Source organism: Geobacter sp. OR-1 (genome assembly GCF_000813145.1).
Lineage (GTDB): Bacteria > Desulfobacterota > Desulfuromonadia > Geobacterales > DSM-12255 > Geoanaerobacter.
In genome coordinates this window covers 57672-115342 of sequence record NZ_BAZF01000002.1, presented here as the reverse complement: position 1 = coordinate 115342, position 57671 = coordinate 57672, and the positions used below count along the sequence as shown (strand labels likewise).

Here is a 57671-nt window from a genome sequence, read left to right as displayed (position 1 = left end):
ATCCTGCGGCGGGTGCCATAACGGCAAAGCAGCCTTCAGTGTGTCGGCAAACTGCGGTCGCTGTCATCCGGTGAAGGATATTGATTTTGTCCTAAGCGCCAGGTTCAGTCACACCTATCATTACGCCCTGTACTCCTGTACCGCCTGTCACAACAAACTGTTCAAGGACGGGGTTGGCAACAAGAGCAGGACCATGCCGGATATGGAGAAAGGCCTTTCCTGCGGTGCCTGCCATCTGAGCGGCAGGGATGCCTTTTCGGTTGCCGGGAGTTGTAACCGGTGCCATCAGGGGGCACCCGAACTGCAGATAAACTCCATGGGGGCAGGGCCTACCCCGTTCAGCCACAAATTCCATACATCGGTTTACAAGTGCGATGATTGTCATAACAAGCTGTTTACCACCGGTGTTGCGGCAAAAAGATATACCATGGCACAGATGGAGGCAGGCAAGTCTTGCGGTGGCTGCCACAACGACAAGGATGCATTTACTGCGGCCGCAAATTGTACCCGCTGTCATCCGGTCAAAGATATTCCTTTCAAGGCTTCGGGCGGGTTGTTCAAACACTCGGCTCATATCACGCTCTATCGCTGCAACCGGTGCCATGACAGCATCTTTATCGCTGGCCCGGGGAGACGTTCCTTCACGATGCCCGACATGGAATCCGGTAAATCGTGCGGGACCTGTCATGATGGCAAAGAAGCCTTTTCCGTCAAGAAGGATTGCAACAAGTGCCATCCGCATACCAAGGCGATCAAGTATGAATTCCCCGACAAAAAGACGAGCAGTGCTTTTTTCAGCCACAAGGCGCATAAGGAAAAGGGATACAAATGCGTCGATTGTCATTACAAGATATTTGCCACCGGTGTGAACCGCAGGTCATATACGATGGCGGAAATGCAGTCCGGTAAATCGTGCGGTGCCTGCCATGCGTATAATATTACCGGAAGCCCTAATTGTGCCAGATGCCATAAAGGCGATAACGAAGTTATGTAATCAATGATTCGGAGGAGAGCGTGGAGGAGAAATACCAGCCAGCGGTTGTCGAAGAAAAATGGCAAAAACATTGGGAAGAGAACAAGAGTTTCAAGGTTTCCCATGATACTGCCAGATCCAAATACTATCTGCTCGAGATGTTTCCGTACCCGTCGGGACGTATCCATATGGGACATGTTAGGAATTATTCCATTGGCGATGTAATCGCCAGGTTTAAGCGGATGAACGGTTTCAATGTTCTCCATCCGATGGGGTGGGATGCCTTCGGGATGCCGGCGGAAAATGCGGCCATCCAGCACAAGAGCCACCCGGCTGTCTGGACGTATGACAATATCGCCTACATGCGCGGCCAGCTGAAAAAGATGGGGCTCTCGTACGATTGGGATCGCGAGCTTGCCACCTGCGATCTTGATTATTACAAGTGGGAGCAGAAGCTGTTCCTGCTGATGTACGACAAGGGGCTTGCTTACAAGCGCAATGCTGCGGTCAACTGGTGCCCGAAGTGTGAGACGGTTCTTGCCAACGAGCAGGTTGAAGATGGCTGTTGCTGGAGATGCGACAGCGAGGTCATGCAGAAGGAACTTGATCAGTGGTTTTTCCGGATTACCGATTATGCCGAAGAACTGCTCGACTGGACAAACAGGCTCCCCGGCTGGCCGGAGCGGGTACTGGTCATGCAGCGCAACTGGATCGGGAAGAGTTTCGGCTGCGAGATCGACTTTGCCATCGAAGGCAGGGACGATGCAATCAGGGTATTTACTACCCGCCAGGACACGCTCTTCGGTGCAACCTTCATGTCTCTGGCTCCCGAGCACCCGCTGGCACTGGACCTGACGACTGCCGACCGCCGCAGTGAGGTAGAGGCGTTCATCGACAGGGTCAGAAAGACCGAGAAGGCCAGGAGGACTGCCGAAGACCTGGAAAAGGAGGGGGTATTCACCGGGTCGTACTGCATCAACCCGGTGACCGGACGGCGGATGCCGGTCTATCTTGCGAATTTTGTCCTTCTCGACTATGGCACTGGAGCGGTTATGGCCGTACCGACTCATGATCAGAGGGATTTCGAATTTGCCCAGAAATACGATCTGCCGCTACAGGTGGTTATCCAGCCGCCCGGGGATCTGCTCGATGCGACAACCATGAAATCCGCCTACACGGAACCCGGCATCATGGCCAATTCGGGTGATTTCAACGGCATGAACAGCAATGACGCCAAGGAAAAGATTGCCGACTACCTCGAGTCAAAAGGGCTCGGTACCAAGACGGTCAATTTCCGGTTGCGCGACTGGTTGATATCGAGACAGCGTTACTGGGGGAATCCGATCCCGGTCATTTACTGCGACTGCTGCGGAGTAGTACCGGTTCCGGAACAGGATCTGCCGGTAATTCTCCCCAAGGATGTGGCATTCACCGGTGAGGGCGGGAATCCTCTTGCCAAGGTCGAATCTTTCGTGAAGGTCCCCTGTCCGAAGTGCGGCAAGCCGGCACGCCGGGAAACCGATACCATGGACACTTTCGTGCAGTCCTCCTGGTACTTCCTGCGCTACTGTTGTCCGAGTTTCGATTCCGGGCCGATTGACAAGGGCGAGACCGAATACTGGATGTCGGTGGACCAGTATATCGGCGGCATCGAGCATGCGGTCCTGCATCTGCTCTACGCCAGATTTTTCACCAAGGTCCTGCGGGATCTCGGTTACGTTGACATAGACGAACCGTTCACCAATCTTCTGACCCAGGGGATGGTAATCAAGGACGGGGCAAAGATGAGCAAGTCCAAAGGAAACGTGGTCGATCCTGATGCGCTCATCCGGAAATACGGGGCAGACACGGCGCGTCTTTTTTCACTCTTTGCCGCGCCACCGGAGAAGGATCTCGACTGGAGCGACAACGGGGTGGACGGAAGTTTCCGGTTTCTCAACCGGGTATGGAAACTTGTCTTTGAGTTGAAGCCTCTGCTTGAAGGAGCCGGGCCGCTTGATCTCGATAAGCTGGGAGACGAGGGAAAGGCGCTACGCCGGGTTCTGCATAAGACCATTCGCAAGGTCACGGAAGATGTCGGAGAGAGGTTTCACTTCAACACCGCGATTTCCGCCATCATGGAGCTAGTCAATGCGGTATTTTCCTTTGAGGCCAGGAATGACTCCGCCAATAGAGCGGTGCTCAAGGAGACAGTAGAAGCCATGGTGCTCTTGCTGGCGCCGTTCGTGCCTCATTTTGCCGAGGAATTATGGCGTGTCCTGGGGCATGAAGGTGGCGTGGAGGTGCAAGGCTGGCCGAGATACGACGCCTCTGCAGCAGTGGATGAGGAACTCCTGGTTGTTCTTCAGGTAAACGGCAAGCTCAGGGGTAAGGTCACGGTTCCTGCGGATGCTACCCAGGAGTCGGTCCAGCAGGCGGCGCTGGCTGATCCGAAAATCCAGATGCATCTTGAGGGGAAGGCGATCCGCAAGGTCATTTACGTACCGGGCAAGTTGTTGAATATTGTGGTCGGCTGATCCCTCCTTTTGGGTGAAGACATTGCGACCCTGCAGGCAACGCTTGCGGGGTCGTCGACTATGGAGGATAGCCGTTGTACGGATTTATCAAAGTGTTAATTCTTATTGCATTTGCCGTCTTGACCGGCTGCGGTTACGGTTTGGTGAAGCGGGATGTTTCCCGCAACCAGACGATTGCCATCCCTTTGTTCGGCAATAAGACGTTCCGGCCAAACCTGGAATCATGCGTCACCGAGAGGCTGGTAGACCTCTTTGCCCGGACCGGCGGTGGAAGGGTAGTGAGCCCTGCCAATGCCGACCTTGAGCTCACAGGGGACATTCTTGACTACAGCGAGTCTGTAAGCGGATATAACGCCAGTGACAAGGTTGCGGTCTACCGGGTGGTGATGACTGTCGAGGCATCATTACGGGAACGCAAGAGCGGCAATGTCCTATGGAAAGGGGTCTTGCGAGCGGGACAGGACTATCCCACCAGCAGCGACCTTGCTTTAAAGCTTAATGCCGAGGATGCGGCGCGACGCGAGCTGTGCCGGAAACTGGCCGAAGATATCGAGAGAGAAAGCGGAAACAGCTTTTAGACGCTGGCGTTTCGTTGTTTGCAATTACAGCTTGAGGGACCGGAAGTGAAACCAGAAGAACTTGACGCAGCAATCGGCAGGGGAGAGATCGCGCCAATTTATTATTTCCATGGCGATGAGCCTTATCTCATGGAACGGGGGATCAACAGGCTTCTGGAACGTCTCGTAGATCCGGCAAGCCGCGACTTTAATCTCAATGTGTACTACGGAGCCGAGTGCAAGGGTGAAGAGGTGGCCGACACCGCCCAGACGATGCCGATGTTTGCCGACTGGCGGGTGGTCCTGGTAAAGCGCGGGGAGGCCCTCTCTTCGGCAGCTTTGGATCAGCTCTCGATCTATCTCCAGAACCCTTCCCCTTCCACCTGCCTGATAATCCAGGGAGAAAAAATCGACCAGCGGAAAAAATTCTTCACAGAACTTAAAAAGCACGGCGTTCTGGTGGAATGCAAAAGGCCTTACGAGAACCAGCTCGGCGGATTCATCAGGGCCGAGGCCGGAGGGTACGGCAAGAAGATCAATCCGGCGGCCGCGGAGATGCTGGTGCATCTTGTCGGGAACAATCTGCAGGAACTGGCTTCCCAGATCGAAAAGGTCGCGACGTACGCAGGTCAACGCCCGACAATAGAGCTGTCGGATGTTCGCAGCATTGTTTCCGATACCAAGGTGGACAATGTTTTTGAACTAACCAATGCCCTTGGGGACAGGAACCTCGCTGCTGCGATGAGGAAGCTTCAGACCATTCTTCGGGACGGCGAGGCGCCTTTGATGCTCCTTGCGATGATCACCCGTCATTTTCGACAGATCTGGCAGGTACGGGAGTTGATTGACCGCAGTGCCGGCGAACAGGAAATCGCCAAGAAGACCGGGATCAATCCGTATTTCCTGAAAGGGATGCTCAAACAGGCGCGAAATTTTACCACGACGGACTGCCGGCTGCTCTTTGAGCTGTTTTTCTCGGCAGATCTGGCGATGAAAAGCGGGGGCAGGTCTACAATCGTAATCGGAGAGCTGGTAGCGAAGATTTGCGGCGGGAACCTTAACTAATGCAAAAGGGCGTGCTGAGCACGCCCTTTGAAATCATGCAATACCGGTGCGCTAGTTAAGCGTATTCACCAGTTTGGTCAGCCTTGATACGCTTCGCGATGCGTTTGAGGGGTGGATAACCCCTTTGGAAGCCGCCTTGTCAATGACCGGAATGGCAGCAGCAAGTGCTTCCCGGGCAGCATCCTGGTTGTTGCCTGCCACCGCCTCACGTACATTCTTCACGAAAGTGCGAAGGGTGGAGCGGACATGACGGTTGCGAAGCCGCTTCTTTTCGTTCTGCTTGATTCTCTTGAGTGCTGATTTGTGATGAGCCAAACTACACCTCCATATATCGATGCAAATGTTTATGATGTCAGAAAGAAAATCTCTTTTAGCATCACGGCCATTCAGGTGTCAAGTAAATTCTTGTAGTTCATGGGTTGGATTAAAATTGATCCTTGCATCAATGGGTTGAATCTGTTACGATTCCGAACTTTCCGGAAAATCTTTTAATCTGATTCGCTACATCAAGGAGCTTACAATAAATGTTGAAGATATTTGATTATCTTTTCGGGATGTTCTCCAACGATCTCGCCATAGACCTTGGAACCGCTAATACCCTTGTCTATCTGAAGGGCAAAGGTATTGTCATGCGTGAACCGTCTGTAGTTGCAGTGCAGAAAATGAATAACGGTCAGCAGAAGGTTCTCGCCGTGGGCATGGAGGCCAAGAAGATGCTGGGCCGCACTCCGGGGAGTATCACGGCGATCAGGCCGATGAAGGACGGGGTCATAGCCGACTTCGACATTACCGAGGAGATGCTCCGGTATTTTATTCATCGCGTGCACAACAGGAAAACCCTGGTTCGGCCCAGAATAGTGATCTGCGTTCCTTCCGGGATTACCCAGGTGGAGAAGCGCGCCGTTAAGGAATCGGCCGAGTCTGCAGGAGCGAGGGAGGTCTATCTCATTGAAGAGCCGATGGCTGCGGCAATAGGGGCCGGGCTTCCGATTACCGAGGCTTCTGGTAACATGATCGTGGATATCGGCGGCGGCACGACCGAGGTGGCGGTAATCTCACTGGCGGGAATCGTTTATACTAAGTCGGTAAGGGTTGGCGGCGACAAGATGGATGAGGCGATCGTCCAGTATATCAAGAGAAAGTACAATCTTCTGATCGGCGACCGGACCGCTGAAATCATCAAGATCGAGATCGGCGAGGCCTATTCTGCCGGAGACCTGCACACTATCGAGGTAAAAGGGCGCGATCTGGTTTCCGGGATTCCCAAGACAGTGGAGATAAACTCCGACGAAATCAGGGAAGCTCTCTCAGAGCCGGTCAATGCCATTGTCGAAGCGGTCAAGATCTGCCTGGAGAGAACTCCGCCGGAACTTGCCGCTGACATAGTCGATAAAGGGATAGTGCTTGCCGGCGGTGGAGCGCTGCTGAGAAACCTGGACCTCCTGCTGCGCGAGGAGACGGGGCTCCCTGTGGTCACGGCCGAAGATCCCCTCTCCTGCGTTGTGCTCGGCTCCGGAAAGGTGCTTGACGAACTGAACCTCCTCAGGAGTGTGGCAATCACTTCTTAGCGTTACCATTTGCAGTTTATGAATGTTTGATCGAAACGCAACGGAGCAAGTGCCCGGAGACCCTCAGTCAACCTGACTCTCTATGCTCGCTTGAGATGTTGCGTTTTTTGTTTCCCGGGCGGTACCGACATAATTCTTCTATGAGCCATGAATCCGTTGACATAATTGTCCCAATCTGGAACCGTCCGGTTGAGACCCGCGCCTGTCTGGTGAGCCTGGTACAAAACACTGCCGATACCCGCTTGATCCTTGTGGACAACAGCAGCGACCGGGAAACCGAGCGGATGCTTGAGGAGTTTGCCGAAGCGCTCGATGTCAGGGTGTTGTTTTTGAAAAACCTTGTCAATGAGGGGTTTGTAAAGGCCGTTAACAGGGGGTTGAGCCGTGCGGAGTCAAAATATGTAGCGATAGTGCGTCAGAATTCCATTGTCCGGCCGGGCTGGTTTGAGCCGTTGTATGATTTCCTGCATCAGACCCCGGATTGCGGCGTTGTTGTCCCGAAATATATAGAAAAAGACGGAAAACGGTCCAGCAGTCGCAATGGGGCACTTTCTCGCGGTATGGAACTTTCTTCGGCAGATTTTGCGGCGCTCCTGATGCGGCGGTCGCTTTATGATACCGCCGGAAATTTCGACGAGCAGATGGATGGGGCGGCATGGTGCCTCAAGGAGTATTCCCGCAGGTGCTGGCGAGAAGGGTATCGAACGTGTATTGTTCCTGATAGCCTGGTAGAGAAGTCTGAAGAGGCAACACTCGGGTCAGCGGCCCGCAGAGTTGAGCATGAGCAGAGAATTCGGGCCATCTTCTCGGAGTCATGGGGGGAGGAGATGGCGTTTTGCCTTCACGTTCCGAAAGGTTCTGAGGTTACGCTGGCCAAGGAACGCTATGCAATTTTAGCCACTGCTGCCCGTCAGGGGCACAGGATAATAATCATTACGCATCCCACTAATACATCGGAGCTGGCCAGTGCCGGGCTCGACCGTTGTCACGAATATATCACGATTCATACCCTCTCGCGATTGCTGCCGGATCGCAGTATCAAAAGAGCGGTTGCGGCCGCATCCGCGTATGGCCTGCCGGTTAGGCATCTGAGTTGGGATGACCGGCCCGGTTTTGAATGTGGTGCTGAGCCGGCCGCATTTTCAGAATTTGCGCAGATTGTCACTAATAATCAGCGCGACCATTATCAGAAAAATATTTCCACCTGGAATCCCGGAGGGGAAAGTGAAAAGTGAGATAACTCGGCAGCTTGAGGAAAACCGGCGGGTGATTTCCGGTATTGCCTCATCCCTGGCAAATGAAATTGAGCGTTTTGTGGAGCTGTTATCCGAAGCGCTTGATGGCGGCAATAAGCTGATCATAATGGGAAACGGCGGTTCGGCTGCCGATGCCCAGCATTTTGCCGCGGAAATAGTCGGCAGGTTCAAGATGGAACGGAGGGCGCTTCCGGCCATAGCCCTTACCACCGATTCCTCGATACTTACCGCAATCGGCAACGATTATGGTTTTGACCGGGTCTTCGCCCGTCAGGTCGAGGCGTTTGCCCGGCCGGGGGATGTTGTGGTCGGCATATCGACCAGCGGTAGCTCCGAAAATGTCGTGATCGCACTGGAAGCAGCTAAGGGGTTCGGTTGCCGGACCGTTGGACTGCTTGGCAGAGACGGCGGATCCATCGCAGCCATGGTAGATCTCGGCCTTGTAGTGCCGAGTGACAATACCCCGCGCATCCAGGAAGGACATATCACCATTATCCATATTGTCTGCGATCTGCTGGAAAAACGGCTCTTTACGTGAGTGTGGACTCTGGGGCCAGTGATCGGCATACAGCAGTCGGTAAACGGCGGGCAGTGTTCATCGACCGTGACGGCACCATCAATGTGGAAAAGGAGTATCTCCATCGTCCGGAGGAGTTCGAGTTCATCCCCGGAGCGGCCGAGGCGATACGGATCCTGGGTGAGGCCGGGTTCATAGTCGTTGTGGTGACCAACCAGTCCGGCGTTGCCAGAGGTTTTTACACGGAAGATGACGTCCGGAGCCTGCATCGCTATATGGATCATCTCCTCGTGCAGGTTGGAGCCAGGGTCGATGCCTATTACTTCTGCCCTCATCACCCTGATAATGGGATCGGGAAGTACCGGATCGCATGCAATTGCCGGAAGCCGCTCCCCGGGATGTTGCAGCAGGCCGCAGGCGAGCTGGGTATCGATCTTCGCAGCTCCTGGATGATCGGGGACAAGCTGGCCGATCTGGAAGCCGGGAACTCGGCCGGTTGCCGGTCTGCTCTGGTGCTCACCGGATACGGGGCAACAGAGCAATTGTCTCTGCCGGCCGCAACTGCTGTTTTCAGCGATTTGCTTGCTGCAGCAGAGGCGATCTTGTCGGAAACCGTCTGATTTATCGTTTGACGCATTTGGCGGCGCTGTGATAATAACAACAGTTCATAATCATTTTTCCGGAGTAATTACATGTCGATAACCAAGGGGATAGTTTTGGCGGGTGGTGCCGGCAGCAGGCTTTACCCTCTTACCCTTGTCGCCAGCAAGCAGCTTCAGCCTGTCTACGACAAGCCGATGATATACTACCCGCTGGCGACCATGATGATGGCCGGCGTCAAAGATATCCTCATCATATCAACACCGCATGATACCCCGAGGTTCCAGACGCTCCTGGGGGACGGTTCCCGTTGGGGCATAAAGCTGACGTACCGGGTGCAACCCGAGCCGAAAGGGATTGCCCAGGCGTTTTTGGTCGGGGAAGAGTTTATTGCCGGTGATCCGGTGATGCTGATCCTCGGGGATAACATCTTCTACGGCAAGATGGGGTTGGATCGCCTGGCGCGTGAGTTCTCCGAAGGATCGCTGGTGTTCGGGTATTATGTCAACGACCCGGAACGTTACGGCGTGGTGGAGTTCGACGCCGGCGGCAAGGCGATCGGCATCGAGGAAAAGCCGGCCAGGCCCAAGACCCATTATGCAGTTCCAGGTTTGTACCTTTACGATGACAAGGTCGTGGAAATAACTAAATCCCTCAAGCCCTCACCCAGGGGAGAACTTGAAATTACCGATGTCAATCTGGAGTATCTGCGCCGCGGAGAACTGAGGGTGGAAAAGCTCGGTCGCGGCATTGCATGGCTTGATACCGGAACCCACCAAAGCCTTCTTGAAGCCAGCCATTTCATCGGCACCCTGGAAGCACGGCAGGGGTTAAAGATTGCTTGCCTGGAAGAAATTGCCCTGAGGATGGGGTTTATTGACTGCCGCAGAATGGCCGAGGTCATTGAAGAGACCCCGAAATCATCCTATCGAGAGTATCTGCAACGGGTTTACAACGAAACCGATCTTTGTGGCGCCGGAGGCGGGAATGTCTGAGCAGTTTCGTAAAGGTAAGATTCATGATGTTGTTGTCCGGCCCTTGACCAAGTTTCTGGATGAACGCGGCTGGCTTGCGGAACTGTTCCGGTCCGACGAACTCGATAGCGGCCTCATGCCGGTAATGGCATACCTTTCCATGACTCAACCGGGAGTTGCGCGGGGACCTCACGAGCATGTGGATCAGACCGACTATTTCTGTTTTATCGGTCCATCCAATTTCAAGGTTTACCTTTGGGACTCAAGGGGCGATTCCCCGACTTTCGGCGTGCGCCAGGTGATTTATGCCGGTCTGGATGCACCGGTAATGCTTATCGTTCCCCCCGGGGTCATTCATGCCTATAAAAACATCGGTCAGGAAAACGGCATTGTCTTTAATGCCCCCAACCGCCTTTATGCCGGAGAAGGGAAGCGTTCGCCGGTTGACGAGATCCGCCATGAAGAGGCCGCTGAGATGCTTTACCTCCTGGACTAACATTGAGCCGTCCATTCCGGACCAGTTGAAAATTGTTTGACTAGAAGGGGGGACTACTGTCTCCCCTTCACCTTTTGGGACTGAATTCATGTGGGAATTGATTAAAAAATACCGGAAAGGTTTCATTATCGGGCTAGTTTTGCTTGCTGCCTTCCTGGTTTTTGCCAGTAATCTCAAGAACAGAGAAGACGCCAATATTTTTGAGCGCGGCCTGCTTACCATGTTTTCTCCTCTGTTCAGCCTCGGCGCCAAGGTTTCTGCCGGAGCTGAAACCTTATGGAACGACTATTCAGCCCTGGTAAACGTTCGCAAACAGAACAGGGAACTACTTGAACAGCTCAGGCTTATGAATGGACGGCTGATCGGCGAGCAGGACGCGCTGCTCGAAAACGAACGGCTGAAAAAGCTTCTGACATTGAAAGGGACAGTGCCCATTCCGGCAGTAGCCGCTTCAATCATCGGAGAAGACGGTGCCCCATGGTTCAAGACGATGCTGATAGATCGCGGTGGGAACGATGGTTTTCAGGAAGGGATGCCGGTGGTTGCTTCCGACGGTGTTGTCGGGCAGTTAATAAAGGTCTCCGGCAACAGCAGCAGGGTTCTGTTGATTACCGACCATTCAAGCGGTATTGCTGCGGTTGTGCAGCGTTCACGCGCGCGCGGGGTGGTGCGGGGCGCGGGTAGCGGCAGGCTTGTACTGGAATTCGCAATCAGGGAAGAGGACGTGAAGGTTGGCGATCAGGTTGTCACCTCAGGGATTGGCGGTATCTTCCCCAAGGGTTTGCCGATAGGCGAGGTTACCATGGTCAAAAAAGGGGAATACGGGATTTTCCAAACCATTGAGGTCCGGCCTTCGGTGATGATCTCAAGGCTGGAAGAGGTGCTTGTCCTCTTGAAGAGACGTAATGACTAATATCGTTCGTACTGCCATAGCATTCTTCGTTGCGTTTGTTTTTCAGATAACCATTTTCCCCGCTGTGCTGGCCGATCCATTCAAACCGAATCTGTTGCTGGTTGCAGTTGTCTGGATCGGGTTGACGGTTTCAAGTCTGTGGGGCGCCGCACTGGTATATCTCTTCGGGTTGATTCAGGATACGGTAAGCGGATTGTACCTCGGCCTGAACGGCATCTCCTATTTGATCACCTTTATCGTCCTGCACAATATCGCCCATCGTCTGTATGCCGACAGCCGTTACCTGATGACGCTCTCGGTTTTTATTACAACCCTGGCCTGTGGCATAACCCAACTGATTCTGCTGGCCCTGTTTTCTTCGGCAGGGGGGATAATCGGAACCCTGCTGTATTCGCTCATCCCTCAAGGACTGGTTAACGCCCTGGCCGCATCCCTCTGTTTTTCTCTTATCGGCAAACAGGATAAGGAGGAGCTGGGGTGAGCGGGCAACAGTATCTCCGCGGCAACCGGGACCGGAGTCAGCGAGTTCTCTGGGGGGCGGCAATTGTCGGATTCTTTTTTCTGATCCTGGCGGCCCGGCTCTGGTATCTGCAGGTCATTGACTCAGACCGGCTCAAAGAACTCTCTGAAATCAACAGATTGCGTTTCGTTCCCGTGGCCGCTTCAAGAGGGAACATCCTCGACCGAAACGGTAAGGTTCTGGTCAGAAACACGCCATCATTCAGCGTTGCCATTGTGCCCCAGGAGGTTAAAGACAAGGATACGTTGTTGTCCGCCCTCTCCCGCTACCTCGGCCTTGACCGGGACGAACTGCTGCAGCGTTGGGAAAAAGGGAAGGGGCGCGCAAAGTATTTTCCGATTGTCATTGCCTCAGGCATCAGCCGGGACCAGCTGGAATTCCTGGAAGAGAACCAGCTCTGGCTTCCGGGGATAGACATCGAGATGAAGCCGATACGAGAGTACCCCTCGGGAATCCTTGCCGCGCATCTTCTTGGCTATCTCGGGGAAATAACCGAGCAGGATCTTGAGAAGGAGGAGTTCAGCGAATACAACCAGGGTGATTATGTCGGCAAAAACGGCTTAGAGCGAAGCTGGGAAAAGTTCCTTCACGGAATCAACGGCGGCAGGCAGATCGAAGTCGACGCCCGCGGCCGATATCTCAGGACATTAAGTGAGACCAGGCCGACAGTGGGGAACAGCCTGGTGCTGACCATAGATCATGCGGTCCAGCAGGCGGCGGAAAAGGCCTTCGGGGATAGGGCCGGCGCAGCGGTCGTCATGGAGGTCGATACCGGAGAAATTCTTGCCTTTGTGAGCAGCCCCGGGTTTGACCCTTCTCTGTTCGCGGGTAAAATGCCTCAAGACGTATGGAAATCCTATCTTGAAGACAAGCGGCACCCGCTGGAAAACAAGGCGCTCAAGGGGCAATACCCTCCGGGCTCCACCTTCAAGATTATTACGGCGCTTGCCGGTCTTGAAAGCGGCATGATCGACGAGCATACCACTGTGACCTGTAAAGGGTCCTATGACGTCGGCAAGGATACCTTCAAATGCTGGGACAAAAAGGGGCATGGCACAGTCGATCTGAAGAGGGCATTGCGCGAGTCGTGCGATGTCTATTTTTATCAGCTTTCGGAAAAGGTCGGGGTTGACCGGATTGCCGAGATGGCAAGGCGGTTCGGGCTTGGCAGCGCTTTAGGGGTGGGATTGGAGAACGAAAAAAGCGGTCTGATTCCCACCACGGAATGGAAAGAGAAGAAGTACGGCAAAAAGTGGTTTCGCGGCGAGACGCTGCCGGTATCGATAGGCCAGGGATATACCCTGATGACGCCGATACAGCTTGCTTCAATGACCGCAGCGCTTGCCAATGAGGGGACGGTATACCGCCCGCATCTCGTTAAACGCGTGGTTGATCCAGATGGCCGCGTCCTGAAGGAGTACAAGCCGGAGGTATTATACCGTCCCGCAGTCAAGCCGCAGAATTTTCGCCTCGTCAAGGAGGGGCTTCTTGCAGTGGTGAACGAGCCGCACGGAACCGGCGGAGCGGCCCGGCTCTATGAGGTAAAGGTTGCCGGCAAGACCGGGACGTCGCAGGTGGTCAAGCAGCGCGACGCAAAAATGCGGGAAGTTGCTTATCAGTATCGGGATCATGCCCTTTTTGTCGCCTTTGCACCGTTTGAAAAACCGGAAGTGGCGGTTTCGGTGGTAATCGAGCATGGCGAGCATGGCGGAGCAGCAGCCGCACCGATTGCTGGCACGATTTTACGGGCGTATTTCGAACAGAAGGGCGTTATCAAGAAACCAGCGGCAAAGGTCGATGAGAGCGACGAAGCAGAAGATGCCGCTGACAGAGATGAGCAGAAAGAGGGAGACCGTTAGTGATTGATCGACGGCTGTTCACAAACTTTGACTGGGTATTCTTCTTCCTGGTGATGCTTCTCATCGGCGCCGGCATCATGAATATCTACAGCGCATCCGCATCATATCGTGCCACAGGCCTGCCGTTCTGTATCAAGCAGCTTTACTGGACCGGTGGCGGACTGCTCCTGATGGTGCTCGTCTGCAGCATTGACTATCATATCTTTGAAGATCTTTCCTACTGGTTTTATGGCGCTGTGCTGGTGCTGCTGGTATTGGTGATGCTGGTCGGAAAAACGACCATGGGCGCAACCCGCTGGCTGAATCTGGGTATAATGAACGTGCAGCCGTCTGAACCGATGAAGATTGTAATAATCATGACCTTTGCCAGATATTTCAGCAAAAACTACGCGGTTGACGGCATCAGCTTCCGCGAGATCGCCTACCCGCTGATGCTCCTGGGTGCGCCTGCCCTGATGATCATGAAGCAGCCCGATCTCGGCACCGCCATACTGGTCATACTCGTTGCATGTTCTATAATGGTCTTTGTCGGTATCCGCTGGAAGCTGCTGGTCTCAGCGCTGTTGGCTCTGGCGCCGGCAATATACCTGGGCTGGCACTTCTATTTGCGGGAATATCAGAAAAACCGGATACTAAACTTCCTCAATCCCGAACGGGACCCGCTCGGAAGCGGCTACCATCTTATCCAGAGCAAGATCGCCGTCGGCTCCGGGGGGATTCTGGGCAAGGGGTATATGAAGGGAACACAATCCCAGCTCCGATTTCTCCCCGAGCAGCATACCGATTTCGCATTTTCCGTCTTTGCCGAAGAGTGGGGGCTGCTGGGGTGTATACTCCTGTTGATGCTTTATCTGTTTCTGGTGCTTTGGGGGCTCCAGATTGCCGGCCGCTGCAATGACCAGTTCGGCCGTCTCCTGGCCGTGGGGGTGACCGCCATGATCTTCTGGCATATAGTCATCAATATCGGGATGGTTGTCGGACTGTTTCCGGTTGTCGGGGTGCCGCTTCCGTTCCTCTCCTATGGCGGGACTTCGCTGATAACCTCCATGATGGGAGTGGCGATTTTGCTCAATATCAGCATGAGGCGTTTCATGTTCTAAAAGGGATGGCTTCATACCTTTAGGGAGGTGGGCATGCAAGAAGCACTTTGCTACGAAAGAGTCGATGACGATGCGGTCCGTTGCCATCTCTGCCGTCATCTCTGCCGCATTGCTGCCGGGAAACGCGGGATCTGCGGAGTCAGGGAGAATCGTGACGGGACTCTCGTTACGCTTGTCTACGGAAAAGTCGTTGCCGAGAGCATCGACCCGGTTGAGAAAAAGCCGTTGTTTCACTTCCAGCCGGGAAGCAGCACCTATTCCATTGCAACAGCCGGGTGCAACTTCAGGTGCCGCCATTGCCAAAATTACACCATATCGCAGGTGCCGCCGGGGACTACGCAGATCCCGGGGGTACTCCGGACTCCCGAGGAGGTTGTAAGCAGCGCAATCGCTTCGGGATGCCGGTCAATATCGTATACCTATACCGAACCGACAATCTTTTTTGAATTTGCCCTGGATACGGCTCGATTGGCCCGCAAGGCCGGGCTGGCCAATGTTTTCGTCACCAACGGGTATATTACCCCTGATGCCCTTGATCTCATTGCGCCTGTTCTTGATGCCGCCAATATCGACCTCAAGGGGTTCAGCGACAGCTTTTACCGCGAGATTGCCGGCGCCGGGCTGGACGGGGTTCTGGACACGATCCGGGATTATTGCCGCCGCGGCATCTGGGTTGAACTGACGACTCTGCTGATCACCGGGCTTAATGATAGCGATGAGGAGCTGGAAGGATTGACCCGTTTCATCGCCGACGAACTCGGAGTGGATGTGCCGTGGCATATCAGCAGATTCTTCCCCACATACCTGATGACCGACCGGCCGCCGACGCCTGTGGCAACCCTGCATCGTGCCGCTGAAATCGGGAAGAAGGCGGGACTTAGGTATATATATCAGGGGAATGCCGTCGAAACGGGGCGCGAAGATACGGTCTGTCCGGGTTGCAAGACCCCCCTGGTCTGCCGGACCGGTTTCCGCGTGACCGGAGTAAGGATAACGGCTGACGTCTGCCCTGCCTGCAGCATGGTAATTGCCGGGCGTTGGGCGCGATATCCCTCCCTTCCGGGGAGCTGAATAGATGAATCGTTAGCAGGAGAATATGCCGGAATTCAAGAAATCACACATTATTCTTATTGCTCTTTGCTGCATTGTCCTGTTCTGGGGAGCCGATGCCTTTATCGACTCAATACTTTTCGACGGCGGGGAACTGGCTCAACAGCTATTCAGTCCGACTACGAAGGAGTTGTGGTACCGGACTTCCTTCGCGCTCTTTCTCTCGCTGTTCACCGCATTTGTCTGCGTCGTAATCCACCAGCGCGACCGGCTCGATCACCAGCTAAAGACGGCCCTGGAAGAGGCTGCCGCAGAGCGTGCCAAGAGCGAAGCGATTGTGGCCGCAATCGGCGACGGTATAAGTATTCAGGATACCGGGCTCAACGTCCTGTATCAGAACGATGTGCATCGGCAGATGTCAGGCGGGAATTTCATCGGGATGCAATGTTACAGCTCATACGGAGGGGGGGATGCCCCATGCCCGGATTGCCCGATAATAGCCGCATTTAACGACGGCGGGATTCACAAGCTGGTCAAGCAGACACCAGCCGGTTCAGCCACGACGCATATCGAGATCATTGCTTCGCCGTTGCGGGATGGAAACGGCAATATCGTTGCCGGCATCGAGGTAGTCAGGGACATCTCTTCCCATATGCAGTCGGAAGCGAGGCTTAAGAGAAAGGCCGCTGCTCTCGAATCCCTTAACCGGGAGCTGGAGTCCTTTGCCCACTCGGTTTCCCACGATCTCAGGAAGCCGCTTACAGTGATCTACACGGCCGCCCACTATCTGAAGGAAAACAGCGATCCCGGCGGAGCAGACCCTTCGGCCTATTTCATCAACACGATCTGCGATGCCAGCCAGAGAATGGAAGAGCTGATCGATTCTCTCCAGATGCTGGCCAACATCTCGCACAGACAGATCAATCTGACTTCTTTGGATCTCTCTGAACTGGCCCTGGTAATCGCTGCCGATCTCGGGCTCATCTACCCGGAGCGCACTGTCTCGTGCCACATTGCTCCGGGGCTCACAGCTTACGGCGATTGCGGGTTGATCCGGATCCTGCTCGAAAACCTTCTGGGCAATGCCTGGAAATACACTGCCGATACCCCTTCGGCATCGATAATATTCGACCGGTGCGACACTGTTAGGGGGAAAGGGTTTTTTATCCGGGACAACGGCGCCGGGTTCGATATGGCGTTTGCCGACAACCTCTTCAAACCGTTTTCCCGGCTTCATGACAGCAAACGGTTTCCCGGCACCGGGATCGGCCTGGCCACGGTAAAAAGGGTTGTGGAGCGCCACGGCGGCCAGGTCTGGGCCGAGGGGCGAGTAGGGGAAGGCGCCACGTTTTATTTCATACTTCCGGAGGGCAATGGATGAAGGTCTCTTTCGCCAGGCGCTTGTGGGTCACTTTTTCCGCGAATGTGATCGGCCTGTATGCGTCGTTTCTGAACGATTTCCGCACCAAGGGAGCGGCTAATATCCCGGAGTCGGGCGGGGTACTGCTTGCCGCCAACCATATTTCGGCTTATGAGACGATCTTCCTGCCTTGGGCGGTTATCCGCAGCTTCCCGCTGAGTATGCTCTGGGCGCCCGCCAAGGAAGAGCTGTTCGCCAAGACCTTTACCCGCTGGCTTTACAGCTCCTGGGGCGCATTCCCGGTCAGGCGCGGCAGGGACGTCCGCGCCGGGAAAACAATTAATGAGCTGCTTGCTGACCAGCGGGTAATGCTCTACCCGGAGGGGACCCGGCACAAGGATGGCCGGCTGGGGAAAGGGAACCGGGGCGTGGGGAAGATTATCTACGATGTGCGGCCGGCCGTGGTTCCGACCGCCCTGATCGGACTGAACCGCTGGAAATTCCCCGGTTTCGGCCAGAAGGGGATGGTTGTATTCGGCAAGCCGATCGATTTCAGCGATCTTTTCGAGCGGGATGATTGCAAGGAAACCCACCAGCTGATCGTGGATCGGGTCATGGATGGGATTGAGAACCTGCTCAGGGAAGAGGGTACCTATGTCGGACGCTGTTGAAATCTTCTGCGACGGTGCCTGCAGCGGCAATCCGGGGCCGGGCGGCTGGGGGACGATCCTCCGGTTCAATGGCACCGAGAAGGAGCTCTCCGGCGGCGAACCTGCCACCACCAACAACCGGATGGAGCTGACTGCGGCAATTGCCGGGCTCTCTGCCCTGAAGCGCCCCTGCAAGGTCGTAATCACAACCGATTCGCAGTATCTGGTCAAGGGGATGACGGAATGGCTTCCCGGCTGGATCCGGAAGGGGTGGATCAACAGCAAGCGGGAGCCGGTAGTTAACCGCGACTTATGGGAACGTTTGGTGGAGCTTACGAAGATCCACAATGTCGAATGGCGCTGGGTGCGCGGTCACGACGGCCATAGCGAGAACGAACGGTGCGACGAACTGGCGCGCAGCGCCATCACAGGGCTCTGACGGTTCGCTCCAGCTGAGAGAGATTAGCGCTGTCATTATTTAATAATGATATCGCTCACCGTTAGATCGCCGTACATCACTGTCAATTGAGGTATGGATGTAAAGTCGGCGCGGTTGGTGAATTCAACATCATACCCACCCTCAAGACTTAATGAGACAGACTGCGTAGTCACAAGACTCTGATAAATAACCCCTCCCCTGGCCTTGATCGTACTGCCACTTGACGCATTGGATAAAGCCGATTGAATATATTGAAAACAACTGGATGAGACCATTGAGCCGCAGCCATAGAAAATAGCCCCGACGCCTTGATCCTGGTTCATGGTAACCATGCAGGCATTATTGGTCCCGGAGCCGCTGCAGGCGCCGGTCCAGCCACCGAAATAGGAAACAGGGCCAGGTGAGGCGGTTAGGGTGGCGTTTGTTCCAAGGTCATACCACTGGGTACAGGTACCGGTGGTGCAGTCAATATCCGGAAGGGGAGATGAATGGACAGTACCCCTGCTGAGAATAATTGAGACTGAGAGCAGCGAACTCGTCTTCGTGAAGATTGCAGTGGCACTTTTTGCTTGGTCCATCGGAACAGTGCACGTATCGGTGCCGCTGCAGTCCCCAGTCCAGCCGCTAAAGACAAAACCGGCTGATGGAACTACCGAGAGTGTCACTGCAGAGCCGACCATGTAGGATACCGTGCAGGTGCCGGATGAGCAGTTGATATCTGGCGATGGGGATGAATGAACCGTACCGCTGCCTGAGACGGTAACGGAGAGTGTGCGGTGATTGGGGTTTATGAACGATGCGGTAACCGCCGTGGCGGCGTCCATGGTAACCGTGCAGTCACCGGTGCCACCGCACGCCCCGGACCAGCCAGTGAACAGATAATCGGTCGATGGCGAGGCAGTTAGCGTCACCACGGAACCGCTCGGGTAGGTTTTACTGCAGGTGCCTGATGAACAGCTGATGTCCGTAGACGGGGATGAATGAACCGTACCGCTGCCTGAAACTGTGACGTTGAGTGGATAGGTAGGAATGAATGTTGCGGTGATGCTTTGGTCCTGGTTCATCGTCACCATGCACGTTTCCATACCACTGCAGTCGCCGGACCAGCCACTGAAGACAAACCCGGGAGCGGGGGTTGCGGTGAGGGTCACCACCGAAACATTAGCGTATGATTGACGGCAAGATGAAGATGAGCAGTTGACGTCCGGCGCCGGAGACGAATGGACCGTGCCACTACCGGACAGTTTTACTTCAAGTAAATACGAAGGTGCAAAAGTGGCTGTGACTATACGAGGTTGGTTCATCGTCAGAGCGCACGGTGCAATTCCGCTGCAAGCGCCGGACCATCCGCTGAAGGCATAGCCGGGACCAGGTGTGGCGGTAAGTACGATATTGGTGCCATCGGAATAGTCCTGGCTGCAGCTAGCGCTGGAGCAGTTCAGTCCAGCCCCTTGCGAGGAATTCACCGTCCCGTCTCCGGCGATTGTTACAGCGAGCGGTTTCAGCGGACTACTCGGATCATATGCCAGAAAAGTGGCAGACTGCATACTGTTCCACGTCTCTTCCTTCCGTCCGCTAAAATCCCTTGCGAGGAAGGATACCGTGTAGACACCTGGCTGTGTCGGCGTCCATTGCAGTGTGCCTGTCCCGTTTCCATTATCGGTGAAGGTTGCACCAGAAGGGAGGGAAGTTGTAGCATCGGGCCAGATCCCTCCCACTGCATCAAGATCTACCTTGTCCTGCTCTGAATCAGCGGCAGTTATCGGTAAAGTGAATGTTGCATTAATGGCAACAGCCTGGTTCCCCACTGATCCCAGAACCGGCACCTCATTGCTGACCATGATCAAGGGGGTCGCTGACCATTGTATGTGCTTCGTGCCAAAACTCGGCCACATGTTGTTTGCTGCGAGTTTCAGATGGTTCGTGGCATAAAACGATTTTGCCCCAGTGGCGATGTTGTAAGAGTAGAGGTTGGTTTTTAGCTCTCCGGACTCCGTACCGAATTTGGTGTAGAGAATGGACTTCCCATCGGTTGCAAATGAGTAGGGATGTGATTCATCCACAAACCTAATCGCCTTGGTAGTTTTGTCAAAGCACCAAAGATGGTCCCCATCAGTTAGAGAAAGCCTTTCGGTCCAAACTACGACACCAGGGCCATTGATCGCCCCCTGCACGCTACTGTCACCGGTAACCGTTCTGACAACCTCATTATACCCAGTTGGCAGGTCGGTCAGATTTACAGTCACGTCATCGTTGATGCCGCCTGGGTACCACATGTTCGTTACCACGCTGTCTCCCAGAACCGACGGCCAGAACTGGGAATAGTCCCCGGGGGGCAAGCGATATTCCGGAGAAAGGGTATTTGTGGTCAGATCAAACAGGTAGACTGTTTGTCCGGTTGGAATCGTATTCTCACCCTGGTTCATCAGAATTTTGTTCTGACCAGCAGAGAACAGTTCATTAGGGAATACGGTTTCGACAATCATATCCCCGGCTGGGTTTAGAGACGCAATGCCGATTTTGCCGTAACTGTAGTTGGTTTCATACCAAATGATCTTGTTCGCGTTGAGGAAAATCTTGTCAACCCACGCCCCCTCCCTCCCTTCCTCAGGGTAGATGGTATACATCCTGTTTGTCACACCATCGTACACCTTGCCGACGTAACGATTCGTACCCTGCGGTTCAGTTTCCCGCCAAGCAAACCTGTCACCTTCCGAACATGGGGTACTATTTACTTCACCGGTTGTCAGAACATTAAAGCGGGGATCTTCCTTGTAAAATTGAATCTCCTTGATATCACTGAACACTTTATCATCAGTCGTTGTTACCTCCAGTTTCAGAAGATAGCTCCAGCCTAGCGGGAACAGGCTGTTGCTTGCCTCTGCCAGAACGCCATCGATCACGCTCTGGGTCGATTCTGACACCAGCGTCTTCCAGGTGCCGACAACAGGAGAGAACTGACCCTGGCTGTCAACACTGTTCACAGGAGCGTATGACAACCGGTATTTGGCAAAATTTGCGCCGTAGGCATCGCCTTTGATCGTAACCGTGCGGGCTCCGTTGGTTATGAATACATAATTCAACGGGGAGGTAATCCTCACTCTAGGCACTGCGGTAATGTTAACCGCACGCTGCGCGTTTACCCTCCCGGCTCCGGAGCTCAGGTCGAATCCCGGTGTATCGATATCGTCCGCCGATGCGCGAAGGGCCTGAGAAACGTCGCCAGGTGTGAACGACGGATGGCTGGCAACAACCAGAGCGGCTACCCCGGACACATGCGGGGCGGCCATGGAGGTTCCCCTGGCCCGGTAGTAACCCACCCCGACGGTGCAGAGGCCGTCAGCATATAAGTCGGTACTGCCGGCCCGCAAAGACAGGATGTTGCGGCCTACCCGGTTGCTGCTGGTCCCATCGTCGCCGCCTCCGGGCGCCGACACGTCGATGGCGCTGCCGAAATTGCTGAAGTCGCTCTTTGTGTCCAACTCAGAGCTGGACGCCACAGTGATGACCTCGTTGGCCTGGTTGCCCGGTGAATACTGGTTAACGTCGCCATTGCTGTTGCCAGCTGCAAAGACCACCACCGCACCCAGTTCGTGGGCATATCTTACTGCATCCTCTGCCACCGGGTTGGATGGACAGGCACTGCTACACCCCCAGCTGTTATTGATGACATCAGCACCGTTATCCGCAGCGTACCTAATGGCCCTGGCCAGACCGTAGGAACTGCCGCTACCCCCATCATCAAGCCCTTTCAACGGCATGATCTTGGCGGCCGGGGCCACGCCGACGATACCTTCGCCGTTGTTACCCACAGCTGCAATGGTGCCTGAGACATGTGTCCCGTGGCCATGCCCGTCATAAGGGTCGTTGTCGTTGGTGACGAAATCCCACCCCCGCACGTCATCGATGAAGCCGTTACCGTCGTCATCAATGCCGTTGCCGGGGATCTCCCCGGTATTGGTCCAGATGTTAGAGGCCAAGTCGATATGGTTATAATCCACGCCGGTGTCCACCACAGCTACCACTACACCTTCGCCCTTGGACACGTCCCAGGCTGCCTCAATCTGCAGTTTTCTGAGCCCCCAAAGGTCGTCATACCCCTGGCCCCAGCTCCCGAAGGAGGCGTAGTAGGGGTCGTTTGGAATCCACTGCGCCTCCATCTTGAAATCTGGCTGGCAGTAGGCAATGTTCGGATCGCTGGTGTAATCGCGACAGGCACCGTCGATGAAGGTCTTTGGGTCCACCTCCAGCCGGTACACCGAGTCCAGATAGGGGGGCGTCTTTTCTCCCGGGATATTCTTCTTCGACAGACCCTTAGTGGCGTGACGCTTCTCGCGGATGCCGGCGACATGCATGAGTTGCTTGTCGCGCTGTTCTTTGTGGCGTTGCGTTGCCGTGACCCGATCAATGGGGCCTGACGGTTCTCCAGCAGGAACCGGAGCAAAAACCCGGTGCATCGCCTTCACTTTGTATTTGGCGTTCAATCTGTCCAGGTGATCGTTGCCGGTTACCTCCCGGAACGATTGACCGGTGCGCACCAGTTCCCCTGCAACGGCGCCAATGATCGCCTCGTCCCTGAATTTGATGATTAGCGCGCCGGGGTGATACTCGGCACGCCGAACTTGAACCGGGTCGCCCGACTGAGTTTGGGCTGCTGGCGGTACTGTCTGAGCCTCCGAAAGAAACGCCAATGTCTTCTCCGGCAGGGTAAGAGTGCTGACAGTGAGAGTCACGGCAAGCAGGATTTTCAACTGGAGACCATCGATATGCCACATAAATCCGACTCCGTAGCGTCAGGTATTTAAATACGGGTTACGTTAAAGGTTTTTATAGGTCACATACGTTAAGGTTAAAAATAATTACTGTCAATGACACTAATGTTAATATCTGTACATTATTGTTGCACATAATCAGCCAGTTTCCTCGGGCCTGAGTTGAGGTGAAAAAAATCTTTGACATTGTCCGACCAATAAGGTAAAGAATAAAACATATCGTTTGCCGGCACGTTTTTGCGGCTGATACCGACAACTAAATAAGTACCACGTTTCTTATCAAGAGCGACCGAGGGACAGGCCCTGTGACGTCGCGGCAACCTCCCGCAAGGGAAGGTGCCAATTCCTGCGGAACCGACAGGTTCCGGGAGATAAGGGAGCGCGGACGATCTTCGTGATAGTCCCCTTCCGCACCCCGGAAGGGGATTTTCATTTTGGAGGTCATATCATGAACATCGCATCGCAGGCAGCACAGATCGGACTCGATTGGGATACCCGCACCGGCGCGGTCACGGTCCCGATTTATCAGACCGCCACATTTCGGCATCCGGGGCTCGGCCAGAGTACCGGCTACGATTACTCCCGCTCCGGAAATCCCACCCGCCAAGCGCTCGAAGACGGAATCGCCCGCCTGGACAACGGCTGTCGCGGGTTTGCCTATTCGTCGGGGATGGCGGCAATTACCAGCCTCCTGTTCCTGTTCAGCCGTGGGGACCATATCATTGTTACCGAGGACCTTTACGGTGGCACCTACCGGCTGTTTGAAAAGATCTTCAACCAGTACGGCCTGGAGTTCAGTTATGTGGATACCAGCGACGTCGATGCCGTCAAAAACGCCATCCTCCCGAACACCAGGGCGCTGTTCGTCGAGTCCCTGACCAATCCGCTGCTGAAGGTGGCCGACATTGCGGCACTCTCCGCGCTCTGCCGCGAACAGGGGTTGCTCTGCATAGTCGACAATACGTTCCTGACCCCGTATCTGCTCCGGCCGCTGGACCTTGGCGCGGACATCACCGTCTACAGCGCTACCAAGTACCTTGCCGGCCATAACGACACGGTCTGCGGACTGGTCGTGGTCAAGGACCCGGAACTGGCGGAAAAGGTGTACTTCCACCAGAACGGCGCCGGTGCAGTGCTCGGTCCGCAGGATTCGTGGCTGACCATCAGGGGGATGAAGACACTCTCCGTAAGGCTCGACCGGCAACAGGAGAATGCCCAGGCGATTGCCGAATGGCTGGAGCAACATCCCCTGGTCAGGAAGGTGCATTATCCGGGACTGCCAGGGCATCCTGGCCATGAGCTGCTGAAGCGCCAGGGGAGAGGGTTCGGGGCGATGATCGCCTTTGAGGTTGTTGACACCTCGCTGGTAGAACCGTTGCTGTTGAGGACGGATCTGATATCATTTGCCGAGAGCCTGGGCGGGGTCGAGACCCTGATCACCTTTCCGGAAGTACAGACCCATGCCGATATCGAGCCGGAAAAGCGGGAGAAGCTGGGGATCAACAAGGTTCTGCTGAGGCTTTCGGTGGGGATCGAGGATGTTCACGACCTGATCGCCGATCTGGACCACGCATTTGCCCTTGAGGAGGCAGCATGAAATTCGAGACCAGGCTCATCCATGGGAGCCATTCAATAGACCCGGCAACCGGAGCCCTGAGCATACCGGTATACCAGACCTCTACCTTTGCCCAGAAGTCGGTCGACCATTTCGGCAAGTACGATTATGCCCGCTCTGGCAACCCGACCCGCGAGGCCCTTGAAGAGGCGATCGCCGCACTTGAGAATGGGACGCACGCCTTTGCCTTCGGCTCCGGGATGGCAGCCATATCATCCACGCTCCTCCTGTTTCAGCCCGGAGATCATCTGGTGGTCTGCGAAGACGTATACGGCGGCGCTTTCCGGGTTCTGACCAAACTGTTCAGCCGCTGGGGGCTGACCGTCACGTTCGTGGATGCCACGAGCCTCGACGCCATTGCAGGGGCCATCAGACCTGAGACCAAGGGTATTTACCTGGAGTCCCCGTCAAATCCGCTGCTAAAGATCACCGACCTGGCCGGCGCCGCAGAGCTGGCCAGGTCAAAAGGGCTCATCACCCTGGTGGACAACACCTTCATGACCCCATATCTGCAGCGCCCACTCGATCTCGGCTGCGACATTGTCATTCACAGCGGCACCAAGTTTCTTAACGGTCACAGCGACGTTGTCTGCGGCTTCAGCGTGACAAAGGACCGGGAACTGGCCAAACGGATCGGGTTCATCCAGAACGGCTTCGGCGCTATCCTCGGCCCCCAGGACTGCTGGCTGACCTTGCGGGGGCTGAAGACCCTTAAAGTGCGGCTGGAGGAGAGCCAGAGTTCCGCCATCCGGATCGCGAACTGGCTTGCGGCGCAACCGCAGGTGAAAAAGGTCCACTATCCCGGGCTGGCCGAGCATCCAGGTTTTGCGGTTCATAATCGCCAGTCGTCCGGGCCGGGCGCGGTCCTGTCGTTCGAGCTGGAATCGTTTGAACTGACCAAGCGGCTTCTGGAAGGGGTTGAGCTGGCGGCATTCGCGGTGAGCCTCGGCGGGGTGGAGAGTATTCTCTCTTATCCGGCAAAGATGTCCCATGCGGCGATGCCTCCGGAGGAGCGGGCTGCAAGGGGGATCAGCGACACATTGGTGAGGTTTTCCGTTGGACTGGAAGCGCCGGAGGACCTGATCAGCGACCTTGGCCGCTTTATTGCGGCTTAAACAGGTCTGCAGCATTCAAATTTACATATATTGACAAGCTGTAGTGCTCACGGTAGAGTTGATCCTTACAAAAACATACAACAGGAGGGACAGCATATGAAAAAATGGCGCTGCATAATCTGTGATTACATTCATGAAGGGCCGGAGCCGCCCGAAGTATGCCCTGAGTGTGGGGCGGGCAAAGAGAGCTTTGAAGAGGTCTAGCATTGTCTGAAATTGATAGCTTGGAGGTGTTGCATGGGGTTTGTCACCCTTGAGGAGATCATAAAATTTGCCGTGCAGCGGGAGGAAGATGCCGTGCAGCTCTACACCAGGGCAGCGGAGATGACTGCCAGCATCGCGGCCCGCAAGATGTTCGAGGAGTTCGTTGCCGAGGAGACAGGGCACAAGAAGGTGTTCAGTCAGATGGATCTGGCAAAGGCCGAGCAGTACAAGGCGAACAAGGTGCCGGATATGGGAATCAGCAAGTATCTCGTCCACCTCGAACTGAAGCCGGACATGAGCTACCCCCAGATCCTGCAGTTTGCCATCAAGACCGAAGAGAACGCCTACCAGCTCTACAAGGCCGCTGCGGAGGCTGTGGACGATCCGCAGCTGAAGAAGACCCTGGAAGTCTTTGCCGATGTCGAGCTCGGCCACAAGAAACGGATCGAGGCGATTTACGACGAAAAGGTTCTGACGGAGAACTGATTGTTTGCCGCACAGACTTGAAAGCCGTTACGGGGTTCCGTAACGGCTTTTTTTGTCCGGAGTCAAATGATCAGCAAGGATTTACGGAGGTGGAGCAGCGGATCAGGCGATGAGGTCACCGGTGGCGATCACTGTCTGGGGTTCACTCTGTTCGATCTCCTCACACTCGAACTCTTCGCTATCTACATATGGAACTGCCCGTCTTCCCAGGGCGGCAACCAACTTGCCGGTGACCAGGCCGGAGCAGGCGGCGATGACAACGGTCACCAGGATGCCGGTCAACTGGGCGCCGAAATTGATGCCGCTGACGACAAAGAGGGCGGCAATGCCGCCGAAGAGCCCGGGAAGGCCGTGGAGATAGAGCACCCCGCAGGTATCCACGGTTTTGGCCGCATCCGTCAACCGGGCCTGGATGATGGCAAAGCCGAAGGTGGAGACCACGCCGGCCAGAATGCCGATGGTAAATGCCGCTGCCGGGAGGGCCAGATCGCAGGTGGAGCCGATCGCCACCCCTCCTGCCAGGGTTGCATTGGCAATATCGGCCGCCGAGATCTTTCCGCGCAGCCGGACTGACGCAAAATAGGTGGCCAGGGTCGATCCGCACAGCGCGAGGATGACGTTGACCGCGGTTTTGGGGACATCTGCCGGGGCTACCAAGGCCGCGCAGAAGCTGGGCCAGAAGACCCAGAGAACCATGCTCCCGAGCAGGGAATAACGGTCGCTGGTTTCATCGCATTCGACCGGGGTGGCATATTCCTGTTCAGTGGTCATGGTGGCAGCAACGGCAATGCCGAAGATGGCGCCGAAGGCATGGATGACGATCGACCCGCCGGTATCGACCACCTTTCCGGTAATGAGCCCCAATCCGCCGTTGAGGACGATCCACTCGTTCAGGGTGTAAAACGGCACGAAGAACAGCCCCAGCAGCAGGTACTGGTGCATTTTCAGGCGCCCCAGCACGGCTCCGGCGCAGATCAGCAGGCTGGCAGCGGCAAATTCGGCCAGGATCAGCTTGTCGATGACCCCTGCCGAGCTGCCGGCGCCATGGTAGCTTTCCTTCAGAAAATAGAGGGGGAGCGCAACACTGACCAGCAGGTAGGTCGCGGTGAGCGCCGAGCGGCCATACCTCTTGACAAAGACCATCAGGAAACCGAAACCGACTAGGAGCATGGCCATGATATGGATGGCACGCTCGTATTTCTGGACATCGCTGAGCCCAGCGAGAGTGGTGCCAGGTAATTCATCAGCAACTGCTGTTCCGCAGGCAGTAAGCGTGAGGATGACTAACAATAGAGCATTTTTCAGGTACTGATTCATTGTTTCCCTCCTGATGGCAAATGATAACCGGTCCGGTCATGACAGCGCGCAATACCTGATAATCAGGTATATGTGGCTTTGGCGCGCTCCAATTTGATTGCTCGAAATTTGTGCACATTGCACGCCAAAAAATGAGCGTTGCTTAAATCAAGGGCGTCAGTGCCGATGTTTCGGGCAGTTGATGGATTGGGGCACGACAGGGGGGGAGAATTATGATCGGGGAGCGGTGTTGTTTGTGTACAACTCCGGAGTCGGCAGAGTTGAATATCTACTCATCAAACTGGCTTTTGACTCTGACCTGTGCCGGGATATAATTTACCCAGGTAGAGGAGGTGCATTATGTTCGATATCTTCAATTTCTTTCCGACGATCCTTTTTATCATCGCCCTGATTGCCTTTCTGGGCAATGCCATCAAGATTCTGCCCGAATACGAGCGGGGGGTGTTGTTCCGTCTGGGCCGGTTGAAGGCGACCCGTGGCCCGGGACTGGTCTTTATCATTCCCGGCATCGACCGTCTGGTGCGGGTTTCGCTCCGGATCGTCGCGCTGGATGTTCCGCCCCAGGATGTCATCAGCCGGGACAATGTGACCGTTAAGGTCTCGGCAGTTATCTACTTTCGGGTAACCGAAGCCGAGAAGGCGATCGTCCAGGTGGAGAACTACCTTTACGCCACCAGCCAGCTGGCCCAGACCACTCTGCGCAGCGTGCTCGGCCAGGTGGAGCTGGACGAACTGCTAGCCAACCGGGAGAAGATCAACAAGGAGCTGCAGGAGATCCTGGAAAGTCACATCGACCCATGGGGGGTAAAGGTGACTGCGGTGGAGGTGAAGAACATCGATCTGCCGCTTGAGATGCAGCGCGCAATCGCCAAGCAGGCCGAGGCCGAGCGGGAACGGCGGGCCAAGATCATCCATGCGGAAGGGGAACTGCAGGCCTCTGAAAAACTGGCCCAGGCTGCTAAAATGCTCGCCTCTGAGCCGTCTTCCATGCAGCTTCGCTATTTGCAGACCCTTACCGAGATCGCTGCCGAGAAAAATTCGACCACGATATTCCCGGTTCCGATCGACCTGATTACCCAGTTTCTGGACAGAAAAAACGAGCGAATAATTTCGGCTCATTTCAAGGAGGATTTCCATGCTGAGCAAAAAACTGCTACACCGCCCTGAACAAGCATATGAACACCGAACTTTACTCCGCCTACCTCTACCTGAACATGTCGGCGGCAGCGAACTCCCTGGGGTTCAAAGGTGCAGCCAACTGGTTCAATATCCAGTACCAGGAGGAGATGATCCACTTCCAGAAGTTCTACGATTACATAAACAGTCAGGGAGAGCAGGCGGTGATCGGCCAGATGGCAGCGCCGGCCAGCAAGTTCAAATCACTTATGCAGCTCTTCGAGGAGACCCTCAAGCACGAGCTCTTCATCACGAAGTGCATAAACGAACTGACCGAGCTGGCGATGGTCGAGAAGGATCATGCCACCAGGGTATACCTGCAATGGTTTATAACGGAGCAGATCGAGGAGGAGGAGAACGACCGCGATATCATCGGCAAGTTGAAACTGATCGGCGACAACGGCTATGGTCTGCTGATGCTGGACAACGAACTGGGGACCCGGGTCTTCACTCTGCCGGCAAATCCGGCAGTCTGAGATCGGCATGAAAAAAGGCCCGGAGAATCATTCTTCGGGCCTTTTTTGCGATTGTACACAAAGATGGATCAGATCAGTTTTTCCACCTTGATCTTTCCCTTGAGCTCTTTAAGGTAATCCTGTACCTTTGCTTGCACTTTCTGTCCCTTTAGATACTCGGTTATCTTCGGTTTTACCTCTTCGAGAGGTGCGGTCTGCGCTTCCTGCTTGTCGGTCAGCTTGATGATGTGGTAGCCGAACTGGGTCTCAACAACGTCGCTGACCTCACCCGTTTTCAAGGCAAAGGCGGCGTCCTCGAAAGGTTTTACCATCTGGCCCTTGCCGAACGTCCCGAGGTCGCCACCCTTGGCGCTGCTGGGGCAGGTGGAGTTGGCCTTGGCCAGCTCGGCAAAGTCCTTGCCCGCCTTTACCTCTTTCAGGATGTTGTCTATCTTTTCCTTTGCCTTTTTCCTGGTCTCGGCATCGGCCTTTGGATCGACTCCGATAAGGATGTGACTTGCTTTGACCTGTGCCGGCTTGCTGAAATACTTGGTCAGGTTTTCGTCGTAAAATTTCTTGATCTCGTCATCAGTCACCTTAACCTGGGGAACTATCTCCTTTTCCACATAGTTGTTGACGATAATCTCTTTCCTGGTGTATTCGCGCAGGAGTTTTTCATCGAGATTCTGCTCCTTGAGGGCCTTTTCAAAATCTGCGGGTGAAGGGAACCGTGCTTTTCCCTGGCTCATCTTGTCGTCGATCTGTTTATCCAGGTCTTTAATTTCGACTTTGAGTCCTGCCTGGTAGAGGAGTTCGGCAGAAGTAAGCTGTTCGATCAGGTAATCATTCACCTGTTGCTGTTGACCAGGTGTGAGTGGCTGCTGCGGAGGGTTCTGTTTCATCAGGATCGCCTCGGCCCTGTTCAGTTCAGAGCGTAAAATAGGCGTATTCCCTACTTTGGCAACAACATCGGTCGGCGAACCCTTTGCCGGCTCCTGCGCCTTCTGGTCGGCAGGTTTGGCTGGTGCGGCAGCGGCCTTTGTTTCAGCCGGCTTTGTCTCGGCGCTGAATGCCGGGCGGAGAGGCTGCATCGCTATGGCAAAGGCAGCGCAAGTCGCTGTAATCACTAATTTCTTTAAAAGATTCATCGCACTTCTCCTTTTTAATATGCTTTGTGACAGCAGATACTACCATGTTTTTCCGGGCTGGCAAAGTGAAACCTGTGGCGGGTAAATATGTTCTATTCTGTATAACGGCTGTTTGTTGTTGACAATAGCGGCATATTCTGATTTATTGGCAATGATTGGGTTAAGGGTTATAACTATACAAAATAACACGAAAAAAAATTGATCAAGCAAAAGTTTTAACTATACTTTAACCGTTTTATTTTGAATAAACAATATTTGCCGGAGGTGTCAAGTGGCAGCAAGAAAATTTCGCAAGGTGATGGCGGCCAACCGTGGGGAGATTGCCATACGGATTTTTCGCGCCTGCACGGAGCTCGGAATAAGCACGGTGGCAATATACTCCGAGGAGGACAAGCTCTCCCTGCACCGCTACAAGGCAGATGAGGCCTATCTGGTCGGGAAAGGGAAGAGCCCGATCGACGCCTATCTGGGCATAGACGAACTCATCGCCCTGGCCATCAAGGCTGATGTCGACGCCATCCATCCCGGCTACGGTTTTCTGGCCGAGAATGCCGAGTTTGCCGAGAAGTGCGAGGCGGCCGGAATCGTTTTCATCGGCCCTACGGCTGGAATGCAGCAGGCTTTGGGTGATAAGGTTGCCGGTCGTAAAGCTGCTGTGGCTGCCGGTGTGCAGGTTGTGCCCGGTACCGAGGAGCCGATCGCCAAGGAAGAAGAGGCCCTTAAATTCGCCAAAGAGTGTGGTTACCCGATCATAATCAAGGCCTCGGCCGGCGGCGGCGGACGCGGGATGCGGGTTGCCCGCAACAAGAAGGAGCTGCTGGAGGGGTTGGTGGCTGCCAGTAGCGAGGCCAAGGCATCATTCGGCAATGCCGCGGTCTTTCTGGAGCGTTACATAGAGAACCCCAAACATATAGAAGTGCAGGTGCTTGGCGACAACTACGGCAACCTGGTGCACTTTTTCGACCGTGACTGTTCTGTGCAGCGCCGCCACCAGAAGGTGGTGGAGTTCGCTCCGGCGCTCTGCCTCACCCAGACCCAGCGCGAGGAGCTCTGCACCGCGGCCCTCAAGATCGCGGGCCAGGTCAAGTACCGCAATGCCGGTACCGTGGAGTTCCTGGTGGACCATGAGGGTAACCACTATTTCATCGAGATGAACCCGCGGATCCAGGTTGAGCATACCGTAACCGAGATGATCACCGGCCGAAACCTGGTCCAGTATCAGATCCTGGTCGCCGCAGGTCACAAGCTGTCCGACCCGGAGATAAACATCCCCAGCCAGTCGGCCATCGACATGCGCGGCTATGCCATCCAGTGCCGGATCACCACCGAAGATCCGGCGAACAACTTTGCCCCTGACTTCGGCACCCTGACCACCTACCGCTCGGCAGCCGGGGCCGGCATCAGGCTTGACGCCGGCAACGCCTTTACCGGCGCCAAAATCACCCCGCACTATGATTCCCTGCTGGTCAAGGTCAGCTCCTGGGGGTTGACCTTCAAGGATGCCGCCCATATCATGAACCGCGCCCTGCAGGAGTTCCGGGTCCGCGGGGTCAAGACCAACATCGGCTTTCTCGAAAACGTGGTTACCCATCCGGTGTTCATCAAGGGGAATTGCGATACCTCCTTTATTGAGAAGCATCCCGAGCTGCTCCAGGTCCGCGAGAAAAAGGACCGGGCCAGCAAGGTGCTGTCATTCCTCGGTGATGTCATTGTCAACGGCTCACCCGGCGTGGCCAAGCCGCTCAAGTCGGCGGAACTTCTGGAGGCCCGGATTCCGGAGATCGATTACACCAAGCCCCGGCCGGCGGGGAGCCGCGACCTGTTCATGCAACTGGGCGCAGAAGGGCTCTCCAAGTGGATACTTGAGCAGAAAAAGCTGCTGCTGACCGATACGACCATGCGCGACGCCCACCAGTCCAACCTGGCGACCCGGGTCCGCACCTATGACCTGCTGAAGATCGCCGAACCGACCTCTTACCTGGGGGCCGACCTCTTCTCCATTGAATGCTGGGGGGGGGCCACCTTTGACGTCTCCATGCGCTTTCTCAAGGAAGACCCCTGGCAAAGGCTGCACAAGCTTTCGGAATTGATACCAAATATCCTGTTCCAGATGCTGCTTAGGGGCTCCAATGCCGTTGGTTACACCAATTACCCGGACAACGTGGTGCAGAAATTTGTCGAAGAGGCTGCGAATTCCGGTGTGGATATCTTCCGGGTATTCGACTCCCTGAACTGGACCACCGGCATGCAGGTGGCGATGGAGGCGGTCAGGAAGAGCGGCAAGATCTGCGAAGCAGCCATCTGCTACACCGGCGACATTACCGATCCGAAGCGGGACAAGTATCCGCTTGAATACTATGTGAACATGGCCAAGGAACTGGAGAAGATGGGGGCTCATATCCTGGCGATCAAGGATATGGCCGGACTGCTCAAGCCTATGGCCGGTTACAAGCTGGTCAAGGCCCTGAAGGAGAACATCGGCATTCCGGTTCATCTGCATACCCATGACACCTCCAGCAATGCCGGAGCCATGCTGCTGATGGCGAGCCAGGCCGGGGTGGATATCGTTGACGCGGCGCTGTCGTCTCTCTCCGGTCTTACGGCCCAGCCGAACCTGAACGCTCTGGTAGCGGCTCTGGAAGGCTCCGAGCGTGATCCGCAGATGAATGCGGAAGGGCTGCAGCAGCTGGCCAACTACTGGGAGACGGTACGCGACTATTACGCCCCGTTCGAGTCCGGGTTGAAGAGCGGCACTGCCGAGGTCTACCACCACGAAATCCCCGGCGGCCAGTACTCGAACTATAAGCCGCAGGTGGCCGGGCTCGGCCTGCTGGATCGCTGGGAAGAGTGCAAGGAGATGTACCACAAGGTCAACCTGCTCTTCGGCGACATCGTCAAGGTCACGCCATCGTCCAAGGTTGTGGGGGACATGGCCATGTTCCTGGTCAAGAACAACCTGCAGCCCGAAGATGTGTTCACCAAAGCCGACGAACTGACATTCCCGGAGTCTGTGGTCGGAATGTTCAAGGGGATGCTCGGCCAGCCTTACAAGGGGTGGCCGCAGGAACTGCAGAAGATCGTGCTGAAAGGCGAGCAGCCGATCACCTGCCGCCCAGGCGAGCTCCTGGAACCGGTTGACTTCGAAGAGGAGCGGCTCAAGCTGGAAGAGCGGCTGGGTCACCGTATTGACGACCGGGCGCTGGTATCAAACATCCTCTACCCGCACGTCTTCCCCGAGTACGACCGCCATCGCCAGGACTACTCGGACACCTCGGTCATCCCGACCCCGATCTTCTTTTACGGGCTGGAGCCGGGGCAGGAGACTTCGATCGACATCGAGCCGGGCAAGACCTTGATCATAAAATTGAATGCTATCGGCAGGGTGCAGTCCGACGGTACCCGCCAGGTCTACTTCGAGCTGAACGGCAATGCCCGTTCCGTTACGGTGCGCGACCAGTCAGTGCAGTCCGATGAGGCAGTCAGCGAGAAGGCCGACAAGGGGAATCCCAAGCATATCGGCGCGCCGATGCCGGGCAAGGTTCTGAAGCTGAACGTCAAGGCCGGGGACGAGATCAAGGCTGGAGACGTCCTGATGGTCACCGAGGCGATGAAGATGGAGACCAATATCAAGGCCAAGGAAGACGGGACAATTGCCGAGGTCAAATGCAAAGAGGGTGGCAAGGTGGAGAAGGACGACCTGGTCATCCTGCTCGGATAGTCCCCTCTCCGGATCGTATAATGGCGCCCCGCTCCTTTTCAGGAGGCGGGGCGTTTTTGTCTGTCCCTGGCACGATGATTTTTGTTGCCCCGAGCCGCTGCTCTGTTATACTTCGCCGCAAATCCCCGTGGGAAGGGCACTGATGCACGAAGAAAAGCTGCGCGAACTTGAAAACTGGCTCAAGGATTACTGGCGCAGTTTCGCCGGTGACGATGCGGAAGCCGGGAGGAATTACGCCCTCAAGGAGCTGCACACCACGAAAGTAAGAGACAATATCCGGCTGCTGGCCGAATCGACAGGGCTTTCCGGAGACCGGCTCGCGCTGGCGGAGATTATCGGCCTGCTGCATGATGTGGGGCGATTCGAGCAGTACCGCCGTCACCGCACCTTTTACGACAGCAAATCGGAAAACCATGCGGCGCTCGGGGTGAGGGTAATTCGCGAATCACGGCTCCTGGAGGGGTTGACAAACGAAGAGGCCGATATCATTTTACAGGCAGTCGGCCTGCATAATGTCTTCCGGATTCCGGCATCGGTTTCCGGCACACACCGGCTTTACCTGAATCTGATCCGCGATGCGGACAAACTCGACATCTGGAGGGTGTTTGTCGATCAGTCGCTGCTTCCGGATACTGAACAGGCCTCTGCGGCAAATCTCGACTTTCCGGACCTCCCCGAATGCTCAGCAGGGGTGCTGGAGTGCATCGGCCGCCGTGAGATGGTAAACCTGTCGCTGCTGCGGACGGTCAACGATTTCAGGCTCCTGCAGCTCTCCTGGGTGTTTGATCTTCATTTCCCGGTCTCATTCAAGCTGGCCAGGGAGCGGGGAGACCTTGCCAGGCTTGGCGCGATGCTTCCTTTCTCTCCTGAGGTCGAGCGCAGCCTGCGGACGGTCTGGGAGTTCCTCGGATCACGATGCAGTTAATTCAGCAGTTGCAGTTTTTTCCGGAAAGAGCCGGAAATGATGATACAATTCAGTTTATTGACCAAGCACGTCACGTCACAAAGGAGGATCATAAATGAAACGATATGCAGCACAGATTTTCATCACGCTCTTGAGTATTTTTGTCGTAACCGCCGTTTTCATGGAGAGCGAGGCCCAGGCGCGTGCCGGCGGCAGCCGCTCCATGGGGAGCCGGGGGACAAGGAGCTATTCCAGGCCGGTGAGCCCGAGCCAGACATCTCCGTATCAGCAGGCGACTCCTGCCCGGCCCGTATCGCCCTCTCCCTTCCAGCAAGCATCTCCGGGGGGCGGATTCCTGCGCAGCATGGCGGGCGGGATGGTCGGCGGCATGCTCGGTGGCATGCTGTTCCGGGGGTATGGGTTTTGGTGGCGGCATGGGTGGTGGCTATGGCGGCCCAGGGCTGTTCGATATCCTGCTCCTGGCCGGAATCGGCTATATGATCTACCGCTTCGTGAAGAAGCGTCGCGAAGGCCAGGCCGCCTATCAGGCGTACGGCCAGCCCGATTATCAGCAGCCGCAGGCTTACTCGTACGGCAGCCCCACCCCTGCCTATGACCAGCCGCAGCCGCATGACGACACCGCGGCCGGATTGTCGTACATCAGGCAGATGGATTACAGTTTTGACGAAAGCCGGTTCAAGGACACGGTAATGGACCTGTTCTTCAAGGTGCAGGGAGCATGGATGAACCGGGACCTCTCGTCTGCCGCTGGTGTTATGACCGACGAGATGCGCGGCGTCCTGCAGCAGGATGTGCAGCGGCTGCTGCAGGAAAAGCGGATCAACCGGCTGGAAAACATCGCAGTCCGCAGCGTGGAGATCACCGAGGCCTGGCAGGAAAGCGGCCAGGATTTCATCACCACCCTTGTTTATGCCAACCTGCTCGACTACACCACCGATGAGTCCGGCACTGTCCTGGAAGGGAGCAAAACCGATCCGGTCAAGTTCGAGGAGTACTGGACCTTTACCCGGCCGGTGGGGCCGAATCAGTGGAAGCTGTCGGCCATCCAGCAGGTATAGCTGGGCAACGCCATATTTGAGCCCTCACGGCGTTGGCTCATCGTCGGCCTCCTCGACGTACTGTTTGTACGCCTCCGGGGCTTCCTCCTCGCCGCCTTGTGATCATCTCAAATCTGACGTTGCTGAGACATAGATTATACTGGGCCGGGATGACCTCCCGGCCGTTTTTATTAAGGAACCGATCTATGGAATTTTTTGCAACCTGCGCCCGGGGGGTGGAGGAGATCCTTGCCGGAGAGCTGGCGACAATAGGGGTGGCCGGAATTGCGGCCGAGCGCGGCGGGGTCCGGTTTTCCGGAGAGCTGGCAGACTGCCGCAAGGCCAATCTCTGGCTTCGGACTGCCAATCGGGTCATGGTGCCTCTGGCCGGTTTTCCGTGCGATTCGCCGCAGTCATTGTACGACGGAGTGCGAGGCATCCCCTGGAACGACTATCTGACCCCGGAAATGACCCTGGCCGTTGACTGCTCCCTCAGGGATTCGGCGATGACCCATTCCCACAACACGGCACTCAAGGCCAAGGATGCGATAGTGGATACCATCCGCGACCGCACCGGCTCCCGCCCCAGCATCGATACGAAGGAGCCGGGTCTGAGGGTCAATATCCATCTGCTCAAGAACCGCTGCACAGTGAGCCTCGATTCGTCCGGGGCGCCGCTCGACCGGCGCGGCTATCGGACAGAGCGGAACGAGGCGCCGCTGCGCGAGACACTTGCGGCGGCGATAGTCCTTTCTACCGGCTGGGACGGCACGGTACCGCTGTCCGACCCGCTCTGCGGTTCCGGCACGATCCTGATAGAGGCGGCAATGATGGCTTCAAAGCGGGCGCCCGGTCTGGGACGCAGCTTCGGGTTCGAGGGGTGGCCGGGATTCGATGCCACTTTGTGGAAGAAGGAACTTGCGGAAGCCCGCAGCCGTGCGCTTGACAAGCTAGCTGCACCGATATTCGGCAGCGACAGCGACGGCAGGACAATAGCTACTGCGCGTCGTAACGCCGAGCGGGCCGGGGTCAGAGACCTGATCGCCCTGACCCGGCATGATATGGCCGATTTCAACCCGCCGCCCGGTAACGGGGTGATCATCTGCAACCCGCCGTACGGCGAGCGGATGGGAGAGATGGAGGCGCTGAAGCCTTTCTACCGGCAGATCGGCGACCTGTTCAAGCAGCGCTGCAAGGGTAACACCGCCTGGATCTTCACCGGCAGCCAGGAACTCTCGAAGAATGTGGGGTTGAAGGCGACCAGGCGGATTCCACTCTGGAATGGGCCGCTGGAGTGCCGGTTGCTGAAGTACGAGTTGTATTGAGAGCACTGTCACCAGACCCTGATACTCAAAATGTTTTTGAAGGCAAACTCCGGGAACTGAGGCGCATCGGGTCAATTACTCAGGAATATTTGCTGTTTCAGTATAGCAACTTTTGTAAGGTTATAATCAAAGGGTCGGATGCGCGGAATATTGTATATCGGCTTAATTTGCTTTTTAAGCTCAGCTACCAGTGTCGTTGGCAAGAGAAAATGGTTCAGGATAACCTTGACCGGAGCGGCAATTATCTTATTGTCACGGATCTCCAAACGGAGCGCAGCATAACCTTCGAGCCGCTTATTCCTGATGAACTTTTCAACCAGTTTTCTATCCTTGAGCGGAATTGCGCCGGCCGGTATGTCAAACTCCAATTCGATGTAGGGTGGGGTGAATTTGATGGAGAATTTGTTGTATTGAAAGTTTAACCTCCTTGCAGACTTAACAAATTCATTCTTTACCGTTTGTTCAGAGACCAGCATACCGATTTTGAAATTAGAGTAGGAATTGACTTTAAAGTTGTTGGATTTTCTTAGAGCAGTCATATCAAGGTTAGGATTGGCGTATTGCACGGTTACATAGTCAGCAGGGAAGATCTGTTTCGCCATCGCCACTAGTTTGATTAACAAAGAGCTCAGTTTCCCGGTCTTATTGTCGGCATTTTTAGTCTTAACTTCTATTTTTTCACATTTCACGACCTTTCTTAAGGCTTTCCCAATATCACTATCAAGTGAGTCCTGCGAATATGAGAGTGATGCAGTAAATAAAAGTAAGATTACCGACGACAAGACCACCGTCAAGTGTGCAGGAAAGCGATGCGAAACAAATCTATTTTTGGAAGAGCTTGCCATCTTCAATATATAATTCCTTTGCATTATAGAGTTTGGGGTCAGGCACGCTGATCCGATATCGACCGATACCTCCGGTTTCGTCCAGGTTATACAGATACGTTTTGCCGCTCAAAGGATCGTTTCCGACGCGATCAATGAACTCTGGTATGAGAAGTTCCAATTTCTGAGGGTACTCCATATTTTTTATGAAATAGGCATCCACTGCCTGCGAAAGGTTCTGCAGATCTGATTGAACCCGTTCTTGCGGAGAAACGGCAGGCTGTTTCGGCGGCTCATAATTGCTTGCCCCCCCTTGCCAGTAAAGGACAGAGACATAACCGATCACGCCAACCGCGATTACGATCAGGATATAAAAAAGCAGGAGGAGCTTATGTTTTCGCATAATGGGTTCTTTCCTGGAAAATCAGGCAGGTTCTGGCTCATCCAATCCCGTGGAAGTCAATGACTATCGCAGAGCAGTCATCATCAGGCAGCTCGTTTACGCCAAAATCCAGGTGGGCCTCGAAAAGCAGTCCGAGGAACTCCTGGTAATCAGCTGTTGCCGTGCTCTTCAGCAGATTCTTCAGCCGTTCGAGTCCGAACAGCTCACCGGCGGCATTGGTAGTTTCGATGATGCCATCGGTATAAAGCAGCAGACGATCGTTTTTTGCCAGGCTGAACGTCTGCAGGTGCATCTCCGGAGTCTCGAAAAAGCCAACCGGCGGCCCAGTCGAGGGAAGTTCCGTAACGATTCCGTCCCGGAGCACCAGACCCGGCACTTGACCGGCATTTACATAGTGCATGTTGAAGGTTTTCGGACTGATGATGCTGTAGAACAACGAAGAAGAAAAATACTGGTCAATGGTTTGTGAGCGGCGGGAAAAATCGATGAGAAAACGATTGAGCTGCTGCGTCAGTTCCAGCGGATTGCAGTCGCCCATCGCCGCCCGATGGATAAAGCCGTAGATGAGTGACATGACCACCGAGGCGTGCAGACCGTGACCGGTCACATCGCCTATGAAAAGTGACTGGCACTCATCGGGCATGCTGATGAAATCGAAATAGTCGCCGCCGAGTCCTGCCGCCATCCTGTTCTTGACGCCGATGCAGCACCAGGTGCAGACTGGCGAACTCTTTGGCAGCAGGAGTTGCTGGATTTTTTCGGCCAGGTCAAGGTCTGTACTGTCAATCAAGAAATTCCCCGAAATCCGGTTATTGCCGGAAACGGATGCCAGATTCGAGGATACTTTCATCATGTCATCAGTGGATTTCATTGCGCTCACCTCGACTGCCTGCACCGTTCACATATCCTTCGTCTTCCAGGATATCGATTCTGTAAAAATGTTTGTTCTCTATTTGTTAGCTGTTGAGTCCTTATGCATTATTACATGTAACGGCGTGGGAGGACACGGCGGTTTTAGGCCGGCGCTTCTGCCTTGTTGGTAAATCCCTCTTTCAGCTGTGCTTATAAAATGGGTTCACCTTCATTCTCCTCATTACTTGCGCTTGATTCCAAGATCTTTCTTTGCAGACTTAATGTAGCGGCCAAATGCCTTATCCTTATTTCGTTTTTCAAGATACGACAGATCATTAAACTCTGATTCACTCCTGAGTTTGATAAAATTCTTGTAGTGTTCCCGATGGAGATTTCCTTCCTCAATAGCACTCAGAACTGCACAGCCTGGTTCATTAGAGTGAGAGCAATCACCATACTTGCATTTCGATGCTAACTTATAGATGTCAGCAAAGCTGCTGCCAATCCCTTCCTCAGCCCCCAAAATGCCGAACTCACGCATTCCCGGGTTATCTATAAGCATTGCACCGTTATTCAATACGATGAGTTCACGCCGCACCGTGGTATGTCGTCCCTCTCCAGTTCCACTCACCATCTTTGTCTCAAGTATTTGACGGCCAATCAACTGGTTTATCAACGTGCTCTTGCCAACCCCTGATGATCCCAAGAGGCAGTAGGTCTTTCCGGATTGCAGTATTTCGCGCACATTGTTGACTCCTTCTCCGGTGACATTACTAAGCGCGATCACTTCCGTAGTTATTCCAGCATTTCTAATATCATCAGTCAGTTCTTGAAGCGTTTCAGGACTGACCAGGTCAGTTTTAGTGAGTAAAATGACAGGATGTACTTGCCCATTTCTGACCATTACCAGGTAGCGTTCAAGCCTGTTAACGTTGAAGTCGAACTGACAGGACTGGACTATTAAGGCTACGTCAATATTCGACGCAATCATCTGATATTCAATGGTATCACCTGCAGACTTACGACGAAGAAATGACTTTCTCGGAACGACGTCATGGATTATTCCAAAATCGTCAGAGCCGCTGTATTGAATGGATACCCAGTCTCCAACACATGGGAAATCACTTGGTTGCTCAGTAGTATACAGAAAACGGCCGGCAAGCTTTGCGCGATATTCACCAGATTCATCTATTACAATAAGTTGTTCACGATCCACTGCAACAACACGTGCAAGACGTTGTCCTGCCAAGATCTTTTCTTGCGCATTTGCTTCAAACCATTCGTCCCATCCAAATTGATTTAATTGTTCAGAAGCAGAGTTCATTTGAAATACCTCAAAATGTACAGATTTGTTTCCTCATTACTTTAACGCCAACGTCGTGGAGCTTGACCTGACTGGTAGCTTTATCGCCCGTTCATGGTCTAAGCGTCTGGTTGGCTGTTCTCTTTCTTTTTGAGATAGTAAGAAGCAGCGACCACACCAAGTCCACCTACCAAGCTTCCTACAAAACTTTCAATAACGAGAGCAATCGGCCACATTGAAGCGCCCCCGCCTCGATAAGGAAGAATAAATGCATCAAACAATACAAAAATAGGGATGACGAGCGAGGATAGAAGCCACGCCAAGGGCTGTGACTTCCCTTTAAGGCGAACCATCAATCCTGCGGTGAAAGTAAGTATGAGAGCTATGATCAGCGGCATATGGCCCTTTATGTTTTTTGCTCTTGGGTTCTATTGGTCTTGATGGTTCTGACTTTTTATTGTTTCAATTTTTTTCTGCCAACTCGTACTGAATCGCAGGTAAAAGATCCCAAAAAGTAGCTATTATTCAGGCTTAAACGACCATTTTCAGGGTCAAAAACGGTTCAATGCAAAGGCCGAACGGTTCGGAAAATCAACTGTTCCTACAGGAGTTCCATCCCGAGTTTTTTCAAGCCGGATTTGAATCTTTCGTCAAAGGTGACGATCGTTGCTCCTTTTGCCGCTTTGCCGGTCGCGGCGATCAAGGCGTCTCCGAAATCGGCAATATGTGACGGCCAGAGAGAGAGGAGCACGCTGAAGTCGGTTTGCTGGTGCACCTCTACGCCCGGCATGGCGATAATGGTGATCCGGTTTACTCAAGCCTCCCCACCTGCCTGAGCGCCTCGTAGAGCACGATCCCGGCTGCGGTGGAGAGGTTCAGGCTCCGCACCTTGCCGAAGATCGGGATCCGGATGCTGGTGTCCTGGTTGACTTCGATCAGTTCATCCGGCAGCCCTTTGGTCTCCTTGCCGAAGACAATGAAATCACCTTCTTTGAACCGAAAGGTGGCATGGCTGGTCGCGGCCTTCTTGCTCGTGTAGACGAAACGGGCATCGGGATTGGCGGCCCACAGGGACGCCAGATCGGGCCAGGTGATGACCTCGACCTCGCTCCAGTAGTCCAGGCCGGCCCGTTTCAGGTAGCGGTCATCCAGGGAGAAGCCAAGCTTTCCCACCAAGTGCAGCGGTGTGCCGGTCGCACCGCATAAACGGGCGATATTGCCGGTGTTGGGGGGGATTTCCGGTTCGATCAGAACGATATTGAATGGGATAACTGGTTGCATCGGAATTGTATACCATGAAAATTTCCCGGCGGTCTTGCATTTTTTACTTGTCGGGGCTATAGTCTGCAATTCATAAATGACCCAAAATCTATTAAGTTGTATGGCACAGCAATAAGTTCCAGATGCAAGGCTTGCGAAAACCTGAGGAATGAGTCGTAGCCAGAGGCTACGTCGCAGTGACAAAGGTTGAGCGTAACGCAGCAGATGGACTTTTAGCGAAGCCATCAAGGAGATTGATATGAAAATTATAGTAACCGATGAAGTTGCCAGCGAAGGACTGGCCCTGTTGAAACAAGACCCCAGGGTGGAGATGGATGTCCGCCTCGGGCTCAAAAAAGATGAGCTCCTCAAGGTCATCGGCGACTACGAGGTCATTATAACCCGAAGCGGCACCACGGTTGACCGGGATGTGCTGGATGCGGGCAAGAAGCTCAAGATGGTGGCGCGCGCCGGGGTCGGAATCGACAACGTCGATGTCGAGTACGCCAGCTCACGCGGCGTCATCGTCGTCAATGCCCCGTTCGGCAACACCAACAGCGCTGCCGAACATACCATGGCGCTCTTGCTGTCGGCATGCCGGAATGTCACCATTGCCAACGCCTCGCTCAAGGGTGGAGAATGGAAGCGGGCGCCGTTTACCGGCATCGAGCTGAAAGGGAAGACCGCAGGCGTGATCGGCCTCGGCAAGGTCGGGGGGAGGGTGGCCACCCGGCTCAAGGCGTTCGAGTGCGAGGTCCTGGCCTGCGACCCGTATATTGCGGTGAAAAGGGCGCATGATCTGGGGGTCAAGCTGGTATCTCACGACGAGATCTATAAGAACTGCGACATCATCACGGTCCATACCCCTCTGAATGAGGAGACCCTGGGGATGATCGGCGAGCGCGAGTTTTCCCTTATGAAGAGCGGGGTGATCGTTCTCAACGTTGCCCGCGGCGGGGTGATAGAGGAGGCGTCGCTCTTGGCCAATCTCAAGAGCGGCAAGGTTGCCTTGGCGGCAGTGGATGTCTGGAGCGAGGAGCCGCCCAAGACCGATCTGCTCAAGGAACTGATCGGCCAGGATAAACTGGTGGTTACCCCGCATCTCGGCGCCAATACCTTCGAGGCCCAGGTGAACGTTGCGGTGGATGTATCCCGGGAGGTGCTGAACTACCTTGACGAGCAGCCTTTGGAGAATGCCGTGAACATTCCTCGTTTCGATCTGGCATTGATGGACCAGATGCGGCCGTTCCTGAATCTGATGAGCACCATGAGCGATTTCTGCATTCAGCTGGTCGATACCAACATCTCCAAGGTTTCCTTCGGATTCTCCGGCAACATCGCGCACTACGACTGTACCCCGATCACGGTCTGCGGACTGGCGGCGCTTTTGAACAAGGTGGTCGAGCAGGACGTCAACATGGTCAATGCCTCGCTCATCGCCGAACAGATGGGGATCACGGTCGAGGAGAGCAAGTCCACCCAGACCGACGCCTTTTCCAACCTGATCACACTGGTACTGGAAGGGGAGGGTGGCAAGAGGCGGCTGATTTGCGGAACCCTGTTCGAGGGGATGCCGCGCATTGTCCGGCTGCGCGACTATACCATGGACTTCACCCCGGAAGAGCATATGCTGCTGATGCACTACGCGGACCGGCCCGGCATGATCGGTAAGATCGGCACGATCATGGGGCAGCATGAGATCAACATTGCCTCCATGAACCTCGGCCGGAGCGAGAAAAAAGGTGAGGCGATGGTGATCCTGTCGCTTGATTCGGCCGTGCCACAGGTTGTCGTTGACGAGATAAAGAAGGCGACCGAGGCCACTTTCATCAAGGCCTTGCATATGCCTACCGCCAAATGCAATCGCTGCAGCAGCTGCGGGATTTGACGCCTGCTGCAATGAAATCGGCCCGCTGTTCCAAGTTCCCCGATCTCGCCATGTTTCTGGCGGTACTGGCCGTTGTTTCGGCGGTAATTGCCGCCTATTTCGGGCCGTTCATCGATAATTTCTTTACTTACGATGATTTCGGGGTCATCGAGCATGTCCTGTCCGGGCCGAAAGCGGTACTGCTCGGCTACAACTATATCCTCCGGATTGTCGCCAACGGTGTCTGGGTGCCGCTCCATTACTTCTCCGGACTCGATCCGCGCGGCTACAACCTGTTCAGCATTACGCTCCATCTATTGAATGCCCTGCTGGTCTATTTGATGGTGACCAGGCTTTTCAGCGACCGGATGCTGGCAGCCGTCACCGCCGCGTTCTTTGCCGCCACTGCCGTCGGCGTCGATGCCATCCTCTGGCGGGCCGCAAACTCGACCCCGCTGAATCTCTTTTTCTACCTGCTGACCCTGACCGTCTATGTGGAATACCGCAGGAACGGGAATCGCGGCTATTATTTTGCAGCGATCGCCCTGTTTGTTTTTGCCGTACTGAGCAAGGAGGAGTCGGCTTCCCTGCCGCTCGTGGCCGCCTTGTTCGAGGTCCTGTTTTTCGGCGGATTCAGCGACTTCAAGGGGATTGTGCGGCGTCTTCTCCCGTTTGTCGCGATCGTCATCGCGAATGTCGTTGCCAATTATATAATCATCTATCAGATCCTGCATGTTGACTCCGAACTGGTCAGGCACTCCTCATTCCGACCGCTGCATTCGCTTTTTTCCGGCTGGGCGGTGTTTTTTCTCCAGCCAGACGGCCGCCTGAAGATGAACGACCCCAGAATCTACGCCACGGCGGTCATCCTGCCGATATTGCTCTTTTGGGTAAAGGACCGCCGGCTGATGCTGTTCGGGCTCGGCTGGATCTTCCTGTCGTTTCTACCCCAGAGCCTGAGCAGTCTTTCGCAGTTCGAGCCCAAATACATATTCAATTCGGTCAGCCGCCATATGTATCTACCCTCGGTCGGCGCCGCATTCTGCTATGCGGTGGTTCTGAAGGACGTCTGGACCCGCTGGGGCAGGTTGGTCGGCACGATCAGCGTTGCTATTGTTTTCAGCCTGTTCGTCTGGCACAACCATGGAATGATGATGACCCGGGGCACGGCCTGGGCCGCGGACGGCGAGCCGGTGAGGACTTTTCTGGCGGCGCTGAAGACAAAGGTCACCCAGTTCCCACCGAATACCTGGTTCTTTGCGGTCAACGGTCCGACCGGCCGGGCTTACATGCAGCAGTCGCTGCGGGCCTTCTACGGCAACCCGACCATTACCTGGATCGTCGATCCGATGAAATACGTGCAGCAGCCGGGTCAGACAGCCATACTGATGGATGTGACCTGGCTGGAGACGGACAGGATCGACCACATCGACATTGTTCCGTTTTCGCTGGAAGAGCTTATGCGCCGAGCGCGCTGATACCGGACGCAAAAAGGCCCGCTGATAGAAGTCAGCGGGCCTTTATTTTTTGCCTGAGTCCGGATTAGATCAGATCTTTCTGCCGCCGCAGGCTTTCAACCTTGCATGGGCCTCGCGAAGCACCTTTTCCGTCGTTGCCCAGCCGATGCACTTGTCGGTAATGGATACCCCGTATTTCATATCTTTCGGAGTCTTTGGCATCGGCTGGTTGCCGTCTTCAAGATAGCTCTCGATCATTACCCCGGAGATGGAGCGGTTGCCGGTCTCGATCTGCCTGACGACTTCCGCCAGGACCTTGGGCTGATTCTCGTGGTTCTTTTCGGAGTTGCCGTGGCTGCAGTCGACCATGATGGTCGGGAAGAGCCCTGCCTTGGTCAGCATCTCCTCGGTTTTTACTATATCCTCGGGAGAATAGTTCGGCTTTTTGCCGCCGCGCAGGACCATATGAACGTCGGGGTTGCCGGTAGTCTGCACGATCGAGGTCAGGCCGTCCCGGTTGATGCCGAGGAAGTGATGCGGGTGCTGTGCGGCAATCATGGCGTCAATGGCAATCTGCAGATTGCCGTCGGTTCCGTTTTTGAAACCGATCGGGAAAGACAAGCCGCTGGCCAGTTCGCGGTGAGTCTGGGATTCAGTTGTTCTTGCGCCGATCGCACCCCAGGAGAGATGGTCGGCGAGGTATTCCGGGGTGATCGGGTCGAGCATCTCCGTGGCAATCGGCAGCCTGTGGGCAGTGACCTTGGAGAGCAGGCTGCGGGCCACGCCCAGCCCCTTTGATATCTGATGGGTTTCGTTCATGTCCGGGTCGTTGATCAACCCTTTCCAGCCGACCGTGGTGCGCGGTTTCTCGAAATAGACCCGCATGATCAGAAACAGCTGATCCGAGACCTCGGTCGAGAGCTTTGCCAGCCGGTGGGCATACTCATGAGCCCCCTGCGGATCGTGGATCGAACAGGGGCCGATGACGACCATCAGCCGCGGATCTTTGCCGAGCAGAATCTCCTTGATGGTGGAACGGCTGGCGGAAACGAACTCGCTTGCCTCCTCCGACAGCGGGAAGACCTGGCGCAGGTCGGCCGGGGCAATAATCGGGGTGATGCTCTTGATTTTAAGGTTATTGGTCTTTACCAGCATATGCTCTCGTCCTTCCGCAGAAGTTTACTGAAGACGCCACAATCTAGCGGATTTGAGAGCTCAAGTCAAAGGTTTATTCAGGATTATTCAAGAAGATTCAAGACTTCGGCGAAGTGTGCCCCGCTGGATTCCATTTCTGCGAGTGCCTTTGCGGAATCGCCCGGGTTCAGGTCAACCCCTCTGACGGCATCGGTAAACACCGTAATATCAATATGATGCCTGGCCGCTTCCAGCACGGTCTCCTTGACGCAGTAGTCGGTGGCCAGGCCGCAGATGTAAAGCCGCGATACCCCTAAGGAGGAGAGGATTTCCGCAAGCCTGCGCCCCTGACTGTCCCTGGCATGGAACGCCGAATAGTCGTCATGGGTCTCGTCGGTCCCTTTTGAAACCACGATAACATTTTCCGGGAGCCTGAGTTCCGGATGAAACTCCGCCCCATCGGTCCCCCGGATGCAGTGCGGCGGCCAGAGCCCGCCGAATTCCCGGAAATGGGTGGTTTTGGATGGATGCCAGTCCCTGCTGGCGATTACCGGCAGTCTCCGGCTTATGCAATGCGCGATGGCACGGTTGATGACCGCTACGATCTCGTCGCCGCCGGAAACGCCGAGTGCGCCGCCGGGGCAGAAGTCGTTCTGCAGGTCTACGATCAAGAGGGCGGATTTATCGTCCATGCAGTTGTCCATCCTGGATCTCCTGTACGAGCCGCTGCCTCAGTTCCTGCAGCCCCTTGCTTATGGATACCTTGTAACGGTGCGGATTCATGAACCGGAGGGTGCCCTGCGGCAATCGTTGCAGCTGGTCGGAAGCCCGGTCCGCCAGACGGTCAAGGCTTTCATGGGCTGGCGAAACGGGCTGTCCGCCTGCCATCACCACGGTTCTCAGGTCGACCAGGGTGGCATTCTCCGGGATCGGCTTGTGCTGCAGGGGATTGGCCGGGTCGAAAACGATGTCGCCGGGGGCAATGGTTTCCGTATCCAGGGTGATTATGTCCTGGATGAACGATTGGTCCGGGGCTATTGCCCGCAGCAGCCGCTTCCGGTCGGGCAGGGTCGCCTTTGCCAGGTCGCTGGTGACCTTCAGCCTGGGCAGGTCTCCGGAGCGGACCAGCTTGTATACCCCGCCGAGCGCGCCTCCTCCTTCACCCATGCAGGTAGCGAGCCGGGTGCCGACTCCGTAGATGTCCACCCGTCCCCCCTCATCGCGGATCGAGTCGATAACTAACTCGTCCAGTTCGTTGGAGGCAACGATCCTGACCTCGGGGAAACCGGCCTCGTCGAACATCCGGCGCGACTGTTTGGAAAGGTAGGCGAGGTCGCCGGAGTCGAGCCGAACCCCAACAAGGGCGTGCCCATGGCTGCGCAGCTCCCGGGCAACGGTGATGGCGTTCGGTATGCCGCTCTTCAGGGTGTCATAGGTGTCTACCAGGAGGATGGTCGAGTCCGGGAATACCTCCGCATATTTCCGGAACGCGGTCAGCTCGTCGGGAAAGGCCATGATCCAGCTGTGGGCATGGGTTCCCTTTACCGGCAGGTTGTGAACCATTCCGGCCAGTACGTTGCTGGTGCTCCTGACGCCGCCGATCGCCGCGGCACGGGCAACGGAGAGCCCGCCGTCCGGCCCCTGCGCCCGGCGGAGACCGAATTCGATGACAGTCCCATCTCCTGCTGCGGTGCAGATCCTGGCGGCCTTGGTGGCGACCAGGGTCTGGAAGTTGATGATATTGAGCAGCGCGGTCTCGACGAACTGGGCTTCGGCCAGGGTCCCTTCGACGGTCAGGAGCGGTTCGCTGCCGAAAACGACTGTCCCCTCGGCAGGAGCGGTCACCGTGCCGTGGAAACGGAATTCCCCGAGAAAATCGAGAAAATGGGATTTGAAGATCCCGAGCCCCTTGAGGTACGAGAGCTCCTCCTGGGTGAAGCGGAGGTTTTCCAGGTAGGCAAGGGCAGGGGTAAGTCCGGCAAAGACCGCGTACCCGCCGTTGAAGGGGTTATGCCGGAAAAACAGGTCGAAGACCGCCGGGGTCCCGGACATCTCTTCCTCCAGGTAACCGGCCAGCATGGTCAGTTCGTACAGATCGGTGATCAGCGGCGAGTAACGCATACATTACCTCCGGATTCTGGAAGTATAACAAAAAAGAGGGGGCTGCGTGCGCAGACCCCCATCTTTGGGATACCCGTTAAGTAGCTTCATGGCACAGCAAAAAGCTCCAGCTGCAAGGCTTGCGAGATCTGAGGAATGAGTCGTAGCCGGAGGCTACGTCGCAGTGACGTGTAATTGCGTAGCAATTACCGGCGCGTAAGCGAAGCGGACGCGCTAAAGACAAGCTGACCATTCAGCAGATGGACTTTTGGCGAAGCCATTACTTCTTGATGTTGTAGAACACCTCTTTGCCGCGGAAGATCGCGGTGGAATCGAGTTCGTCCTCGATCCTGAGCAACTGGTTGTATTTGCAGACCCGGTCGGTGCGGCAGAGGGAGCCGGTCTTGAGCTGGCCGGCATTCACTGCCACGGAAAGGTCGGCCAGGGTGGTGTCCTCGGTCTCGCCGGAACGGTGCGAAATGACGCAGGTGTAGCCGGCGCGCTTCGCCATTTCGATGGCGTCGAGCGTTTCAGTGAGTGTGCCGATCTGGTTGAGCTTTATCAGGATGGAGTTGGCAATCCCCTTCTGAATCCCTTCCTTCAGGATCTTCGGGTTGGTGACGAACAGGTCGTCGCCGACGATCTGGATCCTTTTGCCCAAACGGTCGGTGAGCAGTTTCCAGCCATCCCAGTCGTTTTCGGCCATGCCGTCCTCGATGGAGATGATCGGGTACTTGTTGACCAGGTTCTCATAGAAATCAACCATCTGAACCGGGGTCTTCTTCGACTCGGCCTCGTTTTCAAGGGTATAGATCCCGTCTGAGAACAGTTCGGACGAGGCGACGTCAAGGGCCAGCAGCACTTCCTCGCCCGGCTTGTAACCTGCCTTGACTATTGCCTCCATGATCACTTCCAGCGCTTCTTCGTTGGACTTGAGGTTAGGCGCGAACCCGCCTTCGTCACCAACGGCGGTGTTGTAACCCTTGCCTTTCAGGACCGCTTTCAGGGCATGGAAGATCTCGGCACCCATGCGCAGAGCCTCTTTGAAGCTCTTGGCGCCGGCAGGCATGATCATGAATTCCTGGATATCGACATTGTTGTCGGCATGGGCGCCGCCATTCAGGATGTTCATCATCGGCAGCGGCAACTCCTTGGCGTTGCACCCGCCGATGTACTGGTAAAGCGGGAGCCCGATCACTTCGGCTGCGGCCTTGGCTACGGCAAGGGATACGCCGAGGATCGCGTTGGCGCCGAGGTTGCTTTTGTACTCGGTGCCGTCGAGTTCCAGCATCTTCCGGTCGATGCCGACCTGGTCGGTAGCTTCCATGCCGATGATGGCATCGGCAATCTGGTTGTTGACGTTGTCAACCGCCTTCTGCACGCCCTTGCCGAGGTAGCGGGCCTTATCGCCGTCCCTCATCTCCAGAGCTTCGCGCTCTCCAGTGGATGCGCCGGAAGGCACTGCTGCGCGGCCCATTACACCTGAATCGAGAAACACCTCGACCTCCAGGGTCGGGTTGCCTCGGGAATCGATTATCTCTCTGGCATACACATCGGAAATCTGGCTCATGAACTCCCCCTTCATGCGGTAAAAATATATAACAGGCGTCTTTGCCCGCTGATTAAGGCCCTTTTATATCACAGAATCACAAAAATGGAAGGGGAATCATCCCCCGGCCCCCTGTCACAAGCAGCTGCAAGTTGACAGGACCTGCTTCAGGGGCTATAGTTAGCTGCATCAAAAGCGGTTTTATTGCGTCGCTGCAGTCAATGACTGCAGTCGAGCGCCTGGATTATGATGCCCGTAGACGGCAACGAACAACCTGACAAGGCCCGAAGCTCCCTGTCGATTCTGGGGGAGCGCCTCTTCAACTCGCTTCTGGAGCGTTTCTCCGCCCCGCAAAGCGTTAAGCGCAACCGGATCATCCTGTTTTTCCTCACGGTTACACTTCTCACCCTGCTGCTGATTCCGGGACAACAGTTTTCCCAGCCGGTTTTCAAAATCGGCGACATTGCCGGTTCCGATATCCGGGCGACTCAGGATTATCTTCTTGAAGACCGGCAACTTACGGAAAAAAAGCGCCTGGAAGCAGAGGCCGCATCCCCTTATGTTTATGACTTAAACGCCACCGCCCCGCTTGAGATAACCCAGAGATTTGAAAAGGCCCTGGCCGCGGTTTCAGCGGCGCGTTCTTCGAGTGCGCCGGTTGATAAGGCCGGTCTCAGAGCGACGCTCAATCAGATTCTCGGTATCCAGCTCAATGACCAGGAGTTTTTGCTGCTCACGAGGTTCCGTTCGGACCGGGCCCTGATCGGCGAGATAAACCGGGTCACCGGGTTGATCTTTGCCAACAAGGTCGTTACGGACAAGCGGCTGTTCACCAGCGATCTTGCCCATGGCATCCAGATGCAGGACAGCCGGACCTGCGAACTGCTGGCAACGCTTGACCGGTCTTATTCGGCCGTAGACCTTGCTGAAGCGCAGAAACGGGTTGCCGATATCCGTTTGAACCTCCCTGCCGAACCGAGGGAGATCGAGCTGATCAAGGGGATCGTTGCCAAGTCGCTGCTACCCAACCTTACCCTGAACCGCGTGGCTACGGATGAGCGCCGCAATGCCGCCCGAACAGCGGTTGCCCCGATCCTTTTTCAATTGAAGCGGGGCGAGATGATCGTTCGCTCCGGCGAACGGCTCAACGAGGACCAGGTCAGGAAGCTTGGGCAGATATATTCGGGCAGAGGCATGGTTGCCCGGCTGGCTATTACCGCCGGCACCTTCTGCCTGGTAATGATCCTGTGCTATTTCCCATATCGTTTTGCCCGCAAGAACGTCAGGAAGTTTTCGCCAGGCAACAAGGATCTGGTGCTGCTCGCCCTGGTGACCCTGTTCCACTTTTCACTGCTGAGGGTGGGTCTGATGTTTTCGACCGCCATGGGGGGCGCACTTCCCAGTGTGGGGGCGGCGAACTTCTATTATCTGCTGCCGTTTGCCTTTGCGCCGATGCTGGTCCGGATCATCCTGAACTCCGAGGTGGCGCTGGTCTATTGCGCCGTCTGCGCACCACTGGCAGGAGCCATGTTCGACGGCAGCATGCAGGTTGTCATTTACTCCCTGATGGGGGGTGTTGTCGGCGCCCACGGGGTAAGGCAGTGCAAGGACCGTGGCGTGATTTACAGCGCCGGAATGAAGGTAAGTGTCGTCAATGTCGCCATGGCCCTTTCTTTCCAGATTCTCGGGGAAGGCTTTTTCTCAGTCCAGACGGTCTATTGCGCCTTCTATGCCCTGATCGGCGGCATCGTCAACGCGACGCTGGTGACCGGTATCATCCCGGCAGTGGAGAGCCTGTTCCAGTACAGCACCGATATGAAACTCCTCGAATTCTCCAATCTGAGTTCTCCACTTCTTCATAACCTGATGGTTCGCGCTCCCGGCACCTACCACCATAGCGTGCTGGTGGGGAACCTGGTCGAGGCCGCAGCCGAGGCGATCCATGCCAATCCCTTGCTGGCAAAGGTCGCGGCTTATTATCACGACATCGGCAAGGTCTCCAAGCCGCTCTACTTCATTGAAAATGTCAGGGGCGGGGACAACAAGCACGACAAGCTCTCCCCCGAGCATGAGCGCCCTGATCCTGATCGCCCATGTCAAGGAAGGGGTGGAGCTGGCTCGCGAACACCGGCTCGGCTCGGTCATAATCGATATCATCCGCCAGTCGCACGGCTCCAGCCTGATCTCTTTTTTCTTTCAGAAGGCCAAGACCCAATCGCCTGATCCGGGTGCGATAAACGAACAGGATTTCCGTTACCCCGGTCCGAAGCCCCAGACGCGGGAGGCCGGCCTGGTACTGCTTGCCGACGCTGTCGAGGCGGCCAGCAGGACGCTTTCCGATCCCACCCCGGCCAGGATCCAGGGGCTGGTGCAAAAGATCATCAACAATATCTTCATCGACGGCCAGCTTGACGAATGCGAGCTGACGCTGAAAAACCTGCATGAAATAGCCAAGAGCTTCAATCGGGTCTTGAACGGAATTTATCACCACCGGATCGATTATCCGGAACCGGCCTTCAAGGAGAAGTCGGCCGGAGGGAGGAAACCTATTGAGAATAGGGATAGTGAACCGGCAGCGGCGGCACCGGATATCGATACCGCAGATCAGAAAAGTGGCGGAGAGGGTCTTAAGCGCCTTGGGAGCGGAAGGTAGCGAGCTGTCGCTTTCAATCGTGGGCGACCGGGCCATCAGGATCATCAACCGCGAGTATCTCGCCAAGGACCGTCCGACCAACGTCATATCCTTTTCCCTGCGCGAGGGCGAATTCGGGCATCTTAATCCCGAAATGCTGGGTGATGTGGTGATCTCGGCCGATACTGCTGCCAGGGAGGCCGATGATGCCGGGATTCCTTTTTACGAGCGGTTCTGCTTCCTGCTTCTGCATGGGATCCTGCACCTGTCGGGCTATGACCATGAACGGAGCGGTGAAAAAGAGGCTGCCAGGATGGAGGCCAAGGAGCAGGAACTGTTTCAACTGTTGAGGCAGGAGGGTTTGATTGGGTGATGCAGGCATGATCCGGGTAACGGGAAGGAGCCGGCAGCGATGAAGCCGACCCGTTTCATAGATTCCGTCAACTGTGCCATTGAAGGGATCATCCATACGGCCCGGACCCAGAAGCATATGCGCCGCCATTTCCTGGCCGCGCTGTTTCTGTTTCCGCTGATCCTGATGCTGGGGGTCACCGACACAGAATTTATCCTGATCTCCCTGTCCGTCTGTTTCGTCCTCTTTGCCGAACTGATGAATACCGCGATCGAGGCGGTGGTGGACCTCGTCACCACGGAGTATCACCCGCTCGCCAAGACGGCCAAGGACGTGGCCGCCGGCGCGGTGCTGATGGCTTCGATCGGCGCTGTGGTGATGGGTTATCTGATCCTGTCGAAATACATTTTTCCCATTTACAAGGAGGCGCTTGGCGTGGTAGGAAACCCTTCCGAGATGGGGACGCTGGTCTCTCTGCTGGTTGTTGTAATTGTGGTCGTAATTCTCAAGGCGATATCCGGCAAGGGTACCCCTCTTGAAGGCGGGCTCCCCAGTGGCCATGCAGCGGTTGCCTTTTCCGTTGCGACCGTGGTATCGCTTTCCACGCAGGATCCGCTGATTTCCGTACTCACTATCGGACTTGCCGTCATGGTTTCGCACTCGCGGCTCCTGCTGCATATCCACTCGATGCGCGAGGTGTTGCTCGGTGCGGTTACCGGCATAGTGCTGACGCTGTTTATTGTGCTTCTGTTTCGTTACTATCACTAAGGCGATCTGTTTCATAATTATTGACAGGAGATTCTTTTTTGGACGACGCAGGTAGTAGAAAGAAAAACGGTTTATGGGAAAACCTCAACAGGTTCCTGTCCGGCAGGAGAAAGGTTACCGAAGAAGAGATCCAGGAACTGATGGACGCCGGGGAAGAAGAAGGGATCATCAACGAAGAGGAAAACGCCATGATCCGTTCCATCTTTGCCCTCGGCGATACCGTTGTCAGGGAAGTGATGGTGCCGCGGACCGATATGGCATGCATCCCGATCGATGCCCCGGTTCGTGAGGCGCTGGATACCATAATCGCTTGCGGTCATTCACGAATACCGGTTTATGACGGGACCATGGACAATATCGTGGGGCTCCTGTATGCCAAGGACCTGCTCAAGCTCTGGGGGAAGGAAGACAACGATATCCATATCCGGTCGATAATGCGTTCTGCCATGTTTATCCCGGAATCCAAGAATCTGGAGGAGATGCTCCAGGAGTTTCGCAAGAAACGGATTCATCTGGCGATTGTTGTGGACGAATATGGCGGCACATCGGGGCTGCTGACGATCGAAGACCTGCTTGAGGAGATAGTGGGAGACATTCAGGACGAGTACGACACCGAAGAGGAGCGGCTCGTAGAGGACGAAGATGGCTCCGTGCTTGCCGATGCCCGGCTGCCGATCGAGGAGCTTGAGGAACATTTCGGGATCAGGATCGAGCGGGAAAAGTTCGACACCGTCGGCGGACTGGCCTTCCATCTCACCGGACGAATTCCGGAAAGCGGCGAAGTGGTGTCGGTGGACAATCTCAGGATAACCGTTCTGGAGGCGGATGAGCGCCGGGTGATCAAGGTGAGGGTGGAACGCGTTCCGGAGATAACCGGCGAGGACTGAATAGCTGATGTCAGATAATCCAAACTGTTCCGATCAGGAGCGGGTGTCGAAGAGCGCTTGTCTGTCAGCGGCGTTGTCCGGTCTGCTCCTGGCGTTTTCATTTCCGAAGCCCGGTCTCTCGCTGCTTGCCTGGTGCGCTTTTGTTCCGCTGCTCAAGTCGGTTGACAATCTGTCCGTGAAAAACGCCTTCAGGCTCGGGGCGATTACCGGTTTAACCGCCTATACCGGGATAGTCTACTGGCTGGTCATAGTCATGAACAGCTACGGCAGGCTCCCGATCGTGGTAAGCATACTGCTTATGCTTGTCATGGCCGCCTACCTCGCCTTTTATCTGGCGACGAGCATCGCGCTGGTAAGGGCCGGAGAGTTGGCGGGGATCGGCGCCGGTCTCTCGTTCCCGGTGGTCTGGGTGGGGATGGAGTATCTCCGTTCGTTTGCCTTGACCGGATTCCCCTGGGCCAGCCTGGGTTATTCCCAGTACAAGATACTGCCGCTGATACAGATTGCCGACATCTCGGGCGTTTACGGCGTGAGTTTTTTGATTGTGCTGGCAAATGTCGGCCTGTTCCGGGCATACCAGTTTTTTTCCGGCAACGGTACTCTGGGAAAACGGATCTGGACGATTGCCGCAGCAGTCGGGCTGATGATCGCCACGGTCGCCTACGGTTTTGTCCGGTTGACATCGCCTGAGGCCGGTACGCCCCTGAAAGTGGCGCTCATCCAGGGAAACATCTCCCAGGATGTCAAATGGGACCCAGCGTTCCAGGAAGAGACGGTCAGGATCTACGAGCGCCTGACCGAGTCGGTGGCGCCGTTCGGACCCGATCTGGTCGTATGGCCCGAGAGCGCCACCCCGTTTTTCTTCCAGAAAGAGACCGCGTATGCCGACCGGGTCAGAAAGCTGGCGGCCGGACTGCATGCCCCCCTGGTTTTCGGCAGTCCGGCGTATAAGGCCGAAGGCGGGTCCATCAGATTTCTCAACAGCGCTTTCCTGGTGAATGCTGACGGCGAAATCGGCGGCCGGAGCGACAAGATCCATCTGGTGCCGTTCGGCGAATACGTCCCGTTGAAGCGGCTTCTCCCTTTTGTCAACAAGCTGGTGGAGGGGATTGGAGACTTTGCGCCGGGAACGGCTGCCGTGCCGCTCGATATCGGCAAAACCAGGATCGGGGTGCTGGTCTGCTTTGAAGGGATCTTTCCGGAGCTGTCCCGGGCGTACGTCAATGCCGGAGCGCGGCTGCTGGTCAATATCTCCAACGACGCCTGGTACAAACGGTCGTCGGCACCGTACCAGCATCTATCCATGACCGTATTCCGGGCCGTGGAAAACCGGGTGCCGCTGGTGCGGGCCACCAATACCGGCATTACCGCAATAATCGACAGCAAAGGGCATTTCAACGGCATGACCCAGATATTCCGGGAGGCGGCGCTGACCGGTGAGGTCAGGCCCGGGACCGGCGGGACCCTCTACAACCGGTTCGGGGACTTTTTTGCCGTTGCCTGTCTCGCGCTGACCCTGCTGATCGGGGTAAAATCCGTTGCAAATAAAGAAAAAATATGGAATAGGAGCACCAGATGTTCAGAGAAGAAGTCGCACGCATAGAATCCCTTGCGGACCGTATCGCCAAGCTTCGGGGGTCTCTTTGACGTAGAAGCGAAACGGGAGACGATCCAGGAGATGGAGTCGCGCATTGCGGCGCCCGGGTTCTGGGACGACCAGGAGACTGCCCAGCAGGTGCTTAAGGAGCGGACCTCCCTCGAGAAGATAGTGGAAGGATGGGACCGGTGCAGCCGCCTGGCCGAGGATGTCCGGGTGATGATCGAACTCGGCCAGGAGGCCGAGGACCAGGAGGTGCTTGCCGAGGTCGCGGAGATGAATGACCGGCTGGAGCAGGAAGTGTCGCAGGCCGAGTTCCAGCGGATGCTGTCCGGCCCCCATGACCGCAGCAACTGTTTTTTCTCCATCAATGCCGGTGCCGGCGGGACCGAGTCGCAGGACTGGGCGGAAATGCTGCTCAGGATGTACCTCCGGTACTGCGAGCGGAAGGGGTGGAAGACCGATATCACCGATTATCAGGCCGGTGACGAAGCAGGCGTAAAGAGCGTGACCTTTGCAGTGACTGGCGAATACGCCTACGGCTACCTGAAGGCTGAAATCGGCATCCACCGGCTGGTGAGAATATCTCCTTTTGACAGCAATGCGCGCCGGCATACCTCGTTTGCCTCGGTTTTCGCCTTTCCGGAGATCGCCGACGATATCGACGTGAAGGTCGTCGAATCGGACCTCCGGGTGGATACCTACCGCTCCAGCGGCGCCGGCGGCCAGCATGTCAACACTACCGATTCCGCGGTCCGGATCACCCATATCCCCACCGGGATTGTGGTTGCCTGCCAGACCGAGCGGAGCCAGCATATGAACAAGGCCACTGCGATGCGGGTTCTCCGGGCCAAGCTCTATGAGAAGGAGCTTCAGGAACGTGAGGCCCAGGCCTCGGAGATCTCTGGAGAGAAGAAGGAAATCGGCTGGGGGAGTCAGATCCGCTCCTATGTGCTGCATCCGTACAAGATGGTCAAGGA

At 55.5% G+C, this 57671-nt stretch carries 51 protein-coding genes and 1 riboswitch (2 of these 52 cut by a window edge); of the genes, 36 read left to right on the top strand and 15 right to left on the bottom strand.

Annotated features, from left to right (window positions below):
• From OR1_RS02230 to holA, 4 genes are all read left to right on the top strand, one after another.
• Nucleotides 1-994, top strand: the 3' portion of a protein-coding gene (locus tag OR1_RS02230) for a c(7)-type cytochrome triheme domain-containing protein (protein WP_041969688.1). The gene continues 1136 nt to the left of window position 1, outside the view; only the last 994 of its 2130 coding nucleotides appear in the window; its start codon lies beyond the left edge, outside the window; the stop codon is at nt 992-994.
• A gap of 20 nt (nt 995-1014) precedes the next feature.
• The gene (gene leuS, locus OR1_RS02225; RefSeq protein WP_041969687.1) at nt 1015-3489 is read left to right on the top strand and encodes a leucine--tRNA ligase; all 2475 of its coding nucleotides are present in this window, start codon (nt 1015-1017) and stop codon (nt 3487-3489) included.
• A gap of 92 nt (nt 3490-3581) precedes the next feature.
• On the top strand, nt 3582-4067 hold the full coding sequence (lptE, locus tag OR1_RS02220; protein ID WP_160295195.1) for an LptE family protein: 486 nt from the start codon (nt 3582-3584) through the stop codon (nt 4065-4067).
• 45 nt (nt 4068-4112) lie between these two features.
• Entirely contained in the window at nt 4113-5111 is a 999-nt protein-coding gene (gene holA / locus OR1_RS02215; protein WP_041969686.1) for a DNA polymerase III subunit delta, read from the top strand.
• A gap of 51 nt (nt 5112-5162) precedes the next feature.
• On the opposite strand, the gene rpsT is transcribed toward holA, so the two are convergent.
• Nucleotides 5163-5426 (bottom strand): 30S ribosomal protein S20, encoded by a 264-nt coding sequence (gene rpsT, locus OR1_RS02210; protein WP_041969685.1) that lies wholly within the window; start codon nt 5424-5426, stop codon nt 5163-5165.
• A 209-nt stretch (nt 5427-5635) separates the two neighbouring features.
• Between rpsT and OR1_RS02205 the strand changes: the two genes are divergently transcribed.
• From OR1_RS02205 to rnhA, 14 genes are all read left to right on the top strand, one after another.
• Complete coding sequence (locus OR1_RS02205; protein ID WP_041969684.1) at nt 5636-6679, top strand: rod shape-determining protein; 1044 nt, start codon at nt 5636-5638, stop codon at nt 6677-6679.
• 140 nt (nt 6680-6819) lie between these two features.
• A complete protein-coding gene (locus OR1_RS22665) occupies nt 6820-7914 on the top strand; it encodes a glycosyltransferase family 2 protein (RefSeq protein WP_052440200.1) in 1095 nt (364 codons plus the stop codon).
• A complete protein-coding gene (gmhA, locus tag OR1_RS02195; protein ID WP_041969682.1) occupies nt 7904-8473 on the top strand; it encodes a D-sedoheptulose 7-phosphate isomerase in 570 nt (189 codons plus the stop codon). The genes OR1_RS22665 and gmhA overlap by 11 nt, the downstream gene beginning before the upstream one ends.
• Nucleotides 8470-9072: a D-glycero-beta-D-manno-heptose 1,7-bisphosphate 7-phosphatase gene (gene gmhB / locus OR1_RS02190; RefSeq protein ID WP_237754201.1), complete on the top strand. Its 603-nt coding sequence runs from the start codon at nt 8470-8472 to the stop codon at nt 9070-9072. The genes gmhA and gmhB overlap by 4 nt, the downstream gene beginning before the upstream one ends.
• Before the next feature lie 72 nt (nt 9073-9144).
• Nucleotides 9145-10047 carry a glucose-1-phosphate thymidylyltransferase RfbA gene (gene rfbA, locus OR1_RS02185; protein ID WP_041969680.1) on the top strand — a complete coding sequence of 301 codons (903 nt, stop codon included), beginning with the start codon at nt 9145-9147 and terminating at the stop codon, nt 10045-10047.
• Nucleotides 10040-10522 (top strand): dTDP-4-dehydrorhamnose 3,5-epimerase family protein, encoded by a 483-nt coding sequence (locus OR1_RS02180; protein WP_041969679.1) that lies wholly within the window; start codon nt 10040-10042, stop codon nt 10520-10522. The genes rfbA and OR1_RS02180 overlap by 8 nt, the downstream gene beginning before the upstream one ends.
• An 88-nt stretch (nt 10523-10610) precedes the next feature.
• Nucleotides 10611-11435, top strand: a complete 825-nt coding sequence (gene mreC, locus OR1_RS02175; protein WP_041969677.1) for a rod shape-determining protein MreC — start codon at nt 10611-10613, stop codon at nt 11433-11435.
• A complete protein-coding gene (mreD, locus tag OR1_RS02170) occupies nt 11428-11916 on the top strand; it encodes a rod shape-determining protein MreD (RefSeq protein WP_041969676.1) in 489 nt (162 codons plus the stop codon). The genes mreC and mreD overlap by 8 nt, the downstream gene beginning before the upstream one ends.
• Nucleotides 11913-13814, top strand: coding sequence for a penicillin-binding protein 2 (mrdA, locus tag OR1_RS02165; protein WP_041969675.1), 1902 nt, complete (start codon nt 11913-11915; stop codon nt 13812-13814). The genes mreD and mrdA overlap by 4 nt, the downstream gene beginning before the upstream one ends.
• The gene (gene rodA / locus OR1_RS02160; RefSeq protein ID WP_041969674.1) at nt 13814-14914 is read left to right on the top strand and encodes a rod shape-determining protein RodA; all 1101 of its coding nucleotides are present in this window, start codon (nt 13814-13816) and stop codon (nt 14912-14914) included. Before mrdA ends, rodA begins: the two co-directional genes overlap by 1 nt.
• Nucleotides 14915-14947: 33 nt before the next feature.
• The gene (gene amrS / locus OR1_RS02155) at nt 14948-15985 is read left to right on the top strand and encodes an AmmeMemoRadiSam system radical SAM enzyme (RefSeq protein ID WP_041969672.1); all 1038 of its coding nucleotides are present in this window, start codon (nt 14948-14950) and stop codon (nt 15983-15985) included.
• Between the two features lie 25 nt (nt 15986-16010).
• A complete protein-coding gene (locus tag OR1_RS02150; protein WP_052440199.1) occupies nt 16011-17345 on the top strand; it encodes an ATP-binding protein in 1335 nt (444 codons plus the stop codon).
• Nucleotides 17342-17995, top strand: coding sequence for a 1-acyl-sn-glycerol-3-phosphate acyltransferase (locus OR1_RS02145; protein ID WP_041969671.1), 654 nt, complete (start codon nt 17342-17344; stop codon nt 17993-17995). The genes OR1_RS02150 and OR1_RS02145 overlap by 4 nt, the downstream gene beginning before the upstream one ends.
• Nucleotides 17979-18413, top strand: coding sequence for a ribonuclease HI (gene rnhA, locus OR1_RS02140; protein WP_041969670.1), 435 nt, complete (start codon nt 17979-17981; stop codon nt 18411-18413). Before OR1_RS02145 ends, rnhA begins: the two co-directional genes overlap by 17 nt.
• Before the next feature lie 35 nt (nt 18414-18448).
• Here rnhA and OR1_RS20515 read toward each other — a convergent pair whose 3' ends face one another.
• Complete coding sequence (locus tag OR1_RS20515) at nt 18449-23188, bottom strand: S8 family serine peptidase (protein WP_052440198.1); 4740 nt, start codon at nt 23186-23188, stop codon at nt 18449-18451.
• 270 nt (nt 23189-23458) lie between these two features.
• Nucleotides 23459-23563, top strand: a riboswitch (SAM riboswitch).
• Nucleotides 23564-23633: 70 nt separating this feature from the next.
• Here OR1_RS20515 and OR1_RS02130 point away from each other — a divergent pair.
• The 4 genes from OR1_RS02130 to OR1_RS02115 all read left to right on the top strand — a co-directional run bounded on the left by OR1_RS02130 (nt 23634) and on the right by OR1_RS02115 (nt 26605).
• A complete protein-coding gene (locus tag OR1_RS02130; RefSeq protein ID WP_041969668.1) occupies nt 23634-24782 on the top strand; it encodes a PLP-dependent aspartate aminotransferase family protein in 1149 nt (382 codons plus the stop codon).
• Nucleotides 24779-25915 carry a PLP-dependent aspartate aminotransferase family protein gene (locus OR1_RS02125; RefSeq protein WP_041969666.1) on the top strand — a complete coding sequence of 379 codons (1137 nt, stop codon included), beginning with the start codon at nt 24779-24781 and terminating at the stop codon, nt 25913-25915. Before OR1_RS02130 ends, OR1_RS02125 begins: the two co-directional genes overlap by 4 nt.
• Before the next feature lie 96 nt (nt 25916-26011).
• Nucleotides 26012-26119 carry a rubredoxin-like domain-containing protein gene (locus OR1_RS23155; protein WP_041969665.1) on the top strand — a complete coding sequence of 36 codons (108 nt, stop codon included), beginning with the start codon at nt 26012-26014 and terminating at the stop codon, nt 26117-26119.
• 33 nt (nt 26120-26152) lie between these two features.
• Nucleotides 26153-26605 (top strand): ferritin family protein, encoded by a 453-nt coding sequence (locus OR1_RS02115; RefSeq protein ID WP_041969664.1) that lies wholly within the window; start codon nt 26153-26155, stop codon nt 26603-26605.
• A 102-nt stretch (nt 26606-26707) separates the two neighbouring features.
• Here the strand turns inward: OR1_RS02115 and OR1_RS02110 are convergent, their stop codons facing one another.
• Nucleotides 26708-27922, bottom strand: coding sequence for an ammonium transporter (locus OR1_RS02110; RefSeq protein WP_041969662.1), 1215 nt, complete (start codon nt 27920-27922; stop codon nt 26708-26710).
• 339 nt (nt 27923-28261) lie between these two features.
• On the opposite strand from OR1_RS02110, the gene OR1_RS02105 reads away from it, so the two are divergent.
• Entirely contained in the window at nt 28262-29089 is an 828-nt protein-coding gene (locus tag OR1_RS02105; RefSeq protein ID WP_082002764.1) for a slipin family protein, read from the top strand.
• Between the two features lie 8 nt (nt 29090-29097).
• Nucleotides 29098-29574, top strand: a complete 477-nt coding sequence (locus OR1_RS02100; RefSeq protein WP_041969661.1) for a ferritin — start codon at nt 29098-29100, stop codon at nt 29572-29574.
• 68 nt (nt 29575-29642) lie between these two features.
• Here the strand turns inward: OR1_RS02100 and OR1_RS02095 are convergent, their stop codons facing one another.
• The gene (locus tag OR1_RS02095; RefSeq protein WP_041969660.1) at nt 29643-30701 is read right to left on the bottom strand and encodes a peptidylprolyl isomerase; all 1059 of its coding nucleotides are present in this window, start codon (nt 30699-30701) and stop codon (nt 29643-29645) included.
• Nucleotides 30702-30972: 271 nt separating this feature from the next.
• Between OR1_RS02095 and OR1_RS02090 the strand changes: the two genes are divergently transcribed.
• The 4 genes from OR1_RS02090 (at nt 30973) to OR1_RS02075 (ending at nt 37706) form a co-directional block, all read left to right on the top strand.
• The gene (locus OR1_RS02090) at nt 30973-34419 is read left to right on the top strand and encodes a pyruvate carboxylase (RefSeq protein ID WP_082002763.1); all 3447 of its coding nucleotides are present in this window, start codon (nt 30973-30975) and stop codon (nt 34417-34419) included.
• A gap of 142 nt (nt 34420-34561) precedes the next feature.
• Nucleotides 34562-35344, top strand: a complete 783-nt coding sequence (locus tag OR1_RS02085; protein ID WP_041969658.1) for an HD domain-containing protein — start codon at nt 34562-34564, stop codon at nt 35342-35344.
• A 374-nt stretch (nt 35345-35718) separates the two neighbouring features.
• Nucleotides 35719-36402: a Tim44 domain-containing protein gene (locus OR1_RS02080; protein ID WP_370543320.1), complete on the top strand. Its 684-nt coding sequence runs from the start codon at nt 35719-35721 to the stop codon at nt 36400-36402.
• A gap of 185 nt (nt 36403-36587) precedes the next feature.
• Nucleotides 36588-37706: a class I SAM-dependent RNA methyltransferase gene (locus OR1_RS02075; RefSeq protein WP_237754200.1), complete on the top strand. Its 1119-nt coding sequence runs from the start codon at nt 36588-36590 to the stop codon at nt 37704-37706.
• Between the two features lie 71 nt (nt 37707-37777).
• On the opposite strand, the gene OR1_RS02070 is transcribed toward OR1_RS02075, so the two are convergent.
• The 7 genes from OR1_RS02070 to OR1_RS02040 all read right to left on the bottom strand — a co-directional run bounded on the left by OR1_RS02070 (nt 37778) and on the right by OR1_RS02040 (nt 42369).
• Nucleotides 37778-38557, bottom strand: coding sequence for a hypothetical protein (locus OR1_RS02070; protein ID WP_152609778.1), 780 nt, complete (start codon nt 38555-38557; stop codon nt 37778-37780).
• Entirely contained in the window at nt 38529-38933 is a 405-nt protein-coding gene (locus OR1_RS02065; RefSeq protein ID WP_041969654.1) for a hypothetical protein, read from the bottom strand. Before OR1_RS02065 ends, OR1_RS02070 begins: the two co-directional genes overlap by 29 nt.
• Before the next feature lie 37 nt (nt 38934-38970).
• On the bottom strand, nt 38971-39804 hold the full coding sequence (locus OR1_RS02060; protein WP_082002784.1) for a PP2C family protein-serine/threonine phosphatase: 834 nt from the start codon (nt 39802-39804) through the stop codon (nt 38971-38973).
• 222 nt (nt 39805-40026) lie between these two features.
• A complete protein-coding gene (gene rsgA, locus OR1_RS02055) occupies nt 40027-41109 on the bottom strand; it encodes a ribosome small subunit-dependent GTPase A (RefSeq protein ID WP_041969653.1) in 1083 nt (360 codons plus the stop codon).
• 98 nt (nt 41110-41207) lie between these two features.
• Nucleotides 41208-41486: a hypothetical protein gene (locus OR1_RS02050; RefSeq protein ID WP_041969652.1), complete on the bottom strand. Its 279-nt coding sequence runs from the start codon at nt 41484-41486 to the stop codon at nt 41208-41210.
• A 203-nt stretch (nt 41487-41689) separates the two neighbouring features.
• Nucleotides 41690-41878, bottom strand: coding sequence for a hypothetical protein (locus OR1_RS02045; protein ID WP_041969651.1), 189 nt, complete (start codon nt 41876-41878; stop codon nt 41690-41692).
• Nucleotides 41879-41898: 20 nt separating this feature from the next.
• The gene (locus OR1_RS02040) at nt 41899-42369 is read right to left on the bottom strand and encodes a tRNA (cytidine(34)-2'-O)-methyltransferase (protein WP_041969650.1); all 471 of its coding nucleotides are present in this window, start codon (nt 42367-42369) and stop codon (nt 41899-41901) included.
• Between the two features lie 238 nt (nt 42370-42607).
• On the opposite strand from OR1_RS02040, the gene serA reads away from it, so the two are divergent.
• Nucleotides 42608-44236 carry a phosphoglycerate dehydrogenase gene (gene serA, locus OR1_RS02035; RefSeq protein ID WP_041969649.1) on the top strand — a complete coding sequence of 543 codons (1629 nt, stop codon included), beginning with the start codon at nt 42608-42610 and terminating at the stop codon, nt 44234-44236.
• On the top strand, nt 44233-45693 hold the full coding sequence (locus OR1_RS02030) for a glycosyltransferase family 39 protein (protein ID WP_160295194.1): 1461 nt from the start codon (nt 44233-44235) through the stop codon (nt 45691-45693). Before serA ends, OR1_RS02030 begins: the two co-directional genes overlap by 4 nt.
• A 69-nt stretch (nt 45694-45762) precedes the next feature.
• Here the strand turns inward: OR1_RS02030 and OR1_RS02025 are convergent, their stop codons facing one another.
• The 4 genes from OR1_RS02025 to eno form a co-directional block, all read right to left on the bottom strand.
• On the bottom strand, nt 45763-46824 hold the full coding sequence (locus OR1_RS02025; RefSeq protein WP_041970002.1) for a 3-deoxy-7-phosphoheptulonate synthase: 1062 nt from the start codon (nt 46822-46824) through the stop codon (nt 45763-45765).
• An 86-nt stretch (nt 46825-46910) separates the two neighbouring features.
• Nucleotides 46911-47510, bottom strand: coding sequence for a bifunctional nicotinamidase/pyrazinamidase (gene pncA, locus OR1_RS02020; RefSeq protein ID WP_237754199.1), 600 nt, complete (start codon nt 47508-47510; stop codon nt 46911-46913).
• Nucleotides 47488-48927, bottom strand: a complete 1440-nt coding sequence (locus tag OR1_RS02015) for a nicotinate phosphoribosyltransferase (RefSeq protein ID WP_041969646.1) — start codon at nt 48925-48927, stop codon at nt 47488-47490. The genes pncA and OR1_RS02015 overlap by 23 nt, the downstream gene beginning before the upstream one ends.
• Nucleotides 48928-49186: 259 nt before the next feature.
• Nucleotides 49187-50476, bottom strand: a complete 1290-nt coding sequence (gene eno, locus OR1_RS02010) for a phosphopyruvate hydratase (RefSeq protein ID WP_041969645.1) — start codon at nt 50474-50476, stop codon at nt 49187-49189.
• Between the two features lie 225 nt (nt 50477-50701).
• Here eno and OR1_RS02005 point away from each other — a divergent pair, with 225 nt between their 5' ends.
• From OR1_RS02005 to prfB, 6 genes are all read left to right on the top strand, one after another.
• The gene (locus OR1_RS02005) at nt 50702-52678 is read left to right on the top strand and encodes an HDIG domain-containing metalloprotein (protein ID WP_237754198.1); all 1977 of its coding nucleotides are present in this window, start codon (nt 50702-50704) and stop codon (nt 52676-52678) included.
• 380 nt (nt 52679-53058) lie between these two features.
• Entirely contained in the window at nt 53059-53460 is a 402-nt protein-coding gene (ybeY, locus tag OR1_RS02000; protein ID WP_370543323.1) for an rRNA maturation RNase YbeY, read from the top strand.
• A 39-nt stretch (nt 53461-53499) separates the two neighbouring features.
• Entirely contained in the window at nt 53500-54207 is a 708-nt protein-coding gene (locus OR1_RS01995; protein WP_041969643.1) for a diacylglycerol kinase, read from the top strand.
• Nucleotides 54208-54245: 38 nt separating this feature from the next.
• Nucleotides 54246-55094 carry a hemolysin family protein gene (locus OR1_RS01990; RefSeq protein WP_041969642.1) on the top strand — a complete coding sequence of 283 codons (849 nt, stop codon included), beginning with the start codon at nt 54246-54248 and terminating at the stop codon, nt 55092-55094.
• Nucleotides 55095-55101: 7 nt separating this feature from the next.
• The gene (gene lnt, locus OR1_RS01985) at nt 55102-56697 is read left to right on the top strand and encodes an apolipoprotein N-acyltransferase (RefSeq protein ID WP_041969641.1); all 1596 of its coding nucleotides are present in this window, start codon (nt 55102-55104) and stop codon (nt 56695-56697) included.
• Nucleotides 56670-57671 (top strand): peptide chain release factor 2 gene (prfB, locus tag OR1_RS01980; RefSeq protein WP_152609777.1). Its coding sequence is split into 2 segments (ribosomal slippage): nt 56670-56738 and nt 56740-57671, totalling 1116 coding nucleotides (it continues 115 nt past the right edge of the window); the frame shifts between segments, so codons are not numbered across the junction. Before lnt ends, prfB begins: the two co-directional genes overlap by 28 nt.

Excerpts from the sequence above, each read along its gene's own strand:
- OR1_RS02205 (WP_041969684.1), top strand. The coding sequence starts at position 5,636 with ATGTTGAAGATATTTGATTATCTTTTCGGGATGTTCTCCAACGATCTC.
- OR1_RS22665 (WP_052440200.1), top strand. The coding sequence starts at position 6,820 with ATGAGCCATGAATCCGTTGACATAATTGTCCCAATCTGGAACCGTCCG.
- rfbA (WP_041969680.1), top strand. The coding sequence starts at position 9,145 with ATGTCGATAACCAAGGGGATAGTTTTGGCGGGTGGTGCCGGCAGCAGG.
- OR1_RS02180 (WP_041969679.1), top strand. The coding sequence starts at position 10,040 with ATGTCTGAGCAGTTTCGTAAAGGTAAGATTCATGATGTTGTTGTCCGG.
- mreC (WP_041969677.1), top strand. The coding sequence starts at position 10,611 with ATGTGGGAATTGATTAAAAAATACCGGAAAGGTTTCATTATCGGGCTA.
- mreD (WP_041969676.1), top strand. The coding sequence starts at position 11,428 with ATGACTAATATCGTTCGTACTGCCATAGCATTCTTCGTTGCGTTTGTT.
- amrS (WP_041969672.1), top strand. The coding sequence starts at position 14,948 with ATGCAAGAAGCACTTTGCTACGAAAGAGTCGATGACGATGCGGTCCGT.
- OR1_RS02150 (WP_052440199.1), top strand. The coding sequence starts at position 16,011 with ATGCCGGAATTCAAGAAATCACACATTATTCTTATTGCTCTTTGCTGC.
- OR1_RS02145 (WP_041969671.1), top strand. The coding sequence starts at position 17,342 with ATGAAGGTCTCTTTCGCCAGGCGCTTGTGGGTCACTTTTTCCGCGAAT.
- rnhA (WP_041969670.1), top strand. The coding sequence starts at position 17,979 with ATGTCGGACGCTGTTGAAATCTTCTGCGACGGTGCCTGCAGCGGCAAT.
- OR1_RS20515 (WP_052440198.1), bottom strand. The coding sequence starts at position 23,188 with ATGTGGCATATCGATGGTCTCCAGTTGAAAATCCTGCTTGCCGTGACT.
- OR1_RS02130 (WP_041969668.1), top strand. The coding sequence starts at position 23,634 with ATGAACATCGCATCGCAGGCAGCACAGATCGGACTCGATTGGGATACC.
- OR1_RS02125 (WP_041969666.1), top strand. The coding sequence starts at position 24,779 with ATGAAATTCGAGACCAGGCTCATCCATGGGAGCCATTCAATAGACCCG.
- OR1_RS23155 (WP_041969665.1), top strand. The coding sequence starts at position 26,012 with ATGAAAAAATGGCGCTGCATAATCTGTGATTACATTCATGAAGGGCCG.
- OR1_RS02115 (WP_041969664.1), top strand. The coding sequence starts at position 26,153 with ATGGGGTTTGTCACCCTTGAGGAGATCATAAAATTTGCCGTGCAGCGG.
- OR1_RS02110 (WP_041969662.1), bottom strand. The coding sequence starts at position 27,922 with ATGAATCAGTACCTGAAAAATGCTCTATTGTTAGTCATCCTCACGCTT.
- OR1_RS02105 (WP_082002764.1), top strand. The coding sequence starts at position 28,262 with ATGTTCGATATCTTCAATTTCTTTCCGACGATCCTTTTTATCATCGCC.
- OR1_RS02100 (WP_041969661.1), top strand. The coding sequence starts at position 29,098 with ATGAACACCGAACTTTACTCCGCCTACCTCTACCTGAACATGTCGGCG.
- OR1_RS02095 (WP_041969660.1), bottom strand. The coding sequence starts at position 30,701 with ATGAATCTTTTAAAGAAATTAGTGATTACAGCGACTTGCGCTGCCTTT.
- OR1_RS02085 (WP_041969658.1), top strand. The coding sequence starts at position 34,562 with ATGCACGAAGAAAAGCTGCGCGAACTTGAAAACTGGCTCAAGGATTAC.
- OR1_RS02075 (WP_237754200.1), top strand. The coding sequence starts at position 36,588 with ATGGAATTTTTTGCAACCTGCGCCCGGGGGGTGGAGGAGATCCTTGCC.
- OR1_RS02065 (WP_041969654.1), bottom strand. The coding sequence starts at position 38,933 with ATGCGAAAACATAAGCTCCTCCTGCTTTTTTATATCCTGATCGTAATC.
- OR1_RS02060 (WP_082002784.1), bottom strand. The coding sequence starts at position 39,804 with ATGAAATCCACTGATGACATGATGAAAGTATCCTCGAATCTGGCATCC.
- rsgA (WP_041969653.1), bottom strand. The coding sequence starts at position 41,109 with ATGAACTCTGCTTCTGAACAATTAAATCAATTTGGATGGGACGAATGG.
- OR1_RS02050 (WP_041969652.1), bottom strand. The coding sequence starts at position 41,486 with ATGCCGCTGATCATAGCTCTCATACTTACTTTCACCGCAGGATTGATG.
- OR1_RS02045 (WP_041969651.1), bottom strand. The coding sequence starts at position 41,878 with ATGCCGGGCGTAGAGGTGCACCAGCAAACCGACTTCAGCGTGCTCCTC.
- OR1_RS02040 (WP_041969650.1), bottom strand. The coding sequence starts at position 42,369 with ATGCAACCAGTTATCCCATTCAATATCGTTCTGATCGAACCGGAAATC.
- serA (WP_041969649.1), top strand. The coding sequence starts at position 42,608 with ATGAAAATTATAGTAACCGATGAAGTTGCCAGCGAAGGACTGGCCCTG.
- pncA (WP_237754199.1), bottom strand. The coding sequence starts at position 47,510 with ATGGACAACTGCATGGACGATAAATCCGCCCTCTTGATCGTAGACCTG.
- OR1_RS02015 (WP_041969646.1), bottom strand. The coding sequence starts at position 48,927 with ATGCGTTACTCGCCGCTGATCACCGATCTGTACGAACTGACCATGCTG.
- eno (WP_041969645.1), bottom strand. The coding sequence starts at position 50,476 with ATGAGCCAGATTTCCGATGTGTATGCCAGAGAGATAATCGATTCCCGA.
- OR1_RS02005 (WP_237754198.1), top strand. The coding sequence starts at position 50,702 with ATGATGCCCGTAGACGGCAACGAACAACCTGACAAGGCCCGAAGCTCC.
- OR1_RS01995 (WP_041969643.1), top strand. The coding sequence starts at position 53,500 with ATGAAGCCGACCCGTTTCATAGATTCCGTCAACTGTGCCATTGAAGGG.
- lnt (WP_041969641.1), top strand. The coding sequence starts at position 55,102 with ATGTCAGATAATCCAAACTGTTCCGATCAGGAGCGGGTGTCGAAGAGC.